The 40,610-nt window shown below is 42.7% G+C and carries 39 protein-coding genes, 1 tRNA gene and 1 rRNA gene; 40 read left to right on the top strand and 1 reads right to left on the bottom strand.

Annotated features, from left to right (window positions below; genetic code table 11):
- Positions 1-265 precede the first annotated feature (265 nt).
- The 27 genes from spoVG to BLT_RS0120050 all read left to right on the top strand — a co-directional run bounded on the left by spoVG (position 266) and on the right by BLT_RS0120050 (position 28,800).
- Positions 266-559: a septation regulator SpoVG gene (gene spoVG / locus BLT_RS0120190; protein WP_017729509.1), complete on the top strand. Its 294-nt coding sequence runs from the start codon at positions 266-268 to the stop codon at positions 557-559.
- Positions 560-927: 368 nt separating this feature from the next.
- Entirely contained in the window at positions 928-2,304 is a 1,377-nt protein-coding gene (gene glmU / locus BLT_RS0120185) for a bifunctional UDP-N-acetylglucosamine diphosphorylase/glucosamine-1-phosphate N-acetyltransferase GlmU (RefSeq protein WP_017729508.1), read from the top strand.
- 20 nt (positions 2,305-2,324) lie between these two features.
- Positions 2,325-3,275: a ribose-phosphate diphosphokinase gene (locus BLT_RS0120180; protein ID WP_017729507.1), complete on the top strand. Its 951-nt coding sequence runs from the start codon at positions 2,325-2,327 to the stop codon at positions 3,273-3,275.
- 79 nt (positions 3,276-3,354) lie between these two features.
- On the top strand, positions 3,355-4,017 hold the full coding sequence (locus tag BLT_RS0120175) for a 50S ribosomal protein L25/general stress protein Ctc (protein ID WP_017729506.1): 663 nt from the start codon (positions 3,355-3,357) through the stop codon (positions 4,015-4,017).
- 116 nt (positions 4,018-4,133) lie between these two features.
- Positions 4,134-4,694 carry an aminoacyl-tRNA hydrolase gene (pth, locus tag BLT_RS0120170; protein ID WP_017729505.1) on the top strand — a complete coding sequence of 187 codons (561 nt, stop codon included), beginning with the start codon at positions 4,134-4,136 and terminating at the stop codon, positions 4,692-4,694.
- 82 nt (positions 4,695-4,776) lie between these two features.
- Positions 4,777-5,004 (top strand): anti-sigma-F factor Fin family protein, encoded by a 228-nt coding sequence (locus BLT_RS0120165; protein WP_017729504.1) that lies wholly within the window; start codon positions 4,777-4,779, stop codon positions 5,002-5,004.
- Positions 5,005-5,493: 489 nt separating this feature from the next.
- Positions 5,494-9,039: a transcription-repair coupling factor gene (gene mfd / locus BLT_RS0120160; RefSeq protein ID WP_017729503.1), complete on the top strand. Its 3,546-nt coding sequence runs from the start codon at positions 5,494-5,496 to the stop codon at positions 9,037-9,039.
- Between the two features lie 180 nt (positions 9,040-9,219).
- Positions 9,220-9,759, top strand: coding sequence for a stage V sporulation protein T (spoVT, locus tag BLT_RS0120155; RefSeq protein ID WP_017729502.1), 540 nt, complete (start codon positions 9,220-9,222; stop codon positions 9,757-9,759).
- Positions 9,760-10,021: 262 nt separating this feature from the next.
- Positions 10,022-11,638, top strand: a complete 1,617-nt coding sequence (locus BLT_RS22505) for a putative polysaccharide biosynthesis protein (protein WP_017729501.1) — start codon at positions 10,022-10,024, stop codon at positions 11,636-11,638.
- Positions 11,635-13,122 (top strand): bifunctional methyltransferase/pyrophosphohydrolase YabN, encoded by a 1,488-nt coding sequence (locus tag BLT_RS0120145; protein ID WP_017729500.1) that lies wholly within the window; start codon positions 11,635-11,637, stop codon positions 13,120-13,122. The genes BLT_RS22505 and BLT_RS0120145 overlap by 4 nt, the downstream gene beginning before the upstream one ends.
- Entirely contained in the window at positions 13,109-13,381 is a 273-nt protein-coding gene (locus BLT_RS0120140; protein WP_017729499.1) for an RNA-binding S4 domain-containing protein, read from the top strand. Before BLT_RS0120145 ends, BLT_RS0120140 begins: the two co-directional genes overlap by 14 nt.
- 108 nt (positions 13,382-13,489) lie before the next feature.
- Positions 13,490-13,801 (top strand): sporulation protein YabP, encoded by a 312-nt coding sequence (gene yabP / locus BLT_RS0120135; protein WP_017729498.1) that lies wholly within the window; start codon positions 13,490-13,492, stop codon positions 13,799-13,801.
- A complete protein-coding gene (gene yabQ, locus BLT_RS0120130) occupies positions 13,798-14,391 on the top strand; it encodes a spore cortex biosynthesis protein YabQ (protein ID WP_017729497.1) in 594 nt (197 codons plus the stop codon). The genes yabP and yabQ overlap by 4 nt, the downstream gene beginning before the upstream one ends.
- Positions 14,392-14,396: 5 nt before the next feature.
- On the top strand, positions 14,397-14,777 hold the full coding sequence (locus BLT_RS0120125) for an FtsB family cell division protein (protein WP_017729496.1): 381 nt from the start codon (positions 14,397-14,399) through the stop codon (positions 14,775-14,777).
- A 76-nt stretch (positions 14,778-14,853) separates the two neighbouring features.
- A complete protein-coding gene (locus BLT_RS0120120) occupies positions 14,854-15,300 on the top strand; it encodes a S1 domain-containing RNA-binding protein (protein ID WP_017729495.1) in 447 nt (148 codons plus the stop codon).
- 193 nt (positions 15,301-15,493) lie between these two features.
- Positions 15,494-15,570: transfer RNA gene (locus BLT_RS0120110), tRNA-Met, on the top strand.
- A gap of 316 nt (positions 15,571-15,886) precedes the next feature.
- Complete coding sequence (gene spoIIE, locus BLT_RS0120105; RefSeq protein ID WP_017729493.1) at positions 15,887-18,385, top strand: stage II sporulation protein E; 2,499 nt, start codon at positions 15,887-15,889, stop codon at positions 18,383-18,385.
- Positions 18,386-18,480: 95 nt separating this feature from the next.
- Complete coding sequence (locus BLT_RS0120100) at positions 18,481-19,221, top strand: VWA domain-containing protein (protein ID WP_017729492.1); 741 nt, start codon at positions 18,481-18,483, stop codon at positions 19,219-19,221.
- 13 nt (positions 19,222-19,234) lie between these two features.
- Positions 19,235-20,158: a protein kinase domain-containing protein gene (locus BLT_RS0120095; protein ID WP_017729491.1), complete on the top strand. Its 924-nt coding sequence runs from the start codon at positions 19,235-19,237 to the stop codon at positions 20,156-20,158.
- 34 nt (positions 20,159-20,192) lie between these two features.
- Positions 20,193-20,948: a threonine/serine exporter family protein gene (locus tag BLT_RS0120090; RefSeq protein WP_017729490.1), complete on the top strand. Its 756-nt coding sequence runs from the start codon at positions 20,193-20,195 to the stop codon at positions 20,946-20,948.
- 18 nt (positions 20,949-20,966) lie between these two features.
- A complete protein-coding gene (locus BLT_RS0120085; RefSeq protein WP_017729489.1) occupies positions 20,967-21,416 on the top strand; it encodes a threonine/serine exporter family protein in 450 nt (149 codons plus the stop codon).
- Positions 21,397-22,809, top strand: coding sequence for a tRNA lysidine(34) synthetase TilS (gene tilS, locus BLT_RS0120080; protein WP_017729488.1), 1,413 nt, complete (start codon positions 21,397-21,399; stop codon positions 22,807-22,809). Before BLT_RS0120085 ends, tilS begins: the two co-directional genes overlap by 20 nt.
- Positions 22,810-22,841: 32 nt before the next feature.
- Positions 22,842-23,381: a hypoxanthine phosphoribosyltransferase gene (gene hpt, locus BLT_RS0120075; RefSeq protein ID WP_017729487.1), complete on the top strand. Its 540-nt coding sequence runs from the start codon at positions 22,842-22,844 to the stop codon at positions 23,379-23,381.
- A 69-nt stretch (positions 23,382-23,450) separates the two neighbouring features.
- Positions 23,451-25,478: an ATP-dependent zinc metalloprotease FtsH gene (gene ftsH, locus BLT_RS0120070; protein ID WP_017729486.1), complete on the top strand. Its 2,028-nt coding sequence runs from the start codon at positions 23,451-23,453 to the stop codon at positions 25,476-25,478.
- A gap of 433 nt (positions 25,479-25,911) precedes the next feature.
- Entirely contained in the window at positions 25,912-26,637 is a 726-nt protein-coding gene (locus BLT_RS0120060) for a (Fe-S)-binding protein (RefSeq protein WP_017729484.1), read from the top strand.
- Positions 26,638-26,656: 19 nt separating this feature from the next.
- The gene (locus tag BLT_RS0120055; protein ID WP_017729483.1) at positions 26,657-28,084 is read left to right on the top strand and encodes a LutB/LldF family L-lactate oxidation iron-sulfur protein; all 1,428 of its coding nucleotides are present in this window, start codon (positions 26,657-26,659) and stop codon (positions 28,082-28,084) included.
- A complete protein-coding gene (locus BLT_RS0120050; RefSeq protein ID WP_017729482.1) occupies positions 28,081-28,800 on the top strand; it encodes a LutC/YkgG family protein in 720 nt (239 codons plus the stop codon). Before BLT_RS0120055 ends, BLT_RS0120050 begins: the two co-directional genes overlap by 4 nt.
- A 198-nt stretch (positions 28,801-28,998) precedes the next feature.
- Here the strand turns inward: BLT_RS0120050 and BLT_RS24630 are convergent, their stop codons facing one another.
- A complete protein-coding gene (locus BLT_RS24630) occupies positions 28,999-29,262 on the bottom strand; it encodes a hypothetical protein (RefSeq protein ID WP_017729481.1) in 264 nt (87 codons plus the stop codon).
- Positions 29,263-29,717: 455 nt separating this feature from the next.
- Here BLT_RS24630 and BLT_RS0120040 point away from each other — a divergent pair, with 455 nt between their 5' ends.
- The 13 genes from BLT_RS0120040 to BLT_RS0119980 form a co-directional block, all read left to right on the top strand.
- Complete coding sequence (locus BLT_RS0120040; protein ID WP_026105214.1) at positions 29,718-30,482, top strand: type III pantothenate kinase; 765 nt, start codon at positions 29,718-29,720, stop codon at positions 30,480-30,482.
- Positions 30,483-30,495: 13 nt separating this feature from the next.
- Positions 30,496-31,389: an Hsp33 family molecular chaperone HslO gene (gene hslO / locus BLT_RS0120035; protein ID WP_017729479.1), complete on the top strand. Its 894-nt coding sequence runs from the start codon at positions 30,496-30,498 to the stop codon at positions 31,387-31,389.
- Positions 31,390-31,473: 84 nt separating this feature from the next.
- On the top strand, positions 31,474-32,397 hold the full coding sequence (gene cysK / locus BLT_RS0120030) for a cysteine synthase A (RefSeq protein ID WP_017729478.1): 924 nt from the start codon (positions 31,474-31,476) through the stop codon (positions 32,395-32,397).
- A gap of 186 nt (positions 32,398-32,583) precedes the next feature.
- Positions 32,584-34,002, top strand: coding sequence for an aminodeoxychorismate synthase, component I (pabB, locus tag BLT_RS0120025; protein WP_035426154.1), 1,419 nt, complete (start codon positions 32,584-32,586; stop codon positions 34,000-34,002).
- A gap of 12 nt (positions 34,003-34,014) precedes the next feature.
- Entirely contained in the window at positions 34,015-34,611 is a 597-nt protein-coding gene (pabA, locus tag BLT_RS0120020; protein WP_017729476.1) for an aminodeoxychorismate/anthranilate synthase component II, read from the top strand.
- A complete protein-coding gene (pabC, locus tag BLT_RS0120015) occupies positions 34,596-35,447 on the top strand; it encodes an aminodeoxychorismate lyase (RefSeq protein ID WP_017729475.1) in 852 nt (283 codons plus the stop codon). The genes pabA and pabC overlap by 16 nt, the downstream gene beginning before the upstream one ends.
- An 18-nt stretch (positions 35,448-35,465) precedes the next feature.
- Positions 35,466-36,308, top strand: a complete 843-nt coding sequence (folP, locus tag BLT_RS0120010) for a dihydropteroate synthase (RefSeq protein ID WP_017729474.1) — start codon at positions 35,466-35,468, stop codon at positions 36,306-36,308.
- Positions 36,301-36,663, top strand: coding sequence for a dihydroneopterin aldolase (gene folB, locus BLT_RS0120005; RefSeq protein WP_017729473.1), 363 nt, complete (start codon positions 36,301-36,303; stop codon positions 36,661-36,663). The genes folP and folB overlap by 8 nt, the downstream gene beginning before the upstream one ends.
- On the top strand, positions 36,660-37,187 hold the full coding sequence (gene folK, locus BLT_RS0120000) for a 2-amino-4-hydroxy-6-hydroxymethyldihydropteridine diphosphokinase (RefSeq protein WP_017729472.1): 528 nt from the start codon (positions 36,660-36,662) through the stop codon (positions 37,185-37,187). Before folB ends, folK begins: the two co-directional genes overlap by 4 nt.
- Entirely contained in the window at positions 37,139-37,345 is a 207-nt protein-coding gene (locus BLT_RS0119995) for a helix-turn-helix domain-containing protein (protein WP_017729471.1), read from the top strand. Before folK ends, BLT_RS0119995 begins: the two co-directional genes overlap by 49 nt.
- A 20-nt stretch (positions 37,346-37,365) precedes the next feature.
- Positions 37,366-38,364 (top strand): tRNA dihydrouridine synthase DusB, encoded by a 999-nt coding sequence (gene dusB / locus BLT_RS0119990; RefSeq protein ID WP_017729470.1) that lies wholly within the window; start codon positions 37,366-37,368, stop codon positions 38,362-38,364.
- A gap of 146 nt (positions 38,365-38,510) precedes the next feature.
- On the top strand, positions 38,511-40,016 hold the full coding sequence (gene lysS / locus BLT_RS0119985) for a lysine--tRNA ligase (RefSeq protein WP_017729469.1): 1,506 nt from the start codon (positions 38,511-38,513) through the stop codon (positions 40,014-40,016).
- Between the two features lie 512 nt (positions 40,017-40,528).
- Positions 40,529-40,610 (top strand): 16S ribosomal RNA (locus tag BLT_RS0119980); the annotation flags it as partial.

Raw genomic sequence — 40,610 nt, 5'->3', positions numbered from 1 at the left:
CCGCCGGTTCTACCGGCGGATATTTACTTATAGAGAAGGAAGGCATAAATTCGGTGCTGCCTAGTGGAAGCAATTGTAGCGGCTTAACAAAGGGTTTCGTTTTTTCTTATAAAAAGAAAGGCAAGAATATTTTAGATATTCCTGAAAATGAAAGTATCAAAAAAAATTAGAAAATTTATCGTAAACAAAGAAGGAATTACCAATTGATTATCGAAATCTTAATAGTATGAAAGGGATTCTCAAAGATAAAAGGGGGTGACCCAACATGCAAGTGACTGATGTGAGACTTCGCCGAGTGAATACGGAGGGACGGATGAGAGCCATTGCTTCAATAACGATTGACCATGAGTTTGTCGTACATGATATTCGTGTCATTGACGGAAACAATGGGTTGTTTGTAGCAATGCCAAGCAAACGTACACCAGATGGCGAGTTTCGTGACATAGCTCATCCCATTTCTTCACAAACACGTGAAAAAATTCAAACCGCTGTACTAGCTGAATACGAGCGGGTGGGAGAATTAGATGATGTTGAATTTGAAGAAGCTGGTGCTTCTTAATTCAAATCCATGTAAGACCTTATTCCTTATGGGAGTGAGGTCTTTTTTGAAGGATAAAAAAGTATAAATACAAATCCTGTCTAGCGCAGGTGCCAAGTCGTTAAAGGTTGCTTAAGCTTCTAAACATAAAAACGTTTTCTAATTAAACTTTCCAGCGCTTGCCGTTACGAAAGCGCCTTACTTAAATTTGTAGAGGTAAAACTAATATTAGAAATCATATGTGTTACATTCTTGATCATTATTTTAACGATCTGTGCCCATGTATGACCTGCTTTGTTCAGTGAGGAAACTTCCATTGATCTTTGCTTGAAATGGTAACGGTTTTAAGATATATTCGTAATGGAAAATGGTACAGTTGGAGGGAAGTCATGAGCAATCGATATGCAGTGATACTTGCTGCGGGACAGGGAACGCGGATGAAATCGAAGCTTTACAAAGTGCTTCATCCTGTCTGCGGAAAGCCAATGGTTCAACATGTCGTTGACCAAGTCTCAGCCCTTGGATTTGAAGAAATTGTGACAATCGTTGGTTTTGGTGCTGAAAAAGTCAAAACCCATTTAGGCGAACAGGTTAAATATGCTGTTCAAGAGAAGCAGCTTGGCACAGGACATGCTGTCTTACAGGCTGAATCTTTATTAGGGCAAAAAAAAGGGGTAACCATTGTCTTGTGTGGTGACACTCCTTTACTTACCTCAGAGACAATCGACCAACTGCTGGCACATCACGAAGCAGAGCAAGCAAAAGTGACGGTGTTAACAGCAGAAGCTAAAGATCCGACAGGTTACGGACGGTTGATTCGAAATGAAGAGGGGCTTGTTGAACGAATTGTTGAGCATAAGGATGCGAGCGACGCAGAGCGTGCAATTACTGAAATTAATACAGGAACGTATTGTTTTGATAACGTTGCTTTGTTCGAATCTTTGAAACAAGTAAAAAACAACAATGTACAAGGAGAATATTATCTTCCTGATGTCATTGAAATCCTAAAGTCACAAGGTGAAAAGGTTGCTGCTTTCAAAACAGATTCCTTTGAAGAAACGCTAGGTGTAAATGACCGTGTCGCTCTAGCAGAAGCGGAAGCGATTATGAAGCGTCGCATTAACAATAAATGGATGCGTGAAGGTGTAACGATTATTGATCCAGAGCAAACATATATTTCATCAGATGCCACGATTGGACAGGATACAACGCTTTATCCAGGAACGATGATTTTAGGAGAAACGGTTATTGGTGAAGATTGTCAAATTGGTCCGAACACGGAAATTCTAGATTCGAAAATTGGCAATGGTACGGTGATTCGCCAGTCGGTTGTTCATGACAGTGAAATTGGAAAAGACGTGAAAATTGGTCCCTTCGCACATATTCGCCCTGCATCGCAGATTGAGGATGAGGTTCGGATCGGTAATTTTGTTGAGGTGAAAAAAGCGTCGATCGGAAAAGGAAGTAAAGCGTCCCACCTCAGCTATATTGGGGATGCTGAAATTGGAAAAGATGTGAATTTCAGCTGTGGATCGATAACGGTCAATTATGACGGGAAAAACAAATATAAGACCAAAGTTGAAGACGGTGCTTTTATTGGCTGTAACTCAAATTTAATCGCGCCTGTAACGATTGGTAAAGGTGCATTAATTGCTGCAGGCTCGACAATTACAGAGGATGTTCCAAGCGATGCATTGTCGATTGCTCGCGCAAGACAGACAACAAAAGAGCAATATATGGTAAAATCAACGAATAAAATAGATTAAATTGTGGAGGTAGTACAATAATGGCGAAATATGGCGACCCCAGTCTGAAAGTGTTTACCCTTAATTCAAATAAGGATTTAGCAGATGAGATTACAGAGTGCATCGGCGTTTCAATGGGAAAAAGCTCTGTTACGCGTTTTAGTGATGGAGAAGTACAAATTAATATCGAAGAAAGCATCCGCGGCTGTGATATTTATTTAATTCAATCCACCTCAGCTCCAGCGAATGAGCATATTATGGAGCTTTTAATTATGATCGATGCCTTAAAGCGTGCATCTGCAAAAACGATTAACATTGTTATGCCCTATTATGGGTATGGTCGTCAGGATCGAAAAGCTCGCTCCCGTGAGCCAATTACGGCAAAGCTTGTGGCAAATTTGCTTGAAACAGCAGGTGCAACTCGTGTTTTAACCCTTGATTTACATGCCACTCAAATCCAAGGCTTTTTTGATATTCCTGTTGATCAATTAATGGGTGTGCCAATTCTTGCTGATTATTTCCAAGAGAAACAGCTAGATGATATTGTTGTAGTATCTCCAGACCACGGTGGCGTTGTGCGTGCACGAAAAATGGCAGATCGTTTAAAAGCACCAATCGCGATTATTGATAAACGCCGACCAAAACCGAATGTTTCAGAAGTCATGAACATTGTTGGAAACATTGAGGGAAAAACGGCCATTATTATTGATGATATTATTGATACAGCAGGCACAATCACACTAGCTGCTAACGCCCTTGTTGAGCACGGTGCGAAAGATGTTTATGCTTGCTGCACGCATCCAGTATTGTCTGGTCCAGCGATTGAGCGAATTGACAATTCAAAAATTAAAGAGCTCGTTGTCACGAATACGATTCAATTACCAGAAGAGAAACAAATTGAAAAGGTAACATTATTATCGGTTGCGCCATTAATGGCTGAAGCAATTATCCGCGTTCATGAGCACGCATCTGTAAGTACGTTATTCGATTAATAAGGCTGTTGTCATTTTTCCTATTTTTAAATTTCTCGTTTTAAATCATCCATTTAAGGGAACAAAAGAGAAAGAGATAATGGAAAAAAACATAGAGGTGATAAAAATGGGAACGACACTAAAAGCAAAACCACGTACGGATTTACGAGGATCAGCAACAAAAAATATTCGTAGTCAGGGGTATGTTCCAGCTGTTTTATACGGAAATAAGACAGAGAGTCAGCCGCTTAGTGTCGAAGGTGTTGACTTTTTAAAAGCAGTTCGTGAAAAGGGTCGAAATGGACTTTTTTCCTTAGAGTTAGAAGGTAGCAAAAAACATCAAGTCATGATTCACGAAATCCAACGCGATCCGTTAAAAGGGGACTATGTCCATGTTGACTTTTTTGAAGTGGATATGACCTCAGAAATTGAAACATCTGTACCTGTAAAGCTTGTGGGAGAAGCAGCTGGCTCAAAGGAAGGCGGCATAGTTTCGCATATTCTATATGAAGTGACTGTCCGTTGTATGCCGGCAGATATACCAGAAGTGATTGAAGTGGATATCGCTTCCCTGAATATTGGTGACTCTATTCAAGTTGCTGACATTCGCTCTTCGGTCCCTGTTGAAATCACAAGCGAGGATGAAGAAACCATTGTGACAGTACAAGCTCCTGCGGCTGAGCAAGAAGATGGTCAAAACAAGTCGGAGGATGAGGAACAAGAGCCTGAAGTTGTTGGTGAAGAGGACAAGAGTGAAGAATAACGATTTAAAAAGGTATAGCCCTTGTGGTTATACCTTTTGCATTGGTATACTAAAACATAGATTGCAGACTTCGTATCAAGAACGAATCGATGCAAGCAATGTAAAAGGTGATGGATATGAAATTAATTGTGGGCTTGGGAAATCCTGGTGCGAAGTATGCAGGGACTCGGCATAATGTTGGATTTGATATCATTGATCGTTGTGCAGAGAATCTTCAGCTAGAAATGAATCAGACAAAATTCAAAGGTCTCTATGGCTCGATAATACGAAACGGAGAAAAAGTGTTCTTATTAAAGCCGCAAACGTATATGAATTTATCAGGAGAATCGGTACGTCCTTTTATGGATTATTATCAAATCCCATTAGAGGATCTGCTTGTCATCTATGATGATTTGGATTTACCTGTAGGAAAAATACGAATACGGGTAAAAGGGAGCTCTGGCGGACATAATGGAATTAAATCTCTTATTGCTCAGTTAGGGACACAGGAATTCAAACGTATTCGTGTCGGTGTCGATCGACCACCAGCAGGCGTATCTGTTGTGAACCACGTCCTTGGGGGCTACCGTCCGGAGGAGCGACCTCATATTGAGCAAGCGATCGATTTATCAGCGAAAGCAGCTGAACAATGGATCAGTCGACCATTCCTTGAAGTCATGAATGAATTTAATAAGTGAAAATGAAGCATCTGAATAAATGATAATCCCTCCGTCTATACTAAATGGTACAAAGAACTGTTAAGTACGGAGGGATTAGCCAATGGCTATTCATTATCATTGTCGGCATTGTAAAGTAAAGATAGGCTCACTTGAATCTGTTCAATCAACAGAGATTTTGGGCTTTCATCATTTGACGTCAGATGAGCGATCCACGATGTTGACGCATGATTCCAACGGAGATATTCAAGTCAAAGTGATCTGTGAGGATTGCCATGAAGCATTGACACAAAACCCAGAATTTTATCAACTGGATACGATTATTCAATAAACTGGTGGACAAACGCTTTGGCTCCGAGCCAAAGCATTTTTCTGTTGTCTGTTTTAAAAAATGGGATGAAGTAAAAGTGCTTCTTTCATTCCTCATCCTGAATTGAAGCTCTGCCCCTTTTCCAACAGAAACCAGCATGAGTGGCTCGCTCTTCCTACACGGATGAGAACGATTTTTGTTAGGCAACGCTGAGCAACCTTTAATGAAGGGGTGTGAGCGACAGGCTTATTGTTTTGTCATCCTGTAAGCCTCCGTCTCCTTCTCTAACAGAAAAAAAGGAAATTTAAAAGTTTCATAGAATGTACAGCGTACAAGCATTTTGTATATCTTTTTTGCCAAGCAACACTTCGAAGCAAGTAGAAAAGATGTCAAGATAGAGCACTCAGGTGTAAAACAGGATATTAAGTTTGTTTTTAAGGACTTTTACAACGATAAAAGTTTAAAGAAGTTTGCGTAGGTTTACATGTATTGATTTATAGGGGGAACAACATGTTAGGATTGCAAAATTATTTTCGAGCGAGTGACGAGATTAAAGCGATTTCAACAGGATTAGAAGCGAATATTAGTGAGCAGCTTGTTTCAGGATTAACTGGCTCAGCTCGTACGTTGATGATGGCAACACTTTACCGAGAATCGAAACGACCACAGCTTGTTATTACACACAATTTGTACCAAGCGCAAAAGCTTTATGACGATCTGGTAGAGCTTGTTGATCCAGATCATGTTTATTTATATCCAGTCAATGATTTAATTTCCTCAGAGATTGCGATTGCTAGTCCAGAAATGAAAGCGCAACGATTAGATGTTTTGAATCGACTAGTCGCTGGCTTCCATGGGATTGTGATTGTGCCATTGGCCGGAGTCCGTCGTCTATTACCACCAAAAAATGTATGGAAAGAAAACCGTATCCAGTTTCGTGTGGGAGAAGATGTCGGTGACCTTGATACGTTAGTTAAACGTTTGGTACGTATGGGTTTTCAAAGGGTGGATATGGTTGCTTCACCAGGTGAATGCAGTATACGCGGAGGCATTATTGACCTTTACCCTCTAACCGAAGACGATCCGATACGTATTGAATTGTTTGATACAGAAGTTGACTCCATTCGCACATTTTCACTTGAAGACCAGCGTTCTAAGGAATCTTTAGAAGAGATTTATATTGGACCAGCATCTGAAATTATCTTGGATGATTCCCATTATGAACGAGCGCAAAGGCTACTGAGTGAGCAATTAGCTGTGAGCTTAAAAAAGGTGAAGGCACAAGAAATAAAAGAAAAGCTAGATGAACATATTGCTTTTGAAATTGGACAATTGAAGCAGAAATCACTGTTTCAGACGATGTACAAATACATGTCGTATTTTTACGACAGTCACCATAGCTTGCTTTCGTACATGCCAGACAACTGTGTCATCTTTATTGATGAGATAAGCCGTGTCAAAGAAATGGCCGAAAGCTTGGATAAGGAAGAAGCTGAGTGGCATCTTGCCCTCCTTAAACAAGGAGAAGTTGTCCATGATTTAAAGATGTCAAACGATGTAATGGGAGAACTCAGACAAACGGTGCGGCCGGTTGTCTATTTGTCATTATTTTTGCGTCACGTGCCAATGACCAATCCACAAAACATCGTGAGCATTAACTGCAAATTGATGCAAAGCTTTCACGGTCAGCTTCAACTATTGCAATCGGAGTATAAGCGGTGGAGTGCCTCTGGCTATGCGACGGTGTTTATGGCGGCAACGAAGGAACGAGCAAAGCGCCTTCAGCATGTGTTAGAAGAAGAAGCCGTGGAGGCACTTGTCGTTGAGCGTACCGCTGCGCTCACACCTGGTCGGGCGCAGATCATGGTCGGGGACTTAAGTGGTGGGTTTGAGCTGCCGATGCAAAAGCTTGTTGTGATTACGGAAGAAGAAATCTTTGCGAAAAAGGTGAAGCGACCTCAACGAAAGCAAAAGCTTTCAAATGCCGAACGAATTAAAAGCTATTCAGAGCTTAAAGTCGGGGATCTTGTTGTTCATACAAATCATGGGATTGGGAAATATTTAGGGATCGAGACGCTAGATATCAATGGCATTCACAAAGATTATTTGCACGTCCGTTATGCGGGAAATGATAAATTATATGTTCCTGTTGAACAGATTGACCAAGTTCAAAAGTATGTCGGATCAGAAGAGAAGGATCCGAAAATTTACGCCCTAGGCGGAAGCGATTGGAAAAAAGTGAAGCGGCGTGTGAAGTCATCGGTTGAAGACATTGCCGATGATCTTATAAAACTATACGCAGAAAGGGAGGCAAGCAAGGGCTTTGCCTTTTCGGAAGATGGTCCAGAGCAAAGCGATTTTGAAGCGTCGTTCCCTTACCAAGAGACGGAAGACCAACTTCGGGCGATTGAAGAAATTAAAATGGATATGGAAAAAGAAAGGCCAATGGACCGCTTGTTATGTGGGGACGTTGGCTATGGAAAAACAGAAGTGGCAATCCGGGCAGCATTCAAAGCGATTATGGACGGAAAGCAGGTTGCCGTTCTCGTACCGACAACGATTCTTGCTCAGCAGCACTATGAAACGATCAAAGAGCGATTTGCAGAATACCCGATTAATATTGGCGTGTTAAGTCGCTTCCGTTCGCGGAAGGAACAAACGGAAACGTTAAAAGGATTAAAGGCGGGCTCGGTTGACCTTGTTGTAGGAACACATCGTCTTCTTTCAAAAGATGTGGAATTTAAAGATCTAGGTCTCTTGATTGTTGATGAGGAGCAGCGTTTTGGGGTAACGCATAAAGAGAAAATTAAACAAATGAAGGCCAATATTGATGTATTAACGTTAACGGCAACACCGATTCCGCGAACCCTTCATATGTCGATGCTTGGTGTTCGAGACTTATCTGTTATTGAAACTCCACCAGAAAATCGATTTCCGGTTCAAACGTATGTTGTTGAATATAATGGTACGCTTGTGCGAGAAGCGATTGAACGAGAGCTTTCCCGAGGTGGGCAAGTGTACTTTCTTTACAATCGAGTGGAGGATATAGAGCGGATGGCCGATCAAATCTCATCTCTTGTTCCTGATGCGCGTGTTTCCTATGCACATGGGCAAATGAATGAACGAGAGCTAGAGTCTGTCATGATTGATTTTCTTGAGGGTCAGAGTGATGTGCTTGTGACAACAACGATTATCGAAACAGGCGTTGATATTCCAAACGTCAATACACTTATTATTTATGATGCGGATAAGATGGGGCTTTCACAGCTTTACCAAATTCGTGGTCGTGTTGGTCGCTCAAACCGTGTGGCGTATGCCTATTTTACGTATCAGCGTGACAAAGTGCTTTCAGAGGTAGCAGAAAAACGATTGCAGGCGATCAAGGAGTTTACGGAGCTTGGTTCGGGCTTTAAAATTGCGATGCGCGATTTAGCGATTCGTGGAGCCGGGAATCTTCTTGGAGCGCAGCAGCATGGTTATATCGAATCTGTCGGTTTTGATCTCTATTCACAAATGCTAAAAGAAGCAATTGAAGAACGAAAAGGCGACAAACCGAAAAAAGAAGAGCCTCAAATTGAAATTGACCTTAAGGTGGATGCGTATATTCCAGAATCGTACATTCAAGATGCGAAGCAAAAAATTGAAATGTATAAACGATTTAAAGGGATTGAAACATTTGAAGATATTACCGATCTACAGGATGAAATGTATGATCGGTTTGGGGAATATCCGAAGGAGGTCGGTTATTTGTTTAGTTTGACCTTGATTAAGCAATTAGCCATGCAAGTAGGACTTGAAAGCATCATAGAAGCGAAAGATCATGTCACATTGCTCTTGACGTCGGAAGCCTCTGCTAAAATGGATGGAGCAAAGTTGTTTGAAATTGTTCATCAGTACGGGCAGAAGGTGGTGCTTGGAACGACAGGGGATAAAATAAAAATAAACATTAAGACAAAGCAGGTTAACTCTAAGGAATTACTTAACTTAATCGAAGCATTATTAAGACAGCTTCCACAAGCGGAAAAGGAGGCATCTGCTGTCAACTCGGTTTCCTAATCGTGATCCCTCACTTTTTATAAAAAAACAGGGGAGGAGTGGGCTTTGAAAAGAAAACAATTTCTTGAATAGGTGAATAGTTCTTTTTGAACGAAAGATACTATTGTCAAGAACTATTTTCTTACACCTCTGTTTCCATCAAGTTATTACATCTGAAGAAGAAAGTGAGGCATCATAACGATGAAAGCAACTGGAATTGTACGTCGCATTGATGATTTAGGACGTGTCGTTATCCCAAAAGAAATAAGAAGAACCTTGCGTATCCGTGAAGGAGATCCACTTGAAATTTTTGTTGATCGTGATGGTGAAGTGATATTAAAGAAATACTCACCAATTTCAGAGCTTGGTGATTTTGCTCAGGAGTATGCAGAAGCACTTTATGACAGTTTAAATCATAGCGTTCTCATTGCTGACCGTGATACATACATTGCGGTAGCAGGAAGCTCAAAGAAAGAATATACAAACAAAAGCATCGGTGAGATGATTGAAGAAGCTATGAATGACCGTAAAACAACGCTACAAACTTCTGCAGGGGAGTATAACCTTGTTGGAGAACACGTGGAAAATCTAAAAGGGTATGTCATCGCACCAATTATAGCGAATGGGGACCCAATTGGAGCAGTCATCATCTTTAACAAAGAGCGCTCCCTTTCTGGAGATGTGGAACAAAAGCTGGCAGAAACAGCCGCAAGCTTCCTTGCTCGTCAAATGGAGCAATAACGAAAAGGGTCTGACTCAATCGAGTTAGATCCTTTTTTTTTCGGCTAATCGGAAATTATTTTAGTCAGCGTTTCCGACGTTTGTCGCCACTAGGCGGGCGCCTTGCGCATTGCTTATCGAAAAGCGCAGGCTACAAAGACTGCTCCCTTCTAGAGAGGTGTCACCTCACTCGATTTTCACAGGTTTGTGGTATACTTTAGTCATCTTTATATATGCTCAAAAGGCTTAACGATTTAAGTAATTGTAAAAAAGGAGGTTAGCCGTGCAAGAGAATGAAAAGCATACTCGTTTTTGGAAAGGAGCTATCTCTGTCACCCTTGCAGCGCTCCTAGCAAAGGTGCTAAGTGCAGCCTACCGAGTTCCTTACCAAAACCTTGCGGGCGACCTTGGTTTTTATGTGTATCAACAAATTTACCCATTTTACGGGTTTTCGATGATTTTAGCCATGTATGGCTTCCCTGTCGTTCTGTCAAAAATGATTTCAGAACAATTGAGTGTGGGAAAAGAAAAAGAGGCCAAAGAATTGGTCAGTGTCGCTTTTATTAGTCTGCTCGTTGTCTCCGTTGCTGCAGCCGGCGGTCTATTTGTTGCAGCACCAACCGTTGCTTTTTTAATGGGGGATGTTCAATTACAAGCGCCACTTCGTGCAGTGGGGCTCACGTTCTTATTGGTTCCATTCTTGTCGGTGGGTCGGGGCCTTCATCAAGCTCAAGGTGATCTCCAACCTACGGCTCTATCCCATATTGTGGAGCAGTTTGTGCGTGTTTCGATGATTTTGATTTTAGTGAGCCTGTTTCTTTCTATCGGTGGGAATGGCTATCAAGCAGGTATTGGTGCTGCAATCGGTTCATTGATTGGTGGGGTAGTAGCTATAGTCGTGCTTTTTACCACGTTTCGAACGATGGCTTGGCGTGAGTGGCTTGTTCCCACATCGCTGACGTTAACAGCCTTTCTTGTACGTTCAGTTGAACTTTGGAGGCAGAGCCTTTTTATTTGCGGCACTGCCCTTGTATTTGTGCTTTTTCAACTTATTGATGCCTTTTCAATGATTCGACTTTTGGAAATCTCAGGTGTTGGTGAAGGCATAGCACAGCTCCAAAAAGGGGTGTACGATCGCGGGCAACCTCTGATTCAGCTTGGTACGGTATTAGCGACGACGTTCTCCCTTGCCATCGTCCCCCTTTTAGCGAGAGCGAAAGCGGAAGGACGGATTGATCAGGCGATACACTATGGGACCATTGCTTTTCGATTAACCGTACTTGTTGGTGGGGCGAGCACAATTGGCTTGCTTGTGATTATGGAACCGACAAATGGAATGTTATTTATTGATAGAGAAGGTTCGAACGTTCTCCGCTTGTTAAGTATTTCCATCCTCTTTGGTTCAATCTTCATGGTGACTGCGGCCGTATTGCAAGGATTAGGCTACGCCCATCTTCCAATAAAAATAATGATTGTGGGCTTGACTTCAAAAGGAATCATGAATGTTTTTCTTGTACCATGGCTAGGAACGTACGGTGCTGCAGTGGCGACAACTGTTGCGTTTGTGATCATGGCTGCGCTGCAATTATTTGCTCTTCGTCGCCTACAGGCTTTTTCGTTTTCAGAGAAAACCCCATGGATTCAGGTGGCTGTGGCATTTCTTGGATTAACTGTGGTGACTGCGGGCTGGCGGTTCGTGATGGAGACCTTTCTATTGAACGAGCAATCGAGATTGGTTGATGCTGTACTGGCGCTATCAAGCACGGTCGTTGGTGGTATAGCCTTTCTATATCTCGTGTTAAAATTGAACATTATTGCTGATTCAGAATGGGCAGCCATTCCGAAGTTACATAAATGGAAAACACGGTTTCTGAAAGAAAAAGGGGTAGATAAACGATGACAACCATTTCAATTGTTGGTTTGGGAGCGGGCGATCTAGAGCAATTGCCCTTAGGAATGTATCGGCATCTTCTGGCCGAAACCAACCTTTACGTACGTACAAAGGATCATCCGGTCATAAAAGACCTTGAACAAGAAGGGGTATCGTTTACATCCTTTGATGACATGTATGAAAAGCATGAACATTTTAATGAGGTGTATGTAGCGATTGTTGAGGAATTAATAAAAGCTGCACAGAGTGGCCCTCTCACTTATGCAGTCCCAGGTCATCCGCTCGTTGCCGAACGAACGGTTCAGCTTTTGCTAGAGAAAGCACAAAATGGCACGGTGAACGTAAAAGTCTTAGGTGGTCAAAGCTTCCTAGACCCAATGTATTCAGCCCTTGGGATTGATCCCATTGAAGGCTGTCAAATTGTTGATGGAACAGCGCTAATAAGAGAAGAGCTGCAAGTGCGCCACCATTTGATTATTTGCCAAGTGTACGATGCGCTAGTGGCTTCAGACGTGAAGCTAACGCTCATGGAGCTCTTACCAGACGATTATCCAGTAACGATCGCAACTGCTGTTGGTACGAAAGGGGAAAGAATCGAGACGGTTCCTTTATTCGAATTGGATCGTGTGGCAACGCTAAACAATTTAACAGCCGTTTATGTGCCTCCAGTAAAAGATGAAGTCCTTTTATACCAAGACTTTAATCAGCTTAGAGAGGTGATCCGGACACTGCGAGGACCGAACGGCTGCCCATGGGATAAAAAGCAAACCCATCAATCGTTAAAAAGATATTTGCTTGAAGAGGCATATGAAGTGCTTGAAGCGATCGATGAGGAGGATGATGATCACCTCGCTGAAGAATTGGGCGACCTTCTCCTTCAAGTAATGCTCCATGCTCAAATTGGCGAGGATGAGGGATGGTTTTCCATCGATGATGTTATCCGTTCCATTACGGCGAAAATGATTCGTCGACACCCACACGTGTTTGGGGATAGCCATGCTGAAGACGCTGAGGCTGTTGTTCAGACATGGGAGCAAATCAAGAAAGAGGAGCGAGGGGATCTAGACACCAAGTCCTCGGTTCTCGACTCGATTTCAAAAGGGCTTCCTGGTCTCATGCTTGCATATGACCTTCAAAAGGGTGCAGCGAAGGTCGGGTTTGATTGGACGGAGGTTGCACCTGTATGGATGAAGCTTCAAGAAGAAATTGCTGAGTTTATGGTCGAAGTAAAAGGGGACAATCGAGGAAACATGCTAAAAGAGTTCGGCGATATCCTTTTTGTTCTCGTCAATCTCGGACGCTTTTATGGACTTCATGCAGAGGAAGCGATTCACGAAACGAATGTGAAGTTCAAACGACGTTTCCAGGCGATAGAACAAGAGGTACAAGCTCAGGGAAAGCAGCTGAGTGATTTTTCTCTTGAAGAGCTGGATGCGATTTGGGATGACGTTAAAGAAAAAGAAAAGAGGGGAAAAGACAATGCGTTTAGATAAATTTTTAAAAGTGTCTCGTCTTATTAAACGACGGACATTGGCCAAGGAAGTGTGTGACCAAGGGAGAATCTCCATTAATGGACAAACGGCAAAAGCCGGTTCAGCTGTGAAAGTAGGAGATGAGCTTGTCGTTCGCTTTGGTCAGAAGCTCGTTACCGTTAAAGTTAATGAATTGAAAGAAACGACAAGAAAAGAAGATGCAGACACGATGTATACAATTGTGAAAGAAGAACCGATTGGTCAAAAAGAAAGCTTTTGAACAAGTGGTAAATAGCAAGCCTCCATCAATATGAATGATGGGGGCTTGTTCTATTCTTCCTTACCTTCTCATAGACTAGCATTAAAGCATGGGTGAGGAGGAATCGAAATGGACCAGCATTACGAGTTCGGTAGACCAAAGGGACAAGAGCACAAAGTAAGAGATCACGACTTGACCTTGCGAGGGCGTAAGTCACTAGATATTACAGGAGTAAAACAAGTTGAAAGCTTTGATAACGAAGAGTTTCTTCTAGAAACAGATATGGGGTTTCTCTCGATTCGTGGACATAACCTGCATATGAAAAATTTAAATGTAGAACAGGGTCTCGTATCAATTGAAGGAAAAATTTATGATTTGATTTACCTTGATCAAAATCAAGGCGACAAGTCAAAAGGCTTACTAGGGAAGTTGTTCAAGTGAGCTTGACTGTTCAATTGAATACGATGCTGTCAATGGCTGCGATGGGCTTATGGCTTGGCGCAGCAATTGACACGTATGGACGTTTTTTTAGACGCGGACCCTCATTTCGCTGGTTCGTTGCGATAAATGACATCCTCTTTTGGTTGATCCAAGGCCTTTTTATTTTTTATGTTCTATTGCATGTTAATCAGGGAGAAATACGGATCTACATTTTTTTTGCTTTATTGTGTGGATATGCGGCGTATCAAGCACTTTTCCGTAAGTTTTATCAAGCGATGCTTGAACGAATCGTACGAGCAACCATAGCTTTTTTCCGTTTAATGAGGCAGCTGGTCTTTTTTCTTATCATAAATCCGACAAAGTGGTTATTGAATCTTTTATATCGCTTATGTATGATGTTATTATCGATAGTCCTAGCTCTTCTTCACTTTATTGTAAAAATAGGTTGGAAGCCGGTTCGATGGTTTCTTTTTGTACTATACCGATTGCTAGGAATTGAGAAGACCACTCATTACATAAAAGCGACGCGTTTTTTTACAAAAATAAGAGGATTTTTGAAAAGGATTTGGAAGAAAAAAGACAAGGGGTGATAGCCATGGTCACAAAAAGACACTCAACGATAAGGGAACTCGATTCTCACTATGTCAGACAGCATGAACAGCAGGTGGAATGGGAAAATCGAAAACGGCGTGGACTGTTTCGACGGCTTCTAGCTCTTGGGCTTCTAGCTCTTATTTTAAGTGGTGTTGCATTTGTGACAGTGCACGCCCAAGCGAGTACGCTAGAAGCAAAGGAGCAAGAAAAACAGGTATTAGAAGAGCGACTCAAGCAGTTACAAGCTGAAGAACGTCGTTTGAATGAAGACATTAAAAATTACAACGATGAGGCTTACATTGCTGAAGTGGCCCGTCGTGACTATTATTTAACGAAGCCTGGCGAAGTTTTATTTAAATTACCTGAGTCGTCATCAGATTGACACCATTTTTTCCGTTCGGGTATAATATAGCAAAAATGAATATTCTCAGATATTTTAAGGAGGATCTATTTTTACAATGTCAATAGAAGTAGGCAGCAAGGTACAGGGCAAGGTTACTGGTATCACCCATTTCGGAGCGTTCGTTGAACTACCAGGCGGCACGACAGGCCTTGTCCACATCAGCGAAGTCGCTGATAATTATGTGAAAGACATTAACGAGTTTCTAACCGTTGGTCAAGAAGTTGAGGTTAAGGTTGTGAACGTTGAAAAGGATGGGAAGATTGGTCTATCCATTCGTAAAACGAAAGACAGCCCTGAACGTCCTGCAAGACCACAATCATCTTCTCAACGATCTTCTCGTCCTTCTAATGGCGGGGGACGGGGGAATCGCCCGAACAATCGTCCAACGTTATCCTTTGAAGATAAAATGAATCGCTTCTTAAAGGATAGTGAAGAACGGCTAACGGCAATCAAAAGACAAACCGAATCAAAGCGTGGGGGCCGTGGTGCCCGCCGAGGATAGACTTGCTGCTCACATAGAATAGATTAGGTGGAAGAAAGACAAGCACAGCTTGTCTTTCTTCAGTCAATGTGGAAAACAAGAAATACAGGAGCCCTTGCTGAAGAGGGGAAACTTTATTCTTAAAAAAGGGTTGACGAAAAGGCCAAGAACTTGTATATTATTACTTGTCGCAACAAATGAAAGCAAATCATAAGGCGGTGTAGCTCAGCTGGCTAGAGCGTACGGTTCATACCCGTGAGGTCGGGGGTTCGATTCCCTCCGCCGCTACCATACATGTTATTAGGTAATCTGCGCATATATGTGCAGGTTTTTTTATTTTTTGACATTTATTCCTCCACTAATCCTCATTCCCTCTATCTTCTGTTTTTATGCTTATTTTTTTTCTTCACATTTCATCAGCGTCCATTAGAATCTCTTAGCAAATGCAGACCAAGAACCATTGAATGTACGGGGAATTGAAAAACCCTTTCTGTTTTTACCGAAAGCCGTCGAAGAAATTTTTGGATCTCCGTTGCCATTTTGACAAATTCTTAACAACCATCATGATTTAATAAAAGCACGATTTTGAGATGGGTGGTGTTGGAAAATGATAGGGAAGTTGACAAAAGAACTGACAGGACCAGGGAATGGATTAGGGAGCCTGGTACGATTCAATCGTCAGATGCTGCGTATTTGGAACAGGTGCGTCAGATTAGGACAAGCACTTCTTTTTCAATGGGGTCTTCTGTTAATCGTTGTAGGGTTTTTGCTAGGACGGGCAATGATTTTATCAGAATTAACGCCATTTGCTCTTCCGTTTTTGGCGGCCGTGTATGTCCTAAAGCGAGACAAGGTGGCTGTTGCCGCTATGGCATTACTGCTTGGTGCGATGACAAGTTATCACAACGGCATCTTTTTTTTAATGACATCAATGTTTGTCTACTTTTTTGTTCAAAAGATCATAGACTACTATCGTAAGGATCGAACGAAGATGTTGCCATATACCGTCTTTCTCGCTAGTATCGCTGCCCGTCTGTGTATTATTTATATTCTGGAAGGGGCAATATCTAATTACGCTTTTATGATGGCCACAGTTGAAGCAGGGCTTAGTTTTATCCTTACGATGATTTTTTTGCAAAGTGTTCCACTAATTACAGCCAAAAAAATTCAGCAGCCGTTACGAAATGAAGAAATTATATGTATTGTCATTTTACTTGCCTCTGTGATGACTGGAACGGTCGGTTGGTTTTTATACGGCATGACGGCTGAGCATGTATTCGCCAGGTACTTGGTGCTGCTGTTTGCATTTGTTGGTGGGGCAGCAATTGGTTCAACGGTAGGGGTTGTGACAGGTTTGATCTTAAGCTTAGCGAGTGTAGCAAGCCTTTATCAAATGAGTCTTCTTGCATTTGCAGGTCTCTTAGGTGGTCTTTTAAAAGACGGTAAAAAATTAGGCGTAGGCCTTGGGCTTCTCGTCGGTACAATGCTTATTGGATTATATGGAGAAGGGGGGGCAAATATTCAAGTTACGATGATGGAATCCCTCCTTGCCATTGGTGTATTTCTCCTTACGCCAAAGGGATGGATTGATAGGCTTTCTCGTTATATCCCTGGGACAGTTGAGCATACGAAGGAACAACAGCAATATTTACGGAAGATCCGCGATCTAACAGCAGGGCGGGTTGAGCAATTCTCTACTCTTTTTCAGACGCTTTCCACGAGCTTTTCTGCTCCTTCTTCACAGGATGGAAAAGAAGAAATAGAGAAAGAAATGGATTATTTTCTGAGCAATGTAACTGAGAAAACGTGTCAGACGTGCTTTAAAAAAGAACGATGCTGGGTGCAAAACTTCTCGAAAACCTATGAATCAATGGAGCGTTTGCTGACAGAAACGGAGCATTACGGTCATGTGAGAGATGCTGTGCTTATGAAGGAATGGAAAAAACATTGTACAAAGTCAGAAAAAGTAATTCAAGCCATCTACCATGAGCACAATCAATACCAGGTGAACCAAAAGCTAAAGCGTCAGGTGCTAGAGAGTCGCAAGCTTGTGGCTGATCAATTATTAGGTGTCTCAAGAGTCATGGGAGACTTTGCAAAAGAAATTCAAAAAGAAAAGGAGGCACACCACGTACAGGAGGAACAAATGCTTGAAGCGCTACGAAGTGCAGGGCTAGAAATTGGTCATATTGATATTTACCGACTTGAAAAAGGATGCATTGAAATTGAAATGAGTGTAGCAAGTGATAATGGGCATGGACAAAGTGAAAAATGCATTGCCCCGATGTTATCAGACATGATAGGGGAAACGATTGTCGTCAAACAGGAGGAGCGAGGGTACTATCCAAATGGGTATAGTCACATCTCATTTTGCTCAGCCAAGCAGTACAAAATCAAGATGGGGGTGGCGAATGTCGCAAAAGGGGGAGCCTGGGTATCTGGGGATAGTTATTCGACCATTGAGCTTGGCTCAGGGAAATTTGCGATTGCTATTAGTGATGGAATGGGGAATGGGGAGCGCGCTCATTTTGAGAGTAATGAAACGCTGCAGCTTTTGCAAAAGGTACTCCAGTCAGGAATTGAGGAAACGGTTGCGATTAAATCGATCAACTCGGTGCTTTCTTTACGCACAACAGATGAAATTTTTTCAACCTTAGACTTGGCGATGGTTGACTTGCAAGATGCTTCAGTTAATTTTCTGAAGATTGGCTCAATACCGAGCTTTATTAAACGAGGAAACCGAGTAATTAAAATTGAGGCAAACAATTTACCGATGGGGATGATCCAAGAGTTTGATGTTGATGTGGTCAGTCAGCAGTTAAAAGCAGGGGATTTACTCATTATGATGAGCGATGGTATTTTTGATGCGCCTAAACAAATTGAAAACAAGGAATTATGGATAAAGCGTTTGATCTCTGAACTGGATACAGACGATCCCCAAGAAGCAGCAGATCTGATTTTGGAGCGCGTTATCCGATCCGGGCATAACCAAATCGAAGATGATATGACCGTCATCGTCTCGCAAGTAAAGCATAATTTACCGAAATGGGCAGCCATTCCCCTTTATAAAAAAACACCACGATTGCTTCGAAAAAAAGCACAATGACAAGGAAATGTTCGACAAACGAATAAATACAGGTATAAATCCATTCCCCCTTGTAAACGATGGTACCAACTAGAGGAATTGGAGGGGACCGATGAATGGGAAAAGGTACACTAAAACAGATTTTGCTATTAACAGATGGTTGTTCAAATCAAGGTGAGGACCCAGTTGCCATTGCTGCTCTAGCAAAGGAGCAAGGGATAACCGTTAATGTGATCGGAGTCGTTGATGATCACCACCTCGGTCAACAAGGGATAGAGGAGGTTGAAGCAATTGCTTTAGCAGGAGGAGGAGTTAGTCAAATCGTGTATGCCAAACAGCTGGCAAAAACCGTTCAAATGGTGACACGAAAGGCGATGACACAGACGTTGCATGGGGTTGTGAATAAAGAGCTTCAACAAATTTTAGGGACAAAGCAAGAGATGGAGAGTCTTTCTCCTGAAAAACGAGGACAAGTCATGGAGGTTGTGGATGAATTAAGTGAAACGATAAACTTAGAGGTTCTCATCTTAATAGATACAAGTGCAAGTATGAAAAATAAGCTTCCAATGGTGCAAGAAGCGTTAACTGATTTATCGATAAGCTTGACATCAAGAATAGGGGATAACCGTTTTTCTCTTTATTCATTTCCCGGGAAACGAAAAGAGATCGATCGGCTCTTGGATTGGACACCACAGCTTCAAGCCTTAACCGGCGTTTTTCACAAGCTTTCTTCAGGTGGGATTACTCCTACAGGACCAGCGCTCCGAATTGCGTTGGAGAAGTTTGTGAAAAACAGCCCGCGAAGGAGTTTGGTGGCGGATAATGAAGAACAGCTATTCGAAGAGCCAGGTATGTAATTTTCCAGGGGGGATGCGTTTAACCGGGAAATGGAATAAACAAACGTATCAACTCGTGCGAAAGCTAGGTTCTGGGGCAACCGGTACCGTTTATTTAGCCAATTCTGCTCGAGGGCAAGTGGCGATTAAGCTTGCTGAAAACAATATGGCGATTGCCTCGGAAGTAAATGTATTGAAGCATTTTAGTAAGGTTCAAGGTCAGGTGCTTGGGCCTTCTTTACTTGATGTGGATGATATGGTGACAATTACAGGTACGTATCCGTTTTATGTTATGGAATATTTAAAAGGCACAGAGCTCATTTATTATATGCAAAAGCGGGGACCAGAGTGGGTCGGGATTTTGATTGTACAGCTTCTCGACGATTTAAAACGGTTACATCAAGCTGGATGGGTGTTTGGCGACTTAAAGCCAGATAATCTTCTCGTTGTTGGTCCGCCAGCGCGGATTCGCTGGATCGATGTAGGTGGGACGACGATGATGGGTCGTTCGATTAAGGAGTACACTGAATTTTTTGATCGTGGCTATTGGGGGCTTGGAACACGAAAAGCAGAGCCTGCCTATGATTTATTTGCGATTGTGATGGTGATGATTAATTGCTACTATCCGAGGCGGTTTGAAAAGCAAATGGATAAGCCAATCCTTCAATTAAAGAAAGCGATTTATTCAAAAGAAGCTCTATATCCTTATCGAGAGGTCATGGTAAAAGCCCTTCAGAGTAAATTTGAGGATGCTGAGGCGATGCGAAAGGCGATGATTCAAGCGATGAGTCGGGGTGTAAGTGGCCATTCTTTTCCTGAAAAAAAAACTCCTCGACCGCTGCGCCATCAAGTAAAAAAACGGAAAGGGAAAAAAACCTCCAATTTAGTGGAAATCTTTCTTTTCATCTCTTTTCTTCTACTGGTATATATCCTATACTTATTTGGACAAATGATGTGACATTTAGGTAGCAGTGAAGGATGGAGGCATTTCCATGAATAAGGCAGACCGAATGATGGATATCTGTATGCTAGCAGGTGAGATTATGCTCATGTACGGTGCAGAAACCTATCGTGTGGAAGAAACACTAGAGAGAATGGCAAAATCGGCTGGCTTTCGAAATGTTCATAGCTTTGTAACGACAACAGGAATTTTTTTATCGTTTGAAGAAAAAGGTAATGGTGATGTCATGCAAATGATCCGTGTGGACGATCGCTTGCAGGATTTAAATAAAGTTTCGTTAGTCAATCAAGTGTCTCGAGAGTTCGTAAACGGAGATATTAATGAAGAACAAGCATTTGAGAAGCTTCAAAAGATTGTAAAAGCACCGATGAATTATTCGTCGCTTCTCGTCCATACCGCTTCAGGTGTGGCAGGAGGGGCCTTTTCCTATTTATTTGGCGGGGACTTGCTCGACACCATTCCTGCGTTTTTCGCTGGATTTATGGCTAGTGTAAGCGTTGTGACACTTCAAGAATATTTGAAAGTGAAGTTTTTTGCTGAGTTTATGGCGGCCTTCCTTGGTGGAATTGTCGCCATCTGTCTTGTTTTACTTGGACTTGGCGAGAATTTGGATCAGGTCATTATTGGAACGTTGATGCCACTTGTACCTGGTGTTCCATTAACCAACTCCGTTCGTGATTTAATATCAGGTGATCTTGTGGCAGGAGTTAGCCGAGGGGCTGAATGTGTGATTACGTCGCTTGCGATTGCTACAGGGATCGCTTTAGCCATTGCGCTTTTATTATAAAAGAGGGGAGTGCATCTGATGATTGTAGAGCTCGTGTTTTGTTTTATAGCGACTGTCGCCTTTGGAATTATCTTTAACGTTCCCAAAAAAGCGATATGGCTCGGTGGTATAATTGGGGCAGTGGCATGGTATATTTACAGAACATTGCCTGAATACGATGTGTCTACCGTTTTCGCAACAGCTGTTGCTTCCCTTGTAGGCGCGACGATCGCTCACCTGTTGGCAAAGCGTTATCGGGTTCCTGTGACCACATTTAGTATCCCGGGTATCATTCCCCTTGTTCCAGGAAGTCGTGCTTATTTTACAATGCTTGCCTTTGTAGATGGCGATTACATCCTTGGCCTCCAGCTTGGTATTGAAACAATGTTACAAGCAGGAGCAATTGCTGGTGGATTAGTCTTTGCCCTTTCTATTTTCTCGTTTGGGAAAGGAGGGATCGGACAACGATATGAGACACGACGTTCATAATTTTATTCAACACCAAGATCTTTTCAAAGACGGTGGAACGGTTGTTGTTGCTGTTTCTGGTGGTCCGGATTCCATGGCTCTCCTTCACTTTTTACATACAGAAAGAGAGCGATATAACCTCCAAGTGATTGCAGCCCATGCCCATCATCAACTCAGGGCAAAGGAGGCAGACGAGGATTGGGCATACATCTTGCGGTTTTGTGAATTGTATCGGATACCGGTTGTAACGAAAAAGCTAGACGTACGTGAATATCAACAGCAGACAGGTGATAGCATACAGGTTGCCGCAAGAGAATGCCGCTATGAATGGTTGAAGGACGTGATGGTTGAAAAGAGGGCTCAGTTTGTTGCAACAGCCCATCATGGGGACGATCAAATTGAAACAATTCTCATGAAACAAGTTCGAGGTTCGTATACCTTAAGTAAAGGCGGAATTCCCGTACAACGGCCTTTTGGAACAGGAACGCTGATTCGACCGTTTTTAAGAATAACGAAGGCACAAATTGAGCAATATTGTAAGGACACTGGAATTTTACCGCGGCGGGATTCAAGCAACCAGTCACCGGCTTATACGAGAAATCGGTTTCGTCAACAGCTCCTTCCTTTTATTAAGGCGGAAAACCCCCAGGCTCATGTTCACTTCCAACGTTTAAGTGAATGGAAGCAGGATGATGAAACGTTCTTGTTGCAATTAGCAGAACAATCCTTGTCAGAAGCGACCCTTGAAAAAAATGAACAAAAGATGACAATCGATCGAGTGCTTTTTCTTCAAGCTTCCCTCCCTTTACAAAGGAGAATGATTCATCTAATATTAAATTATCTTTATGGAAAATTTTCACCCTTTCATACGTCTATACATATTGAACGTATTCTTGAACTCATTAACGGAAAAGCACCGTCCAAAGAAGTGCACCTTCCTGAAGGACTTGTTGTAAAAAGGGTCTATGAACGGTTTGAATGTTCGTTTTATCGAAATACCATACCTTTTCTTACTCAAACCCTCTCTGTTCCTGGCGAACTCCTAACGTCGGTCGGTCGTTTCAAAGCTGAACTTTTGACGCAAAAAAAAGCATCAGACACAAAGGCTCAATTTTCTTTCAGTGTAAGTGACCTTGAACTGCCATTAATCATACGCAGTCGTCTCCCAGGGGATCGAGTTTCATTACAAACTAAGCAAGGGTCAAAAAAAGTGAACCGTTTATTTATTGATGAAAAGGTTGAGAAAGGCTTACGAAATTGTTGGCCGATTGTAACTGATGGGAAGGGAAAGATTCTTTGGATTCCTGGTTTGTACCGTTTACAGGAGCAATCCCGTTCTGAGGGGCCAACTTCTTTTCTAGCAATAACGTTTGAACCAAGCATTGAACAAATGCAGCGACGCATGAAGACATGAATTGTACATAATAGGAGGCGCACGACAGTTTTATGAGAGACGATATTCAAGAAATTCTTATTTCAGAAGAAGAAATTCAGGAAAAAATCCGTGAGTTAGGTGGTTTGATTACGGAAGAATACAAGGATAAGTTTCCTCTTGTCATTGGTGTTCTAAAGGGTGCAATGCCTTTTATGGCTGATTTAGTAAAACGAATCGATACGCATCTTGAAATGGACTTTATGGATGTATCGAGCTACGGTAAGGGCATGGCATCATCAGGCGAGGTAAAGATTTTAAAAGATCTCGATACGTCTGTAGAAGGGCGAGATATTCTCATTGTTGAGGATATTATCGATAGTGGGCTTACCCTTAGTTATTTAATCAAGCTTTTCCACTATCGCAAAGCGAAATCAGTGAAAGTTGTGACATTGCTTGATAAACCAGAAGGGCGCAAAGTGGATTTGGTACCAGATATCACAGGTTTTACCGTCCCAGATGCATTTGTTGTCGGTTATGGGTTAGATTACGCAGAACGTTATCGAAACCTCCCATATATCGGGGTATTAAAGCCTGAAATTTACGAGGGCTAATGTTTGTGAAAAAAGGAACAGTTATGATACTATAGTCTAAGCTTTATTGTGCGTGGGAGGAGGTCAGGAATGAATCGGATATTCCGAAATACAATATTTTACTTGCTTATTTTTCTCGTAATCGTCGGGATTGTTAGCTTCTTTAGTGCAGAACCATCTGAGACCGAGCAGATTACGTTCGATCAATTTAAACAATACCTGGAGGCGGGTGAGGTGGAGAGCCTCTCCGTAAAGCCTGAGCTGCAAGTGTATCTTGTACGCGGACAATTATCAGGTGCTGCAGAAGATGAATTTTTCCAAACGCATGTGTTAAAAACGGAGCAAGTGGCTGAAATGATTGCCAATGCTTCTGGTCCTGGCGGTGCTCCTTTAGAGTTTGAGGTGCTTCCAGCCGATGAAACAAGCGGATGGGTACAATTCTTTACGGGGATCATCCCATTTATTATCATTTTCATTCTCTTCTTCTTCTTGTTAAGCCAAGCGCAGGGCGGTGGAAGTCGTGTGATGAACTTTGGTAAGAGCAAGGCGAAGATGGTGAACGAAGATAAGAAAAAAGCGAAATTTAAAGATGTTGCAGGTGCAGATGAAGAGAAGCAAGAGCTTGTGGAAGTGGTTGAATTCTTAAAAGATCCACGCAAGTTCTCTGCAATCGGTGCACGTATTCCAAAAGGGGTTCTTTTGGTCGGACCTCCTGGTACGGGTAAAACCCTTTTAGCTAGAGCGGTTGCTGGAGAAGCTGGTGTTCCGTTTTTCTCAATAAGTGGTTCTGACTTTGTTGAGATGTTTGTCGGTGTCGGTGCTTCCCGTGTCCGTGACCTTTTTGAAAATGCGAAGAAAAATGCTCCATGTATCATTTTCATCGATGAAATTGATGCAGTAGGGCGTCAGCGTGGTGCAGGTCTTGGTGGTGGCCACGATGAGCGTGAGCAAACCTTGAACCAGCTCCTTGTTGAGATGGATGGATTTAGTGCAAATGAAGGAATCATTATCATTGCAGCAACAAACCGTGCAGATATTCTTGACCCAGCCTTGTTACGTCCTGGTCGTTTTGACCGTCAAATTATGGTTGGTCGCCCGGATGTAAAAGGTCGTGAAGAGGTCTTGAAGGTTCATGCACGCAATAAGCCATTAAATGATGATGTGAACTTGAAGACCATTGCAACACGAACACCTGGTTTTTCTGGTGCGGATTTAGAAAACTTGCTAAACGAAGCAGCACTTGTTGCTGCCCGTAATAATGAGACGAAAATTAGTATGATTCATATCGAGGAAGCGATAGACCGTGTGATTGCAGGTCCTGCGAAAAAGAGCCGTGTCATTTCCGAGAAGGAAAAGAACATTGTCGCTTGGCATGAAGCTGGACATACCGTTGTTGGGGTGAAGCTTGAGAACGCTGATATGGTTCATAAAGTAACGATTGTTCCAAGGGGTATGGCTGGTGGATACGCTGTGATGCTTCCGAAAGAAGACCGCTATTTCATGACGAAGCCAGAGCTTCTTGATAAAATTGTTGGTTTGCTAGGCGGACGTGTTGCGGAAGAAATTCAGTTTGGGGAAGTGAGTACAGGTGCCCATAATGACTTCCAGCGAGCTACAGGAATCGCCCGCAAAATGGTGACAGAGTACGGGATGAGTGACAAGCTCGGTCCAGTGCAGTTTGGTTCAGGTTCTGGAGGTCAGGTGTTCCTTGGCCGAGATATTCAGAATGAACAAAACTATAGTGACGCCATTGCCTATGAAATTGACCTTGAAGTCCAACGGATTATTAAGGAAAGCTATGATCGTTGTAAGCAAATCTTAACGGAAAACAAAGAAAGTCTTGATCTTGTCGCAAAAACATTGCTAGAGCTTGAAACGCTTGATGCGGAACAAATTCAGTCTCTCATCAATGAAGGCAAGCTTCCTGAAAACCATCACTTGGCAGACAAGATTGTTGGTAACGCAGAAGACGGCGATTCTGACGTCAAAGTGAACATCAATTCCAAAAAGGATGCAGATGAACGTGGCGTAGAAGAGCCTGAGATGACTCCAGAGACACCATCTGATGATGAGCCTGTCTCTCGAGAAGAGGGCATTGATCCAAAAAAGAATGACTAAGCTATATGTTGTTAACACTCCGCTTTATCTTTAAAAGCTGACTCAGCAGGTCGCATGATGGGACCGAAAAGAGTCAGCTTTTTTCTTTGAAAGAAAAGCATACTATTTCAAAGCGCTCTAGCAGCAAACGCCAATCTCTCCTATTTTTAACAAGAAAAAAATGATACACTTGAATAAAGTGAAAAAAGTGAAAAAAGTGAAAAAAGTGAAAAAAAGAAAATGAAAGCGCTATCTTCTTTTTGTTATTCTTATTCTCTATCTTTTCCACAAAAAACAGCATGAGCGGCTCGCTCTTCCCACTTGGATGGAAACGAAAGCGGAAGGACTTCATTGTTTCACCAACTTGAACTGAAGCTCCGTCCCCTTTTCCAAAAGAAAAGAGATTGAGTAATTAATCGTTGGCTTAGGACTTTTTGAAAAGAGGGATGACTTAATGAAAGTGTCTTTATTTATTACGTGCCTTGCGGATGTCTTTTATCCGAGGGTAGGAAAAGATACCGTGGAAATCCTTGAACGAATCGGTTGTGAAGTGGTTTTCCCGGAGAACCAAACGTGCTGTGGCCAGCCTGCCTATAATAGCGGCTACCATAAGGAAGCGAAAAATGTGGCCAAACATATGATTCAAGTATTTGACCAATCTGATTATGTCGTCTCCCCATCAGGCTCTTGTGTGGCGATGATCCAGGAGTACGTTCATTTATTTTCTTCAGATGAAAAAGAGTGGAAGGCACGAGCTAAAGCATTAAGTGAAAAGACGTTTGAACTCACACAATTTCTCGTAGATGTTCTGAAAATAGAAGACGTAGGAGCCGCTTTAACAAAAAATGCGACCTATCATACGTCATGCCACATGACGAGATTGCTAGGAGTGAAGGATGCTCCGATGAAGCTATTAAAGAACGTAAAAGGCTTACAAGTAACAAATTTACCGAATAAGGAAACCTGTTGTGGATTTGGAGGGACGTTCTCTGTCAAAATGGTGCCCATTTCGGAGCAATTGGTCAATGAAAAGATTGCTCATATTGAAGAAACAGAAGCGGAGGTTTTGATTGGGGCTGATTGCGGCTGTTTGATGAATATCGGTGGAAGAATTGACCGACTAGGGAAGCCGATAAATGTCATGCATATTGCACAAGTGCTGAACAGCAAAGAAGGATAAAAAAGGGAGGTGAGCCAAGGTGCCAATGAAGTTTGGTGACGTTGGATTTTTCGGGCGTGTCGATCAAGGGATTCAAAATGATTTTATGAGAAATGCAATGGTGTCTGCTCAAGAGCGGTTAAAGCTAGCAAAATCCAATGCTGCTGAAGAATTAGGGAATTGGGAAGAATGGCGTGAGCTCGGAGAAGAAATTCGTCAGCATACGTTGGAAAACCTAGATTACTATTTAGAGCAGCTAGCAAGCAACGTGATGAAAAGAGGAGGGCATGTTTTTTTTGCCCAGACGGCCGAAGAAGCGAACGAATATATTACGGGGATTGCAAAAGGAAAAAAGGCGAAGAAAATCATTAAATCGAAGTCAATGGTTACGGAAGAGATTAGTATGAATGATGCCCTTGAAGCGATTGGCTGTGAAGTAATTGAGTCTGATCTCGGTGAGTATATTTTGCAGCTGGACCATGACCCACCATCCCATATTGTTGCACCAGCACTACATAAAAACAAAGAACAAATTCGAGAAACGTTTGCTGAAAAAAAGGGATACAAGCTTACATCGAAGCCAGAGGAGCTAACTTTATTTGCAAGAGAGCAGTTACGGGAGGAGTTTTTGACCGCTGAGATTGGGATTACTGGCTGTAATTTTGCCGTAGCGGAATCAGGCAGCATCACGCTTGTGACGAATGAGGGGAACGCGCGTCTCGCAACAACACTCCCTAAGACACAAATTACCGTCATGGGGATGGAGCGAATTGTCCCGACATGGGAAGAGCTTGATATACTTGTGAGCTTGCTTTGCCGAAGTGCTGTCGGTCAAAAGCTAACAAGCTACATTACAGGGCTAACAGGGCCAAAGGATCAAGGGGATGTAGATGGTCCTGATGAGTTTCATCTTGTCATTGTCGATAATGGCCGTTCAAACATTTTAGGAACGGAATTTCAATCAGCTCTTCATTGCATTCGTTGTGCGGCATGCATTAATGTCTGTCCGATTTATCGGCACATTGGTGGACACTCCTATGGATCGATTTATCCTGGACCGATTGGGGCTGTCTTATCTCCTCTACTCGGAGGCTATGATCATTTTAAGGAGCTACCGTATGCTTCGAGCTTGTGCGCCGCATGCACAGAAGCTTGTCCTGTCAAGATTCCGTTACATGATTTACTTGTAAAACATCGCCGAAGCATTGTAGAGGACCAAGGAAAAGGGACCTTCGGTGAAAAATTGGCGATGAAAGGCTTTGCGATGGCTGCAAGCTCCCCGAAGCTTTATAAGCTTGGTTCAAAAGCAGTACCTTCCATGACGGGACCTTTTACGAAGGATGGGAAAATATCAAAAGGGCCAGGTCCGATCAAACCATGGACGGACATTCGAGATTTCCCTGAACCAAGTAAGCAAAGCTTTAGAGACTGGTTCAAAAAAAGAGAAAAGGGTGAGTATAAGTCATGAAGCTGGGGAGCGTGCATAATCAAGAACGATTTTTAGACGAGGTTGCGAAGCGGTTAGGCCGTGAGCGAAGAAAAACAGATGTCGTACGTCCAAATTGGAAGCGGCAACCACAGCGAGAGGTGTTGAGCGAGCTAACAAAAGATGAGTTGGTAGACCTGTTAAAAATTCAATGTACACGAATCCATACACAAGTGGAGGAAGCAACCGCGGATAGACTCAATTTCGTGCTTGAAGCGGTGATTGAACAATTAGGCGCACGATCGATCGTTAGCTGGGAGGACCCAAGGTTTGAGGAATACGGGATTTCATCCTATTTTGCCAATGCTGTTTCAAAAGGAAAGGACGTTCACATTTGGGACCCAAATATCGGTGATGAAAACACGATGATCACAGAAAAAGCAGATGTAGGCATTTCCTTCTCAGACATGACCCTTGCTGAGTCAGGAACCGTTGTTCTTTTTAGCAATAAGGGGAAAGGAAGGTCGGTCAGCTTACTTCCAACGTATTATGTTGCCATCATTCCAAAAAGTACAATTGTTCCACGAATGACGCAAGCAACGACCTTTATTCATGAAATGCAACAAGAAAGAGGCTTCATTCCTTCATGCATTAACTTCATATCAGGTCCGAGCAACAGCGCGGACATTGAAATGAATTTAGTAGTAGGCGTTCATGGGCCGATTCGAGCCGTGTATATTATCGTAACCGACAAATAAAATCTGACACTGAAAGAGCAAAGCGATAAGAGCTTTGCTCTTTCACTTGATCCATTAAGGGCGAATCTCAGCAAGCACTTCTTTTGTTTCCTCTGTTCCAAGCCTATATATTTCATCATACAATTCCTTGATTTTTTTCCCTGTTTCCGTTTTTTCCTCATCTGCTGCTTGTTCCTGAAACGGTCGTTGGAAAATTTGCTATGGCTCAAAGTCATCATTGCCGATATCCTCCATTAACGCTTTAAGACGATCTTTTTCATCCTCAGCCGCCCTGATTTCGTACTGAATCATATTATCAGAGGTTTTCGCTTCATACGATACCAAGCATTGACATGGGACTGGGACAAAAGAGTTTTTATTGAAGAGAAATCCGAACGTCATGACGTTGCTGCATAGCAATCGCTTCGGGAATATCCTTCGCTTTCCGCGGGCGGCTGGTGAACCTCCTCGTGCTTTTTGCACTGTGGGGTCTCACCCTTGCCTTTGATCCGCAGGTGTCTACGTCTATTTCCTCCGCTAAGGTTGTGCATTGTTCGCATGTTCAATCATACACGTTCGTTATGTCCCAGCCTCATTGACATGTCCAGTGAGACAAAATACTTTTTTTCTCCAATCAAAGCAACTTCATTACTTAGGCTTTTTTCTGTGGAAAAGGGGACTTACAAGATGATAAAGCAGGAAGCTTGTCGCTCACACTGCCTTAATTGAAATGGTGCACAGCATGAACGGAGGACTCGTTTTCATCCCAGTGGGAAGAGTGTGCCGCTCATGCTGGTTTCTGTGCATACCTATACCCACCAAAAAAAAAGGACACACATGGAATACATGTCCGTTGCGAGTGAGATAAGATGACATCTTCATTTTTATCATTCATAATGACTAGGAGTGAGTTTTCAATAATGGATAAGGTGATGTGCATGATTCTAGTCATAGACGTGGGAAATACAAACATCGTACTTGGTGTATATAAGGGGGAAGAGCTTATACACCATTGGCGAATGGCCACAAGTCGACAGAAGACAGAAGATGAGTATGCGATGGTCGTAAAATCACTATTTGATCATCAAGGTCTATCTTTTGAAGAGATTGATGGCATAATTATTTCGTCCGTTGTTCCACCAATTATGTTCCCTTTGGAGCAAATGTGTAAAAGGTATTTTAAGCTTGAGCCAATGATTATCGGACCTGGCATTAAGACAGGTCTAAACATAAAATATGATAATCCACGAGAAGTGGGGGCAGACCGCATTGTGAATGCAGTGGCAGCGATAGAGCTTTATGGAAGTCCGCTCATTGTCGTCGATTTTGGGACTGCTACAACCTATTGCTATATTAATGAGGAGAAACAATACATGGGCGGTGTAATCGCACCAGGAATTACGATTTCTGCAGAGGCCCTTTATACAAGGGCATCCAAGCTACCCCGGATTGAAATTGCCAAACCGAAGCAAGTGGTCGGTACGAATACCGTCAATTCTATGCAATCAGGTATTTTTTATGGGTACGTGAGCCAAGTTGATGGGGTTGTCAAACGAATGAAGGCCCAAGCAAAGAGGGAACCTAAAGTGATAGCTACAGGGGGGTTGGCAAAGCTAATCGGAGAAGAGTCGGAATCCATTGATGTGGTCGATTCGTTTTTAACGCTCAAAGGTTTACAAATGATTTATACAAAGAACGTATGAGAGGAAGATGAACATGAGTGATTATTTAATTAAATCAACTGGATATGATGGAAAAGTAAGAGCCTATGCGCTAGTAGCAACAGAGATGGTAAATGAAGCAGTCCGCAGACAAGGAACATGGCCCACAGCGTCTGCAGCATTAGGAAGAGCGATGATGGCAAGTACAATGATGGCAACAATGATGAAGGGTGACTCCAAGCTAACCGTAAAAATCGAAGGTGGCGGTCCGATCGGAGCCATTATTATTGATAGCAACACGAAAGGCGAAACAAGAGGCTATGTGTCCCATCCTCACGTACATTTTGACTTAAATAAGCATGGCAAGCTAGATGTTGCGCGTGCAGTTGGTACAAGCGGTTCATTGTCGGTTGTAAAAGACCTTGGCATGCGCGAAAACTTTACAGGTAGTGTTCCAATTATTTCTGGGGAGCTAGGTGAAGACTTTACGTATTACTTTGCTTCGTCTGAACAGACACCGTCATCTGTCGGAGTGGGTGTCTTAGTCAATCCAGATAACTCGATCTTAGCTGCTGGCGGCTTTGTGATTCAGATGATGCCAGGGGCCGATGATGCGGTTGCCGAAGAAATTGAAAAACGTCTTAGTTCCATGCCGCCAATTTCTAAGCTGGTTGAACAAGGCATGTCTCCAGAGGAAATCGTTTCAACTGTGTTGGGAGAGGGCAATGTTAAAATCCATGAGAAGCTGCCCATTCGTTTTGCATGCCATTGTTCGAAGGAACGTGTGGCGAATGCGATCATTAGTCTTGGGTTAGAAGAGATTCGTGAAATGATCGATGAAGATGGTGGTGCTGAAACCCGTTGTCATTTTTGTAATGAGGTATACAATTTTACAAAAGGCGATCTTGAAGAGCTGTATGAAGAAGCGGTAGCAACTGGTAAAAACTAATAAAATGGTTGACTTATCTGAAAACGTCTGCTATTATAATCTTAATAAAACCAATGAAATTACTTGGAATTAGGAGGCGTAATCATGAAAGTCGCAAACTCAATTACCGAGCTAATCGGTCAAACACCATTAGTCAAGTTAAATCGTCTTGTTAGTGATAAACATGCGGATGTTTATTTGAAGCTTGAATATTTTAACCCTGGAAGCAGTGTTAAAGATCGTATTGGTCTTGCAATGATTGAAGCTGCTGAGAAATCTGGTCAACTAAAGCCAGGTGATACAATTGTTGAGCCCACTAGTGGAAACACAGGTATCGGCTTAGCGATGGTGGCTGCAGCAAAAGGATATAAGACAAAGCTTGTTATGCCCGAAACAATGAGTTTAGAGCGACGGAACCTTCTTCGTGCATATGGAGCTGAGCTTGTTTTAACACCAGGACCTGAAGGAATGGGTGGAGCGATCCGTAAAGCAACAGAGCTTGCAAAAGAAGAAGGCTATTTCATGCCACAACAGTTTGAAAACGAAGCAAACCCAGCTATTCACCGTGAAACAACAGGGAAAGAGCTTCTAGAGCAAGTAGATGGTCAATTAGATGGCTTTGTCTCAGGGATTGGAACAGGTGGAACCATTACGGGTGCAGGTGGGTTATTGAAGGAGCACTTCCCGAACTTGCATATCGCCGCTGTTGAGCCAAAGGATTCTCCTGTTTTATCAGGTGGAAACCCAGGACCTCATAAAATCCAAGGAATTGGCGCGGGCTTTGTTCCAAAAATCCTTAAAACAGACATTTACGATGAAGTGATTCAAGTATCAACAGAGGAAGCGTTTGAGTATGCTCGCCGTGCAGCGAAGGAAGAAGGAATTCTTGGTGGAATTTCTTCAGGTGCAGCCATCTTTGCAGCGCTACAAGTCGCTGAAAAGCTTGGACCAGGTAAAAAAGTTGTTGCGATCATTCCTTCTAACGGTGAACGCTACTTAAGTACACCACTTTATCAATTTGAAGACTAATCAATAGAAGCTGATCGATAATAGCTTCCAGTTTCCATAGAAAAGCAGTCCTAGATGTGTGAAGCAGGACTGCTTTTCTGCTTTTCTTCCTTTCTTCCTTCATGTAAACTAGAAAGAAGGATTAAGGATGAGCAGGAGTGAGCTGGGTTGGAGCATGTGACACACCCTATAACTGGGCGGTCCTGCATGACAACATCGTTTTCTATGCAGGAGGCTGCCTGGTTTCAAACATACAAGCGTCTATCAATAGAAGAGGAACATCATGTTCTGTTGGAAAGTGGACGTGGTGGGCGGTACAGCATTATTGGCTTGAGGCCTGTCGCGCTTCTCACTGGAAAAGGACAGAAATTAACGGTTGAAACAAAGGAAGGGAAGGAAACGAAAGAAGGAAAGCTTCTTTCCTTAATGCGAGAGACCCTTGCACCCTTTGCGTCTGGTAGCGTATCTGATGCCCCGCCTTTTCAAGGGGGAGCGATTGGCTATTTTAGCTACGATCTTGTCCGGGAAATTGAACAAATCCCAGACGAAGCGGAAGATGATTTGCAGCTTCCAGACCTTTTTTATATGGTGTTTGATGATGTGTTCGTCTACGATCACCGTGAACAAAAAATGTGGGTATTCGTGCATGGAGCTGCGGAGGATGCGCCCCTTTTAGAAAATCGTCTTGCAGTTTATGAAGCACAGTGGCAGAATCAAGACGCTATGTCCAAGGAATGGGCGTTGCAGCAAGCAACAGACGCTACGGCGTCGCCATTTCAGACATCTTTTTCAGAAGAGACCTTTGGCGAGGCTGTTGAGAAGATTCGTGAATACATTGCTGCAGGGGATGTTTTTCAAGTGAACCTTTCTGTAAGGCAAGGTCGACCTCTCAACGTTCCACCGCTTCATGTGTATGAAACGTTACGAAATATTAATCCATCACCTTATATGAGCTTTATACAAACTCCCTCCTTTCAGGTTGTCAGCGCCTCTCCTGAACTTTTGATTAAAAAGTACGGGAGCGAAATCAGTACAAGACCGATTGCTGGAACACGTTCACGAGGAAAGGATGAGGAGGAGGACGCACGGCTTGTCCATACACTTATCAACAATGAAAAAGAGCGGGCTGAGCATGTCATGCTTGTTGACCTTGAACGAAATGATCTTGGCCGTGTTAGTGAATACGGGTCAGTGGAAGTCGATGAGTTGATGGTCATTGAAAAATACTCTCACGTCATGCACATTGTCTCGAACGTCAAGGGAACCTTACAAAAAGGGAAGGATGCTTATGATGCGATTCGCGCAACCTTTCCAGGTGGAACGATAACAGGGGCACCAAAAGTTCGAACGATGGAAATCATTGAAGAATTGGAGCCAGTGCGTAGAGGGCTCTATACAGGTTCGATTGGCTGGATCGGCTTCAATGGAGATATGGAATTAAACATTGTGATCCGCACGATGCTATGTACGGGTAAGATGGCGTATGTTCAAGCTGGGGCTGGAATTGTCATTGATTCAAATCCCCGCCATGAATATAAAGAATCACTAAAAAAAGCAAGAGCACTATGGCATGCGTTAGAATTAAGTGAAGAAGAGCGAAAGCAAAGAATAGGGAAGCAGAGCTGAGGAGGAAAAAAGATGATTTTAATGATTGATAACTACGATTCCTTTACGTACAACCTTGTTCAATATTTAGGTGAAATGGGTCATGAACTTGAAGTGAGAAGAAATGATGAAGTCACGATTGCTGACATCGAGAAGCTCGCACCTGACTTTTTAATGATTTCTCCAGGTCCATGCAGTCCGAATGAAGCGGGAATTAGCCTTGAAGCGGTTGAATATTTCGCTGGGAAAATTCCAATTTTTGGTGTGTGTCTTGGTCATCAATCGATTGCTCAAGTGTTCGGAGGAGATGTGGTTCGCGCCGGACGTCTGATGCACGGTAAAACATCGCCAATTACTCATGACGGGAATACGATTTTTTCTGAGGTTCCATCTCCTTTTACGGCAACAAGATATCATTCTCTCATCGTCAAAAGAGAAACACTACCTGACTGCTTTGAAATTTCAGCAGAAACAAAAGAGGGGGAGATCATGGCGATTCGCCATAAGGAGCTCCCGATTGAAGGGGTTCAATTCCATCCTGAATCGATTATGACTAATGCAGGAAAACGTTTGTTACGAAATTTTATTGAGTTTTATGGGAAGGAAACAGCCGTATGTACCTCTTTGTAAATGGTCAAGTGATCAAAGAGGAGGAGGCAGCTCTCTCCCCCTTTGATCACGGATACATGTACGGGGTAGGTTTATTTGAAACCTTCCGTCTCTACGAAGGTCATCCATTCCTATTGGATGACCATTTTCGGCGTTTGAGCAAGGGACTCGCTTCTTTATCAATCGACTGGAAAATGGAAAAAGAGCAGGTGCTAGATGCATTACAGGCTCTTTCTGACGCCAATGGCATAAAAAATGCGTACGTCCGTTGGAACGTATCAGCAGGCATTGGACCTCTTGGCCTTTATACCGATACGTACTCTAAACCGACAACGATTGTTTACATGAAACCAATACCAGAAGAAATGGGGACAGAAAAAACAGGGATACTGTTAAAGCTTCGCCGAAATTCCCCTGAAGGTGTAGACCGATTAAAATCACATCATTATTTAAATAATCTGTTAGCAAAGCGAGAAATCGGGAATGACCCAACTAGAGAGGGTATTTTTTTAAGTGAAAAAGGGTATCTTGCGGAAGGGATTGTCTCCAACTTGTTTTGGATAAAAGGAGACACTGTGTATACTCCTGATACGGATACAGGCATCTTAAATGGGATCACCCGTCAGTTTATCCTCGCCCTTTGTAAAAAAAATCAAATTCCTTTTGAAATAGGCTGTTACTCGGTGGAAGCATTGCTTGAAGCAGATGGTGCCTTTTTAACAAACTCGATTCAAGAAGTTGTGAAGCTGACAGAATTTGATGGACAGGCCTTTAAAAAAGAGCAACCGTTTATTGAGTGGCTCCAGCAGCAATACAAGCTTTTCAGGCATTCCTTATGGAGCAAAAGTGAACTTTAGGAAGGAGATGGCATGAAGATGAGTACACCTTTGACCGTGAAACAAAAAAAGCTACATTTAGACTTTACACGAAAGACCTATGTAATGGGTATTTTGAATGTTACGCCTGACTCTTTTTCTGACGGTGGAAAGTATGACAGCGTAGAACGGGCTGTTCGTCATGCAAAAGAGATGGTTGAAAACGGTGCAGATCTTATCGACATCGGTGGTGAATCCACAAGACCAGGGGCACCAGCAGTCGGAAAAGAAGAAGAGTTGAATCGTGTTCTACCTGTAATTGAAGCGGTTGCGGCTGAAGTGGATGTACCGATCTCGATTGATACGTACAAGGCGGAAGTAGCAAAAAAAGCAATCGAGGCGGGGGCTTCCATTATTAATGATGTGTGGGGGGCAAAAGCGGATGGAGAAATGGCTGATGTTGCAGCTGCATACGACGTGCCAATCATTCTCATGCATAACCGTCACAACAAACAGTATCAGGATCTGATTGCAGATATGATTGCTGATCTACAAGAAAGTATCGCTCTTTGTAAAAAAGCAGGGGTCAGAGAAGAACAAATCATTCTAGATCCTGGCATCGGATTTGCGAAAACGTACGACCATAATCTAGAGGTGATGCGTCGTCTTGATGAACTGACGGCTCTTCCTTATCCGGTATTACTTGGAACCTCAAGGAAATCGTTTATTGCAAAAACATTGGATTTGCCTGTTGATGAGCGAGTGGAAGGTACGGGGGCTACCATTTGTCTAGGTATCGCAAAAGGGTGTCAGATCATTCGTGTACATGATGTGAAAGAAATGAGCCGGATGGTAAAAATGATGGATGCGATGCTTGGGAAGGGACGTGAAACCATTGGATAAAATTTTTATGAATCGGATGGAATTTTACGGGTACCATGGTGTGTTTGAGGAAGAAAATAAACTGGGGCAGCGCTTTTACGTTGATTTGGTTCTTGAGTTAGACCTGCAGCCTGCAGGGACAACCGATGACCTAGCAAAATCAATTAATTATGCTGATGCTTATGACATCACGAAAGGAATCGTAGAAGGAAAACCGTATAAGCTTGTTGAAACGATTGCAGAGTTAATTGCAGACAAGCTAATACGCACATTTTCCTCACTTGAAGCATGTACAGTTAAGGTCATTAAACCTGATCCTCCCATTCCCGGTCACTATGATTCGGTTGCTGTTGAAATCAAGAGGTCACGTACATGAATCATATCGTTTATCTTGCTCTTGGATCCAATCTTGGAGACCGAGAACAATTTTTGAAAAACGCGATCCTGTATTTATCTGAGCATCCTCACATTATCATCAAAAAGCTTTCATCGATTTATGAAACGGAGCCTGTAGGTTATGTGGATCAAGATCCTTTTTTAAACATGGTGGTAGAAATTCAAACGTCGCTTGATGCCTTATCTTTATTGAGCGTAACGCAAGAAATTGAAGAAAAATGTGATCGTGTCCGTGCTATTCGCTGGGGACCTCGAACAATAGACCTTGACATTCTGCTCTATGATCAAGAAAATATGAAGATGGAGAACTTATGCATTCCCCATCCGCGTATGTGGGAACGCGCATTTGTTATTGTCCCGTTAATGGAGCTTAATTCAACCTTAGTCTCTCCTCATGCCGACAAGCCGATTACAGAAGTGTATGGGGAGCTGGCAGATAAAGAGGGTGTAAAGCTATGGAAAAAGATAGCGTGGGTCGAAGAATACGGGCTTTCCGGAAATTAAAGGGTTACACCCAGGAAAGCTTTGCAAGGGCCGTTGGTATATCTGTTTCTGTTTTAGGTGAAATTGAACGTGGCAATCGAATTCCAAATGACTACATTCTTGGACGAGCTTTGTCCGTGTTAAACATAACAACAGAAGAGCTATTTCAAAGTAAGTAGCATTATCGGAGGTGAACAAGATGTTAAAAATCGGCAATATTGAAATGAAAAATCAAGTGGTTTTAGCGCCAATGGCTGGCGTATGTAACCCTGCATTTCGTTTGATCGCAAAAGAATTTGGCGCAGGACTGGTCTGTGCAGAAATGGTTAGCGATAAAGCAATTTTGCATCAAAATGAAAAATCATTAAACATGCTTTACGTGGATGATCGTGAAAAGCCACTAAGCTTGCAAATTTTTGGTGGAGAAAAAGAAACGCTTGTTGAGGCGGCGAAGTTTGTTGATCAGAACACAAATGCAGACATTATTGATATTAATATGGGCTGTCCAGTACCAAAAATCACAAAATGCGATGCAGGTGCAAAGTGGCTATTAGACCCGAATAAGATTTATGAAATGGTCTCTGCTGTTGTGGATGCTGTTGAAAAGCCAGTAACGGTCAAAATGCGTATCGGCTGGGATGAAGATCATATTTTTGCAGTGGACAATGCAAAAGCGGTTGAACGGGCGGGGGGATCTGCTGTGTCTGTTCACGGTCGTACACGTGTTCAAATGTACGAAGGAACTGCTGACTGGAACATTATTAAAGAAGTAAAAGAATCAGTCAACATTCCGGTCATTGGTAACGGAGATGTAAAAACGCCTCAGGATGCACGGAGAATGCTTGATGAAACAGGTGTAGACGGGGTCATGATTGGACGAGCTGCACTAGGGAATCCGTGGATGCTTTACCAGACCATTCGCTACCTAGAGAGTGGCGAGCTTTTACCTGAACCGGGACCAAGAGAGAAAATTGATGTATGTATGCTACATCTTGACCGCCTAACAGCTCTTAAGGGAGAAAAGGTGGCGGTTCGTGAAATGAGAAAGCACGCAGCTTGGTACTTGAAAGGCATGCGTGGAAATGGAAAAATCCGCGATCAAATTAATCAGTTTGAAACAAGGGAAGACGTTCGTTCTACATTATACGCGTTCGTCGATGAGCTTGAAGCAAGAGCGGCAGCGGCGAGTGCGGTCTAAGCCAATGAAAACGATGCACTAGGACTGTCTCATCAGGTTTGGTTTGCCCTGCAAAATGAAAGGGCAGCCTATCTGATGTGGACAGCCTTTTCTACATAGAGAGATACAAAGATGTGGTAGCTTATGAAATAGGAGATGATTGTGTAATGAGCCAAGAGCTCGAGTTAAATGATTTGTTAGCGGTACGCCGCGAGAAATTAAAGAAGCTAGAAGAACAAGGTTATAATCCGTTCGGCGGAAAATTCAACCGTACCCATACGGCTCAAGTGATGAATGAACAGTTTGGTGCTGAACCAAAAGAAGCGTTAGATGAAGCGAAACACGAGGTTGTGTTGGCTGGTCGTGTGATGACAAAGCGTGGAAAAGGGAAAGCAGGCTTTGCTCATATCCAAGATCTAACTGGACAAATTCAAATCTATGTTCGCCAGGATGCTGTCGGTGAGGAGCAATACGAGCTGTTTAATTCCATTGACATTGGTGACATTGTTGGGGTTACTGGTGTGGCGTTTAAAACAAAAGTGGGGGAGCTTTCAGTAAAAGTAACAGACTTCCAGCTATTATCTAAATCGCTGCGACCTCTTCCAGATAAATTTCATGGGTTAAAAGATATCGAGCAGCGCTACCGTCAGCGATATGTGGATTTGATTGTGAATCCAGAGGTTCGTGATACGTTTGTTTTACGGAGTAAAATCCTTCAATCTATGCGCCGGTATTTAGACAGCCGTGGTTATCTTGAAGTGGAAACACCGACGATGCATTCAATCGCCGGTGGGGCGTCGGCGCGTCCATTTATCACTCATCACAATGCGTTAGATATGAAGCTATACATGCGTATTGCGATCGAGCTCCATTTAAAACGCTTGATTGTGGGCGGTCTGGAAAAGGTATATGAAATTGGTCGTGTCTTCCGAAATGAAGGTGTATCGACGCGCCATAACCCTGAGTTCACAATGATTGAGCTCTATGAGGCATATGCTGACTATAAGGATATCATGGTGTTAACGGAAGAATTGATTGCCCATATTGCAAAAGACGTTCTCGGAACGACGAAGATTCAATATGGAGAGTATGAAGTGGATTTAGAGCCTCAGTGGAAACGAATCCATATGGCTGATGCCATTAAAGAGGAGACAGGCGTTGATTTTTGGAAAGAAATGACGGACGAAGAAGCGCGTGCCCTAGCCAAAGAGCATCGTGTTCATGTGAAGGACACGATGACATTCGGCCATGTCGTGAATGAATTTTTCGAGCAATTTGTTGAAGAGAAGCTCATTCAACCAACCTTTGTCTATGGTCATCCTGTTGCGATTTCTCCACTTGCGAAAAAGAATCCGGACGATCCTCGCTTTACGGATCGCTTTGAATTGTTTATCGTTGGCCGCGAGCATGCAAATGCGTTCTCTGAGTTGAACGATCCAATTGATCAGCGTCAACGATTTGAACAGCAGCTTGTTGAACGTGAGCAGGGAGACGATGAAGCTCATATGATGGATGAAGATTTTGTTGAATCATTAGAGTATGGGATGCCTCCAACAGGTGGTCTTGGGATTGGAATCGATCGACTTGTCATGCTATTGACGAACTCTCCTTCCATTCGTGACGTTTTGTTATTCCCGCAGATGCGCCATCGTGAGTCAGGTGAAACTGAATAAACAGAGAAAGGGCCGTCTCCGCTCGAGGAGGCGGCTCTGTTTGCTTGAAATGGTATTTTGCGTAAGGACACAGACCTTACCCCAGTGTAGGTGGGAACTTCCAATGAACGAGAACTTTTTCTCTTTGGTTTCGTTTCTTTTTTAATAGAGGCGCTTTCTTTTTTTTGAGAAAATGAGTATAATTAGAGACAAGCTGTTTTTTTAACAGAAAAATCGATTAAAAAAATGCTTGTTTTCATGAAAGAATGGTGGTATATTATTTCTTGTCGCTAAGACATCTTAAAAGAATTTTAAAAAAGTTGTTGACTCGATTTTAACGATGTGTTAAATTAGTAAAGTCGCTGTTAAACGACAAGCAGTTCTTTGAAAACTGAACAAAAGCCAAGCGTAATAAGAGATACAAGGTATCTCGTCAATGAATTTTTTTAATGAAGAGCTAAGTCAGCTTGAAGATAGAAATGGATGGCAGGTTAAGGTCGCAACGTCCTGTTGCAGCACTTGTACATCCATGTACTTCGGAGAGTTTGATCCTGGCTCAGGACGAACGCTGGCGGCGTGCCTAATACATGCAAGTCGAGCGGACCAAAGGGAGCT

Source organism: Halalkalibacterium ligniniphilum (assembly GCF_000334155.1).
In the GTDB taxonomy this organism is placed as follows: domain Bacteria; phylum Bacillota; class Bacilli; order Bacillales; family Bacillaceae_D; genus Halalkalibacterium; species Halalkalibacterium ligniniphilum.
The sequence above is the reverse complement of the archived record's forward strand: the minus strand, read 5'-3'. Positions and strand labels throughout refer to the sequence as shown.

Excerpts from the sequence above, each read along its gene's own strand:
- BLT_RS0120120 (WP_017729495.1), top strand. The coding sequence starts at position 14,854 with ATGTCAATAGAAGTAGGCAGCAAGGTACAGGGCAAGGTTACTGGTATC.
- BLT_RS0120060 (WP_017729484.1), top strand. The coding sequence starts at position 25,912 with ATGAAAGTGTCTTTATTTATTACGTGCCTTGCGGATGTCTTTTATCCG.
- BLT_RS0120180 (WP_017729507.1), top strand. The coding sequence starts at position 2,325 with ATGGCGAAATATGGCGACCCCAGTCTGAAAGTGTTTACCCTTAATTCA.
- BLT_RS0120165 (WP_017729504.1), top strand. The coding sequence starts at position 4,777 with ATGGCTATTCATTATCATTGTCGGCATTGTAAAGTAAAGATAGGCTCA.
- pabC (WP_017729475.1), top strand. The coding sequence starts at position 34,596 with ATGTACCTCTTTGTAAATGGTCAAGTGATCAAAGAGGAGGAGGCAGCT.
- BLT_RS0120095 (WP_017729491.1), top strand. The coding sequence starts at position 19,235 with ATGCGTTTAACCGGGAAATGGAATAAACAAACGTATCAACTCGTGCGA.
- ftsH (WP_017729486.1), top strand. The coding sequence starts at position 23,451 with ATGAATCGGATATTCCGAAATACAATATTTTACTTGCTTATTTTTCTC.
- tilS (WP_017729488.1), top strand. The coding sequence starts at position 21,397 with ATGAGACACGACGTTCATAATTTTATTCAACACCAAGATCTTTTCAAA.
- dusB (WP_017729470.1), top strand. The coding sequence starts at position 37,366 with ATGTTAAAAATCGGCAATATTGAAATGAAAAATCAAGTGGTTTTAGCG.
- yabP (WP_017729498.1), top strand. The coding sequence starts at position 13,490 with ATGGACCAGCATTACGAGTTCGGTAGACCAAAGGGACAAGAGCACAAA.
- pabB (WP_035426154.1), top strand. The coding sequence starts at position 32,584 with ATGACAACATCGTTTTCTATGCAGGAGGCTGCCTGGTTTCAAACATAC.
- BLT_RS0120175 (WP_017729506.1), top strand. The coding sequence starts at position 3,355 with ATGGAAAAAAACATAGAGGTGATAAAAATGGGAACGACACTAAAAGCA.
- spoVG (WP_017729509.1), top strand. The coding sequence starts at position 266 with ATGCAAGTGACTGATGTGAGACTTCGCCGAGTGAATACGGAGGGACGG.
- BLT_RS0120050 (WP_017729482.1), top strand. The coding sequence starts at position 28,081 with ATGAAGCTGGGGAGCGTGCATAATCAAGAACGATTTTTAGACGAGGTT.
- glmU (WP_017729508.1), top strand. The coding sequence starts at position 928 with ATGAGCAATCGATATGCAGTGATACTTGCTGCGGGACAGGGAACGCGG.
- hslO (WP_017729479.1), top strand. The coding sequence starts at position 30,496 with ATGAGTGATTATTTAATTAAATCAACTGGATATGATGGAAAAGTAAGA.
- BLT_RS0120145 (WP_017729500.1), top strand. The coding sequence starts at position 11,635 with ATGACAACCATTTCAATTGTTGGTTTGGGAGCGGGCGATCTAGAGCAA.
- folK (WP_017729472.1), top strand. The coding sequence starts at position 36,660 with ATGAATCATATCGTTTATCTTGCTCTTGGATCCAATCTTGGAGACCGA.
- BLT_RS0120085 (WP_017729489.1), top strand. The coding sequence starts at position 20,967 with ATGATTGTAGAGCTCGTGTTTTGTTTTATAGCGACTGTCGCCTTTGGA.
- spoVT (WP_017729502.1), top strand. The coding sequence starts at position 9,220 with ATGAAAGCAACTGGAATTGTACGTCGCATTGATGATTTAGGACGTGTC.
- BLT_RS0120125 (WP_017729496.1), top strand. The coding sequence starts at position 14,397 with ATGGTCACAAAAAGACACTCAACGATAAGGGAACTCGATTCTCACTAT.
- spoIIE (WP_017729493.1), top strand. The coding sequence starts at position 15,887 with ATGATAGGGAAGTTGACAAAAGAACTGACAGGACCAGGGAATGGATTA.
- hpt (WP_017729487.1), top strand. The coding sequence starts at position 22,842 with ATGAGAGACGATATTCAAGAAATTCTTATTTCAGAAGAAGAAATTCAG.
- BLT_RS0120100 (WP_017729492.1), top strand. The coding sequence starts at position 18,481 with ATGGGAAAAGGTACACTAAAACAGATTTTGCTATTAACAGATGGTTGT.
- cysK (WP_017729478.1), top strand. The coding sequence starts at position 31,474 with ATGAAAGTCGCAAACTCAATTACCGAGCTAATCGGTCAAACACCATTA.
- pth (WP_017729505.1), top strand. The coding sequence starts at position 4,134 with ATGAAATTAATTGTGGGCTTGGGAAATCCTGGTGCGAAGTATGCAGGG.
- BLT_RS0120040 (WP_026105214.1), top strand. The coding sequence starts at position 29,718 with ATGATTCTAGTCATAGACGTGGGAAATACAAACATCGTACTTGGTGTA.
- lysS (WP_017729469.1), top strand. The coding sequence starts at position 38,511 with ATGAGCCAAGAGCTCGAGTTAAATGATTTGTTAGCGGTACGCCGCGAG.
- BLT_RS0120140 (WP_017729499.1), top strand. The coding sequence starts at position 13,109 with ATGCGTTTAGATAAATTTTTAAAAGTGTCTCGTCTTATTAAACGACGG.
- pabA (WP_017729476.1), top strand. The coding sequence starts at position 34,015 with ATGATTTTAATGATTGATAACTACGATTCCTTTACGTACAACCTTGTT.
- BLT_RS0120090 (WP_017729490.1), top strand. The coding sequence starts at position 20,193 with ATGAATAAGGCAGACCGAATGATGGATATCTGTATGCTAGCAGGTGAG.
- BLT_RS0119995 (WP_017729471.1), top strand. The coding sequence starts at position 37,139 with ATGGAAAAAGATAGCGTGGGTCGAAGAATACGGGCTTTCCGGAAATTA.
- folP (WP_017729474.1), top strand. The coding sequence starts at position 35,466 with ATGAGTACACCTTTGACCGTGAAACAAAAAAAGCTACATTTAGACTTT.
- mfd (WP_017729503.1), top strand. The coding sequence starts at position 5,494 with ATGTTAGGATTGCAAAATTATTTTCGAGCGAGTGACGAGATTAAAGCG.